Annotated in this window: 61 protein-coding genes (1 of these 61 only partly in view); 28 read left to right on the forward strand and 33 right to left on the reverse strand. The window is 66.0% G+C overall.

All coding sequences use genetic code 11. The annotated features are described in order from the left end of the window. Nucleotides 1–70 precede the first annotated feature (70 nt). Nucleotides 71–217: a hypothetical protein gene (locus QOJ24_RS12445; protein WP_526261548.1), complete on the forward strand. Its 147-nt coding sequence runs from the start codon at nt 71–73 to the stop codon at nt 215–217. Nucleotides 218–221: 4 nt separating this feature from the next. Here the strand turns inward: QOJ24_RS12445 and pstB are convergent, their stop codons facing one another. The 6 genes from pstB to QOJ24_RS12475 form a co-directional block, all read right to left on the reverse strand. Next, nucleotides 222–998, reverse strand: a complete 777-nt coding sequence (gene pstB / locus QOJ24_RS12450; RefSeq protein WP_526261550.1) for a phosphate ABC transporter ATP-binding protein PstB — start codon at nt 996–998, stop codon at nt 222–224. Nucleotides 999–1020: 22 nt separating this feature from the next. Next, nucleotides 1021–1935, reverse strand: a complete 915-nt coding sequence (pstA, locus tag QOJ24_RS12455) for a phosphate ABC transporter permease PstA (protein ID WP_526261552.1) — start codon at nt 1933–1935, stop codon at nt 1021–1023. After that, the gene (pstC, locus tag QOJ24_RS12460; RefSeq protein ID WP_526261554.1) at nt 1932–2987 is read right to left on the reverse strand and encodes a phosphate ABC transporter permease subunit PstC; all 1056 of its coding nucleotides are present in this window, start codon (nt 2985–2987) and stop codon (nt 1932–1934) included. The genes pstA and pstC overlap by 4 nt, the downstream gene beginning before the upstream one ends. A gap of 48 nt (nt 2988–3035) precedes the next feature. Further along, on the reverse strand, nt 3036–4163 hold the full coding sequence (pstS, locus tag QOJ24_RS12465; RefSeq protein WP_526261556.1) for a phosphate ABC transporter substrate-binding protein PstS: 1128 nt from the start codon (nt 4161–4163) through the stop codon (nt 3036–3038). A gap of 156 nt (nt 4164–4319) precedes the next feature. Then, nucleotides 4320–5210: a mycothiol synthase gene (gene mshD / locus QOJ24_RS12470; protein WP_526261558.1), complete on the reverse strand. Its 891-nt coding sequence runs from the start codon at nt 5208–5210 to the stop codon at nt 4320–4322. After that, the gene (locus QOJ24_RS12475) at nt 5207–5983 is read right to left on the reverse strand and encodes a winged helix-turn-helix domain-containing protein (protein WP_526261559.1); all 777 of its coding nucleotides are present in this window, start codon (nt 5981–5983) and stop codon (nt 5207–5209) included. The genes mshD and QOJ24_RS12475 overlap by 4 nt, the downstream gene beginning before the upstream one ends. A 111-nt stretch (nt 5984–6094) precedes the next feature. Here QOJ24_RS12475 and lmeA point away from each other — a divergent pair, with 111 nt between their 5' ends. The 9 genes from lmeA (at nt 6095) to QOJ24_RS12520 (ending at nt 10818) form a co-directional block, all read left to right on the forward strand. Then, complete coding sequence (gene lmeA, locus QOJ24_RS12480; RefSeq protein ID WP_526261561.1) at nt 6095–6946, forward strand: mannan chain length control protein LmeA; 852 nt, start codon at nt 6095–6097, stop codon at nt 6944–6946. Further along, a complete protein-coding gene (locus tag QOJ24_RS12485; RefSeq protein ID WP_526261563.1) occupies nt 6946–7377 on the forward strand; it encodes a thioredoxin family protein in 432 nt (143 codons plus the stop codon). Before lmeA ends, QOJ24_RS12485 begins: the two co-directional genes overlap by 1 nt. Before the next feature lie 5 nt (nt 7378–7382). Then, nucleotides 7383–7499 (forward strand): Ms5788A family Cys-rich leader peptide, encoded by a 117-nt coding sequence (locus tag QOJ24_RS12490; RefSeq protein WP_526261565.1) that lies wholly within the window; start codon nt 7383–7385, stop codon nt 7497–7499. Between the two features lie 90 nt (nt 7500–7589). Next, nucleotides 7590–8063 (forward strand): DUF4395 family protein, encoded by a 474-nt coding sequence (locus tag QOJ24_RS12495; RefSeq protein WP_526261567.1) that lies wholly within the window; start codon nt 7590–7592, stop codon nt 8061–8063. A 38-nt stretch (nt 8064–8101) separates the two neighbouring features. Beyond that, nucleotides 8102–8935, forward strand: a complete 834-nt coding sequence (locus QOJ24_RS12500) for a sulfurtransferase (RefSeq protein ID WP_526261569.1) — start codon at nt 8102–8104, stop codon at nt 8933–8935. 1 nt (nt 8936) lies between these two features. Next, the gene (locus QOJ24_RS12505) at nt 8937–9239 is read left to right on the forward strand and encodes a DUF1416 domain-containing protein (RefSeq protein WP_526261571.1); all 303 of its coding nucleotides are present in this window, start codon (nt 8937–8939) and stop codon (nt 9237–9239) included. A gap of 122 nt (nt 9240–9361) precedes the next feature. Beyond that, the gene (locus QOJ24_RS12510) at nt 9362–10018 is read left to right on the forward strand and encodes a nitrobindin family protein (RefSeq protein ID WP_526261573.1); all 657 of its coding nucleotides are present in this window, start codon (nt 9362–9364) and stop codon (nt 10016–10018) included. Beyond that, nucleotides 10018–10278 carry a hypothetical protein gene (locus tag QOJ24_RS12515; RefSeq protein ID WP_526261575.1) on the forward strand — a complete coding sequence of 87 codons (261 nt, stop codon included), beginning with the start codon at nt 10018–10020 and terminating at the stop codon, nt 10276–10278. The genes QOJ24_RS12510 and QOJ24_RS12515 overlap by 1 nt, the downstream gene beginning before the upstream one ends. A gap of 45 nt (nt 10279–10323) precedes the next feature. Then, complete coding sequence (locus tag QOJ24_RS12520; protein ID WP_526261577.1) at nt 10324–10818, forward strand: GNAT family N-acetyltransferase; 495 nt, start codon at nt 10324–10326, stop codon at nt 10816–10818. Between the two features lie 304 nt (nt 10819–11122). Here the strand turns inward: QOJ24_RS12520 and QOJ24_RS12525 are convergent, their stop codons facing one another. Continuing rightward, complete coding sequence (locus QOJ24_RS12525; RefSeq protein WP_526261579.1) at nt 11123–12880, reverse strand: DUF885 family protein; 1758 nt, start codon at nt 12878–12880, stop codon at nt 11123–11125. Between the two features lie 132 nt (nt 12881–13012). Here QOJ24_RS12525 and QOJ24_RS12530 point away from each other — a divergent pair, with 132 nt between their 5' ends. After that, on the forward strand, nt 13013–13690 hold the full coding sequence (locus QOJ24_RS12530; RefSeq protein WP_526261581.1) for a class I SAM-dependent methyltransferase: 678 nt from the start codon (nt 13013–13015) through the stop codon (nt 13688–13690). A 6-nt stretch (nt 13691–13696) separates the two neighbouring features. Here QOJ24_RS12530 and QOJ24_RS12535 read toward each other — a convergent pair whose 3' ends face one another. Then, nucleotides 13697–14575: an aminodeoxychorismate lyase gene (locus QOJ24_RS12535; protein WP_526261583.1), complete on the reverse strand. Its 879-nt coding sequence runs from the start codon at nt 14573–14575 to the stop codon at nt 13697–13699. 33 nt (nt 14576–14608) lie between these two features. On the opposite strand from QOJ24_RS12535, the gene ygfZ reads away from it, so the two are divergent. Beyond that, on the forward strand, nt 14609–15682 hold the full coding sequence (gene ygfZ, locus QOJ24_RS12540; RefSeq protein WP_526261585.1) for a CAF17-like 4Fe-4S cluster assembly/insertion protein YgfZ: 1074 nt from the start codon (nt 14609–14611) through the stop codon (nt 15680–15682). A 135-nt stretch (nt 15683–15817) separates the two neighbouring features. Next, nucleotides 15818–16015 carry a DUF3073 family protein gene (locus QOJ24_RS12545; RefSeq protein WP_526261587.1) on the forward strand — a complete coding sequence of 66 codons (198 nt, stop codon included), beginning with the start codon at nt 15818–15820 and terminating at the stop codon, nt 16013–16015. A gap of 12 nt (nt 16016–16027) precedes the next feature. Here QOJ24_RS12545 and purM read toward each other — a convergent pair whose 3' ends face one another. Continuing rightward, nucleotides 16028–17101, reverse strand: a complete 1074-nt coding sequence (gene purM, locus QOJ24_RS12550; RefSeq protein ID WP_526261589.1) for a phosphoribosylformylglycinamidine cyclo-ligase — start codon at nt 17099–17101, stop codon at nt 16028–16030. Nucleotides 17102–17210: 109 nt separating this feature from the next. Here purM and QOJ24_RS12555 point away from each other — a divergent pair, with 109 nt between their 5' ends. After that, the gene (locus tag QOJ24_RS12555) at nt 17211–17645 is read left to right on the forward strand and encodes a cupin domain-containing protein (protein WP_526261591.1); all 435 of its coding nucleotides are present in this window, start codon (nt 17211–17213) and stop codon (nt 17643–17645) included. A gap of 71 nt (nt 17646–17716) precedes the next feature. Further along, nucleotides 17717–18697, forward strand: a complete 981-nt coding sequence (locus QOJ24_RS12560) for an NAD(P)H-binding protein (RefSeq protein WP_526261593.1) — start codon at nt 17717–17719, stop codon at nt 18695–18697. 3 nt (nt 18698–18700) lie between these two features. Here QOJ24_RS12560 and purF read toward each other — a convergent pair whose 3' ends face one another. Together purF and QOJ24_RS12570 are read right to left on the reverse strand one after the other, a co-directional pair. Further along, a complete protein-coding gene (gene purF, locus QOJ24_RS12565; RefSeq protein WP_526261595.1) occupies nt 18701–20224 on the reverse strand; it encodes an amidophosphoribosyltransferase in 1524 nt (507 codons plus the stop codon). 149 nt (nt 20225–20373) lie between these two features. Continuing rightward, entirely contained in the window at nt 20374–20766 is a 393-nt protein-coding gene (locus QOJ24_RS12570) for a sterol carrier family protein (RefSeq protein ID WP_526261597.1), read from the reverse strand. Nucleotides 20767–20782: 16 nt separating this feature from the next. Here QOJ24_RS12570 and QOJ24_RS12575 point away from each other — a divergent pair, with 16 nt between their 5' ends. After that, nucleotides 20783–21985, forward strand: a complete 1203-nt coding sequence (locus QOJ24_RS12575; protein ID WP_526261599.1) for an MCE family protein — start codon at nt 20783–20785, stop codon at nt 21983–21985. A 55-nt stretch (nt 21986–22040) separates the two neighbouring features. Here the strand turns inward: QOJ24_RS12575 and QOJ24_RS12580 are convergent, their stop codons facing one another. The 4 genes from QOJ24_RS12580 to QOJ24_RS12595 all read right to left on the reverse strand — a co-directional run bounded on the left by QOJ24_RS12580 (nt 22041) and on the right by QOJ24_RS12595 (nt 27146). Beyond that, nucleotides 22041–22664, reverse strand: coding sequence for an Rv0804 family intramembrane glutamic endopeptidase (locus QOJ24_RS12580; protein WP_526261601.1), 624 nt, complete (start codon nt 22662–22664; stop codon nt 22041–22043). Next, nucleotides 22664–24409 carry an alpha/beta hydrolase gene (locus tag QOJ24_RS12585; RefSeq protein WP_526261805.1) on the reverse strand — a complete coding sequence of 582 codons (1746 nt, stop codon included), beginning with the start codon at nt 24407–24409 and terminating at the stop codon, nt 22664–22666. The genes QOJ24_RS12580 and QOJ24_RS12585 overlap by 1 nt, the downstream gene beginning before the upstream one ends. A gap of 17 nt (nt 24410–24426) precedes the next feature. After that, entirely contained in the window at nt 24427–26727 is a 2301-nt protein-coding gene (purL, locus tag QOJ24_RS12590) for a phosphoribosylformylglycinamidine synthase subunit PurL (RefSeq protein ID WP_526261807.1), read from the reverse strand. A gap of 74 nt (nt 26728–26801) precedes the next feature. Next, nucleotides 26802–27146, reverse strand: coding sequence for a VOC family protein (locus QOJ24_RS12595; protein WP_526261603.1), 345 nt, complete (start codon nt 27144–27146; stop codon nt 26802–26804). Between the two features lie 101 nt (nt 27147–27247). Here QOJ24_RS12595 and QOJ24_RS12600 point away from each other — a divergent pair, with 101 nt between their 5' ends. Further along, a complete protein-coding gene (locus QOJ24_RS12600) occupies nt 27248–27643 on the forward strand; it encodes a nuclear transport factor 2 family protein (RefSeq protein WP_526261605.1) in 396 nt (131 codons plus the stop codon). Between the two features lie 6 nt (nt 27644–27649). Here QOJ24_RS12600 and QOJ24_RS12605 read toward each other — a convergent pair whose 3' ends face one another. Then, nucleotides 27650–28906 (reverse strand): M18 family aminopeptidase, encoded by a 1257-nt coding sequence (locus QOJ24_RS12605; RefSeq protein WP_526261607.1) that lies wholly within the window; start codon nt 28904–28906, stop codon nt 27650–27652. 42 nt (nt 28907–28948) lie between these two features. Between QOJ24_RS12605 and QOJ24_RS12610 the strand changes: the two genes are divergently transcribed. The 3 genes from QOJ24_RS12610 to QOJ24_RS12620 are packed head-to-tail and all read left to right on the forward strand — an operon-like array spanning nt 28949 to nt 31561. Next, the gene (locus tag QOJ24_RS12610) at nt 28949–29974 is read left to right on the forward strand and encodes a Dyp-type peroxidase (RefSeq protein WP_526261609.1); all 1026 of its coding nucleotides are present in this window, start codon (nt 28949–28951) and stop codon (nt 29972–29974) included. After that, nucleotides 29975–30772, forward strand: coding sequence for a family 1 encapsulin nanocompartment shell protein (locus QOJ24_RS12615; protein WP_526261611.1), 798 nt, complete (start codon nt 29975–29977; stop codon nt 30770–30772). A gap of 45 nt (nt 30773–30817) precedes the next feature. Further along, complete coding sequence (locus tag QOJ24_RS12620; protein WP_526261613.1) at nt 30818–31561, forward strand: SDR family NAD(P)-dependent oxidoreductase; 744 nt, start codon at nt 30818–30820, stop codon at nt 31559–31561. On the opposite strand, the gene purQ is transcribed toward QOJ24_RS12620, so the two are convergent. Genes purQ through QOJ24_RS12635 form a run of 3 tightly spaced genes read right to left on the reverse strand, consistent with a single transcriptional unit; the run spans nt 31558 to nt 33209 of the window. After that, a complete protein-coding gene (purQ, locus tag QOJ24_RS12625; protein ID WP_526261808.1) occupies nt 31558–32223 on the reverse strand; it encodes a phosphoribosylformylglycinamidine synthase subunit PurQ in 666 nt (221 codons plus the stop codon). The two genes, QOJ24_RS12620 and purQ, sit on opposite strands and share 4 nt — an antisense overlap. Nucleotides 32224–32255: 32 nt before the next feature. After that, nucleotides 32256–32495 carry a phosphoribosylformylglycinamidine synthase subunit PurS gene (gene purS / locus QOJ24_RS12630; RefSeq protein WP_526261615.1) on the reverse strand — a complete coding sequence of 80 codons (240 nt, stop codon included), beginning with the start codon at nt 32493–32495 and terminating at the stop codon, nt 32256–32258. Between the two features lie 36 nt (nt 32496–32531). Then, nucleotides 32532–33209: an ATPase gene (locus QOJ24_RS12635; RefSeq protein ID WP_526261617.1), complete on the reverse strand. Its 678-nt coding sequence runs from the start codon at nt 33207–33209 to the stop codon at nt 32532–32534. Nucleotides 33210–33240: 31 nt separating this feature from the next. Here QOJ24_RS12635 and QOJ24_RS12640 point away from each other — a divergent pair, with 31 nt between their 5' ends. After that, nucleotides 33241–33891, forward strand: a complete 651-nt coding sequence (locus QOJ24_RS12640) for an MBL fold metallo-hydrolase (RefSeq protein WP_526261619.1) — start codon at nt 33241–33243, stop codon at nt 33889–33891. Nucleotides 33892–33913: 22 nt separating this feature from the next. On the opposite strand, the gene QOJ24_RS12645 is transcribed toward QOJ24_RS12640, so the two are convergent. The 4 genes from QOJ24_RS12645 to QOJ24_RS12660 form a co-directional block, all read right to left on the reverse strand. Beyond that, nucleotides 33914–35557 carry an FAD-binding dehydrogenase gene (locus QOJ24_RS12645; protein ID WP_526261621.1) on the reverse strand — a complete coding sequence of 548 codons (1644 nt, stop codon included), beginning with the start codon at nt 35555–35557 and terminating at the stop codon, nt 33914–33916. A 21-nt stretch (nt 35558–35578) separates the two neighbouring features. Next, nucleotides 35579–36283: a DUF2334 domain-containing protein gene (locus QOJ24_RS12650; RefSeq protein WP_526261623.1), complete on the reverse strand. Its 705-nt coding sequence runs from the start codon at nt 36281–36283 to the stop codon at nt 35579–35581. A 67-nt stretch (nt 36284–36350) separates the two neighbouring features. Beyond that, nucleotides 36351–36848: a glutathione peroxidase gene (locus tag QOJ24_RS12655; RefSeq protein WP_526261625.1), complete on the reverse strand. Its 498-nt coding sequence runs from the start codon at nt 36846–36848 to the stop codon at nt 36351–36353. An 18-nt stretch (nt 36849–36866) separates the two neighbouring features. After that, nucleotides 36867–37442 carry a TetR/AcrR family transcriptional regulator gene (locus QOJ24_RS12660; RefSeq protein WP_526261627.1) on the reverse strand — a complete coding sequence of 192 codons (576 nt, stop codon included), beginning with the start codon at nt 37440–37442 and terminating at the stop codon, nt 36867–36869. 84 nt (nt 37443–37526) lie between these two features. Here QOJ24_RS12660 and QOJ24_RS12665 point away from each other — a divergent pair, with 84 nt between their 5' ends. Continuing rightward, nucleotides 37527–38000: a DoxX-related protein gene (locus tag QOJ24_RS12665; protein ID WP_526261629.1), complete on the forward strand. Its 474-nt coding sequence runs from the start codon at nt 37527–37529 to the stop codon at nt 37998–38000. Here the strand turns inward: QOJ24_RS12665 and QOJ24_RS12670 are convergent. Continuing rightward, nucleotides 37932–40076, reverse strand: a complete 2145-nt coding sequence (locus QOJ24_RS12670) for a S9 family peptidase (protein WP_526261631.1) — start codon at nt 40074–40076, stop codon at nt 37932–37934. The genes QOJ24_RS12665 and QOJ24_RS12670 overlap by 69 nt on opposite strands. Beyond that, nucleotides 40073–40966, reverse strand: coding sequence for a phosphoribosylaminoimidazolesuccinocarboxamide synthase (locus QOJ24_RS12675; RefSeq protein WP_526261633.1), 894 nt, complete (start codon nt 40964–40966; stop codon nt 40073–40075). Before QOJ24_RS12675 ends, QOJ24_RS12670 begins: the two co-directional genes overlap by 4 nt. Before the next feature lie 40 nt (nt 40967–41006). Here QOJ24_RS12675 and QOJ24_RS12680 point away from each other — a divergent pair, with 40 nt between their 5' ends. Together QOJ24_RS12680 and QOJ24_RS12685 are read left to right on the forward strand one after the other, a co-directional pair. After that, nucleotides 41007–41627, forward strand: coding sequence for a hypothetical protein (locus tag QOJ24_RS12680; RefSeq protein WP_526261635.1), 621 nt, complete (start codon nt 41007–41009; stop codon nt 41625–41627). 104 nt (nt 41628–41731) lie between these two features. Next, nucleotides 41732–42592: a DUF559 domain-containing protein gene (locus QOJ24_RS12685; RefSeq protein ID WP_526261810.1), complete on the forward strand. Its 861-nt coding sequence runs from the start codon at nt 41732–41734 to the stop codon at nt 42590–42592. Nucleotides 42593–42599: 7 nt separating this feature from the next. On the opposite strand, the gene QOJ24_RS12690 is transcribed toward QOJ24_RS12685, so the two are convergent. Genes QOJ24_RS12690 through purB form a run of 3 tightly spaced genes read right to left on the reverse strand, consistent with a single transcriptional unit; the run spans nt 42600 to nt 46116 of the window. Next, nucleotides 42600–43457 (reverse strand): tellurite resistance/C4-dicarboxylate transporter family protein, encoded by an 858-nt coding sequence (locus tag QOJ24_RS12690; RefSeq protein WP_526261637.1) that lies wholly within the window; start codon nt 43455–43457, stop codon nt 42600–42602. Then, entirely contained in the window at nt 43454–44701 is a 1248-nt protein-coding gene (locus QOJ24_RS12695; RefSeq protein WP_526261639.1) for a cytochrome P450, read from the reverse strand. The genes QOJ24_RS12690 and QOJ24_RS12695 overlap by 4 nt, the downstream gene beginning before the upstream one ends. Continuing rightward, nucleotides 44698–46116 carry an adenylosuccinate lyase gene (gene purB / locus QOJ24_RS12700; RefSeq protein WP_526261641.1) on the reverse strand — a complete coding sequence of 473 codons (1419 nt, stop codon included), beginning with the start codon at nt 46114–46116 and terminating at the stop codon, nt 44698–44700. Before purB ends, QOJ24_RS12695 begins: the two co-directional genes overlap by 4 nt. A gap of 53 nt (nt 46117–46169) precedes the next feature. Here purB and QOJ24_RS12705 point away from each other — a divergent pair, with 53 nt between their 5' ends. Next, nucleotides 46170–47027: a DUF429 domain-containing protein gene (locus tag QOJ24_RS12705; protein ID WP_526261643.1), complete on the forward strand. Its 858-nt coding sequence runs from the start codon at nt 46170–46172 to the stop codon at nt 47025–47027. 2 nt (nt 47028–47029) lie between these two features. Here QOJ24_RS12705 and QOJ24_RS12710 read toward each other — a convergent pair whose 3' ends face one another. Both QOJ24_RS12710 and QOJ24_RS12715 read right to left on the reverse strand, forming a co-directional pair. Beyond that, entirely contained in the window at nt 47030–48454 is a 1425-nt protein-coding gene (locus QOJ24_RS12710) for an amino acid permease (protein ID WP_526261644.1), read from the reverse strand. A 101-nt stretch (nt 48455–48555) separates the two neighbouring features. After that, entirely contained in the window at nt 48556–49206 is a 651-nt protein-coding gene (locus QOJ24_RS12715; RefSeq protein ID WP_526261645.1) for a TetR/AcrR family transcriptional regulator, read from the reverse strand. Nucleotides 49207–49335: 129 nt separating this feature from the next. Between QOJ24_RS12715 and QOJ24_RS12720 the strand changes: the two genes are divergently transcribed. After that, nucleotides 49336–50283 carry an alpha/beta hydrolase gene (locus QOJ24_RS12720; RefSeq protein WP_526261647.1) on the forward strand — a complete coding sequence of 316 codons (948 nt, stop codon included), beginning with the start codon at nt 49336–49338 and terminating at the stop codon, nt 50281–50283. A 4-nt stretch (nt 50284–50287) separates the two neighbouring features. On the opposite strand, the gene purD is transcribed toward QOJ24_RS12720, so the two are convergent. After that, on the reverse strand, nt 50288–51556 hold the full coding sequence (gene purD / locus QOJ24_RS12725) for a phosphoribosylamine--glycine ligase (RefSeq protein WP_526261649.1): 1269 nt from the start codon (nt 51554–51556) through the stop codon (nt 50288–50290). A 91-nt stretch (nt 51557–51647) separates the two neighbouring features. Here purD and QOJ24_RS12730 point away from each other — a divergent pair, with 91 nt between their 5' ends. Both QOJ24_RS12730 and QOJ24_RS12735 read left to right on the forward strand, forming a co-directional pair. After that, complete coding sequence (locus tag QOJ24_RS12730) at nt 51648–52910, forward strand: cytochrome P450 (RefSeq protein ID WP_526261651.1); 1263 nt, start codon at nt 51648–51650, stop codon at nt 52908–52910. A 21-nt stretch (nt 52911–52931) separates the two neighbouring features. Further along, nucleotides 52932–53534 carry a TetR/AcrR family transcriptional regulator gene (locus tag QOJ24_RS12735; protein ID WP_526261653.1) on the forward strand — a complete coding sequence of 201 codons (603 nt, stop codon included), beginning with the start codon at nt 52932–52934 and terminating at the stop codon, nt 53532–53534. On the opposite strand, the gene QOJ24_RS12740 is transcribed toward QOJ24_RS12735, so the two are convergent. Together QOJ24_RS12740 and QOJ24_RS12745 are read right to left on the reverse strand one after the other, a co-directional pair. Beyond that, nucleotides 53531–54427: a hypothetical protein gene (locus tag QOJ24_RS12740; protein ID WP_526261655.1), complete on the reverse strand. Its 897-nt coding sequence runs from the start codon at nt 54425–54427 to the stop codon at nt 53531–53533. The two genes, QOJ24_RS12735 and QOJ24_RS12740, sit on opposite strands and share 4 nt — an antisense overlap. A 92-nt stretch (nt 54428–54519) precedes the next feature. Then, a protein-coding gene (locus QOJ24_RS12745; protein ID WP_526261656.1) for a hypothetical protein crosses the window boundary here: on the reverse strand, nt 54520–55233 show its 3' portion. The gene runs 513 nt beyond the window's last position; the window shows 714 of its 1227 coding nt (coding positions 514–1227); the start codon falls outside the window, past its right edge — the gene reads right to left on this strand; the stop codon is at nt 54520–54522.

Consider the following 55233-nt stretch of genomic DNA (forward strand, 5'->3'; position numbering starts at 1 on the left):
GAGCCGCGCGACGTCGCGGACGTCGAGCACGTCGATATCCCCGTACTGATCAAATCGCACTGCTCTGCTCATGACAGTTACGAACGGCTTTGTTCGCGAGCTATTCCCCGGGGCTGATGCGGACACCGACCTTTTCGGCCTTCATCAGGTCGCCGACGTGGAACGGGCGTGGACGGCCGCAGAACCGTCCGGCACCAGGGTGGTGTTGACTCCCTAGTCCTCTAGCCGAATCGACCCGAGATGTAGTCCTCTGTTGCCTTTTGCCTCGGGTTCGAGAAGATCTTCTCGGTGTCGTCGATCTCGATCAGCTTCCCGGGCCTGCCCGTTGCCTCGAGGTTGAAGAACGCCGTCTGGTCACTCACCCGCGCAGCCTGTTGCATGTTGTGCGTGACGATCACAATCGTGTAGTCCTGCTTGAGCTCGGCGATCAGGTCCTCGATCGCCAGTGTCGAGATCGGGTCGAGTGCCGAACAGGGCTCATCCATCAGCAGCACATCGGGCTGCACGGCGATCGCACGGGCGATGCACAGCCGCTGTTGCTGGCCGCCGGACAGCCCACCACCGGGCTTGTCCAGACGGTCCTTGACCTCGGTCCACAGGTTCGCGCCCTTGAGCGACTTCTCCGCGACCTCGTCGAGTGCCTTCTTGTTGCGGACGCCTTGCAGCCTGAGGCCTGCCACTACGTTGTCGCGGATTGACATGGTGGGGAACGGATTCGGTCGCTGGAACACCATGCCGATGGTTTTGCGGACACCGACAGGATCGACGCCCGCGCCGTAGACATTCTCACCGTCCAGGAGCACCGACCCTTCAACGCGCGCACCGGGAATGACCTCGTGCATCCGGTTCAGCGTGCGCAGCACGGTGGACTTGCCGCAGCCCGATGGGCCGATGAAGGCCGTCACGCTTCGCGGCGGAACCGCCATCGACACATCCGCCACGGCGTGGAACGACCCGTAGTAGATATTGACGTCCTTGAGGTCGAGACGCTTGGCCATGGTCGTATACTCCTAAACCTGTTCAGACCTTTTTGGGGGCGAAGAACTTTGCGATGAACCGCGCGCCGACATTGAGCAGCGCGATCAGCACGATGAGCGTGAGCGCGGCGCCCCAAAGCCGGTCCGTGGGAACCGGATTCGCGCCTGCGCCGGCCGATGTCTGGTCATACATCATGCCCGGCAGCGACCCCATGAACCCGCTGAACATATCGAAGTTCATCGCCTGGGCGTATCCGACCAGGATCAGCAGTGGCGCCGTCTCCCCCATGACGCGGGCGAGAGCGAGCAGTATGCCGGTGACGATGCCCGACAACGCCGTCGGGATGACAATGGAGGAGATCGTTCTCCACTTGGGCACGCCGAGTGCATAGCTCGCTTCGCGTAGATCCATCGGAACGATGCGAAGCATCTCTTCGGTGGAGCGAACGATCACCGGGATCATCAAGAGCACCAGCGCAAGCGACACCGCAAATCCCGAACGCTGGAAGCCCAGCGTCGCGACCCAGAGCGCGTAAATGAACAACGCCGCCACGATCGACGGAACCCCGGTGAGGATGTCCACCATGAACGTGGTGATCTTGCCGAGTTTCGTGCCACCGCCGTACTCGACCAGGTAGATGCCGACGAACACGCCGACGGGAATCGAGATGATGGCACACACCAAGCCCTGCAACAGGGTTCCGACAATCGCGTGGTACGCGCCACCGCCGGCCTGGAACGCCGTCATGCCCGCCTGCGAATGGAACCACCACGTGCTCGACGTGACAGCGCCGATCCCCTTGACGACCACCGTGTAAAGCACCCAGATCAACGGCACCATGGCGATCGCCACCGACAGCGTGACCAACACCGTTGCGACATTGTCGGCGACCTTGCGACGCAGGCTCAGCTTCTGGAAGGTCGGCGCCTTGACCGGCTGGTCCAGTGTCGCCGTCATGACTTGCTCCTTCCGGCGACGGCCGCCCGTGCCAGCGAGTTGACGATGAAGGTCAGTATGAACAGCACCAGGCCCGCCGCGATGTACGCGCCTGCTTTGTACTGGTCGTTGAATTCCGAAGCGGCAGCGGCGATCTTGCTCGCAAAGGTGTATCCGGCATCGAACAGCGACCAGCCGAATGCCTGCTGTGTGCCGCGCAGGACGATCAGCAGCGCGATCGTCTCGCCGAGCGCGCGGCCGAGGCCGAGCATCGCGCCGCTGATGTAACCCGACAACCCGAACGGCAGCACGGTCGTCTTCACGACCTCCCACCGGGTGGCGCCCAGCGCAAGGGCCGCCTCGATCTGCCCGCGTGGCGTCTGAACGAACACTTCCCGGGTGACCGCTGTGATGATCGGCAGGATCATCACCGCAAGCACGATCCCTGCGGTGAAGATCGTGCCGCCGCCTGCGACGGACGCGTTGCCGGTCTGAAACAGGAAGAGCCAGCTGAGATTCTGGTTCAGCCACATCGCGAGTGGCTTGATCGCCGGTGCAAGCACATACAGACCCCAGACGCCGTAGATGATCGACGGCACGGCAGCCAGCAGGTCGACCATGTAAGCCAGCGGACCCGCCACTCGCCGCGGCGCGTACTGCGTCAGGAAGATCGCGATCCCCAGCGCCACCGGCATCGCGAGAAGCAGTGCGAACACCGAAACGAAGACGGTGACCTGGAGCAGATCGAGGATGCCGAACTGCATCGTCGACGTGTCGGTGGTGACCCAGTTCCCGCTGTAGAGGAAGAAATTCTGCTCGTTGCGGGCCAGCGCGGGGATGGCGCGCCACAGCAGAAACGCCCCGATCGCCGCGATGATGACGACGATGAGAATGCCGGACCCTTCGGCGAGGCCACGAAACACCCGGTCGCCGACCCGAACCTTTGCGCCCTTCGACGGGTCGGTCGAGATGGGCGCTGGCTCGGGAAAGGGTGACGCAATGACCTCACCCGATCCCGCATCTCCAGGATTCGGTAGCCCGCTAGCGTCCGTCACATCGAGCCTATCGGTCATCGGTTCCGGCACCCATCCTCACCGTAGTCCAGCAGATGCGCTACGTAACTAAGCGATTGCGTCCACGGACTTCAGCAGTCGCTCCTTGAAAGCGTCCGGCAGCGGGACATAGCCTGCCGCCGACAGGTTGGCCTGGCCCTCGTTGGCCGACACAGTCAAAAACGATTTCACCGCCGCAGCGGTGTCGGCGTCGTATCCCTTGGAGCAGACGATCTCGTAGGTTGCCAGCATCAGTGGGTAGACACCGGCTTCCTTGCTCGCGTACAGCGCGTTCAGGTCCAGCGTCAGGTCGTTGCCTTCGGACTTGAACTTCGCAGTGTCGACGGCCTTCTGGGTCGACTCGTCGGTGAGCTCGACGGCCCCGCCTCCGCTATCGATCTGGGCCACCTTGAGGCCGGCCTGCTGCGCGAAACCCTTCTCCACGTAGCCGATCGAGCCGGGGGTGGCCTGGATAGCCTGCACGACGCCGGATGACTTTTGCGCGCCTTCACCTGCGCCGCCCTGGAACTCTTTGCCCGCGCCCTTCGTCCAGGCCTGCGGCGCGGCGGCGCCGAGGTACTTCTGGAAGTTGTCGGTGGTGCCCGAGGAGTCCGAGCGGTAGACCGGCTTGATGTCCGCGTCGGGCAGCGTGGCTCCGGAGTTCAGCGCGGCGATGGCCGGATCATTCCACTTCTTGATCTGGCCACTGAAGATTTTGGCGAGCACATCACCGTTGACGACGAGCTTGTCGGCACCCTCCACGTTGAACGCCATCGCGACCGGACCGAACACCAGCGGCAGATTCCACGCCTCCCCGCCGCCACAGCGGTCGGCGGCCTTGGCTACCTGATCATCTTTCAGTGCCGAGTCGGACCCGGCGAAGTCGACCTGTTTGGCGAGGAACTGGTCGACGCCCGCGCCCGAACCGGTCGGGTTGTACGCCAGCGTCTTGCCGGAGCAGACCTGGCCCCACACCTTGCTGAATTCCGCGATCGCGTTCTGCTGAGCGGTCGAGCCCTCGGCGGTCAGCGAGTTCTTGCCCGCGCAGTCGGCGGATGGCGACGCGGTCCCCGACGCAGCGGAGGAGGAGCTCGAGCCCGCGTTATTGTCGCTTCCGCAAGCAGACAGTGTCAGCGCGGCGAGTGCCGCGATAGACAGCGTCGTTCCGAACGCCTTGCCAATGCTGTTGAACTTCACTTACTCCCACTTTCCTCGAGGAATTCTGACGGGCTTGCGACTCCCCGGCAACGTATGCGGCCGCGGTGGACGGCCATGGCACGGAAGGTGAACGAACGGTGAACAGGTACAGCTATTTGCTGGGGGTTCCCCCAGCTTGCGAGGGGACTAGCACGGTTAGACGGCGGCGTAAGCGACGTCGATGCTGAACACTTCGAAACCCAGCCGCCGATAGGTGTTCACCGCCGCCGAGTTATCTGCCTCGACGTAAAGCAGCACCGTTGCCTGGGAATCACCTGAAAGCCGATCCGCCAGATGATGCAACCCGATCAGCGTCAGGGTCGCCCCGATGCCCCGGCCTTGCGCGGCCGGATCGACGCCGACCACGTACACCTCGCCGAGATGATCGTTGTGCACCTTCGTCCAGTGGAAGCCGAGCAGCTGACCGATCTCCTCGTCGAACGCCATGAACAAACCACCGGGCTCGAACCAGGCCTCGGCCCGTCGCTCAGCGATATCGGCATCCGTCCAGCCGCCCTGCTCGGGGTGCCAGGCGAAGGCGGCGTTGTTGACGCGCAGGAGATCGGCGTCGTCGTCGGCGCCGCGGTAGGTGTCGATACGGACACCGGACGGGAACCTCACCGGCGGTAGATCACTGAGTGGGCGACGCATCTGCAGCAGCTCGCGGGCCGGTTCGAGGCCCACGGCCCTCGCCGTCGCGCGCGCGGCCTCCAGATCGCCGTGCGCCCAGATGCGGGTGCCCTCGCCGCCCTCGGCCAATGCCGCACGGGCCATGGCCGATCCGATGCCGCGCCTGCGCGCGTGCGGATGGACGACGAGCTCGGCCATCGGAGGGTCCTCGTCTGTCGCCGCTGCGAGGTCGAGGTAGCCGACGACGGCATCGCCGTCGAGCGCCACCAGGTGCCGGGTGCGGTCCTGAGAAAGGGCGCGCAGGACCTGTTCACCGACTGGCGCAACGCCGTCCGTCGACTTGGCTGCGGCAATCAGTTCCCTGATTGCGTGCTGGTCTTGGTCATTAAGGACAGAGCGCCAGGAATACGAGATCACTGACTGCGAAGTGGGTCAGCGAGCTCTTCGGGCAGGACGATGGGCGGGTCATAGGCGTCGTCGATGTCGTCGGGCGCATCCGCACCTGCCGCGGGCGTGCGACCCCTTGCCGGACGCACAGCCTTGTATCCGACGTTGCGCACGGTGCCGATCAAGGACTCGTACTCGGTGCCGAGCTTGGCGCGCAGCCGGCGCACATGGACGTCGACCGTGCGGGTGCCGCCGAAGAAGTCGTAGCCCCAGACTTCCTGGAGCAACTGCGCCCGGGTGAACACCCGGCCTGCATGCTGTGCCAAATATTTCAGCAGCTCGAATTCCTTGTAGGTGAGGTCCAGTGGGCGACCGCGCAGTCGGGCCGTGTAGGTGCCCTCATCGATGACGAGCTCGCCGAGGCTGACCTTGCCCGCATTCTCCTGGCTGGCCGCACCGCCGCGGCGACCGACCAATAAGCGCAGTCGCGCGTCGATCTCGGCGGGCCCGGTGCTCGGCAACAGAATTTCGTCGAGCCCCCATTCCACGTTGACCGCGACAAGGCCACCCTCGTTAACCACGGCCACAACGGGAACCGACGTCCCTGTGGTTCCGAGCAGCCGGCACAGCCCGCGCGCGGCGGCCAGATCAGCGCGCGCATCCACGATCGCGATATCCGCGCTGCCCGCCTCCAGCAACGAGGAAACTTCGGTAGGCGCAGTTCGCACGTGGTGGGCAAGCAGCGACAACGAGGGCAGCACCGACTCCGGATGCGGGTCAGCGGTTAATAGCAGCAGATCCAAGGGGCCCTCCAGCGTGCCGGGCAGTATTGACGGACATCGCTGTCTGTGGATACCTCCCAGATTCGTAGCCGACATCTGGGCGTTACCGGTGCACTAACGATAACCCGACACATGCTGATTAGCCGCGCCGAGCAGGGCGGGCTTGCGGCGGTGGGCCAGAATGTCGGGGTGCACAAGCTGGTGATCGGGGCGATATCGGCGGTGGCCGCGGTGGCGATCGCGGCGGTCGGCGCCGACTTCAGCGCAGCCATCTACGCCGAATATCGCCTGGCCAGGGCTGTTCGCAGCGAAGCGCAGCTGAACTTCGACCCGTGGGTCGGCATCATCGGCTTTCCGTTCATTTCGCAGGCCAGAGGCAGGCATTACAGCCAGATCGAGATTCGTGCGAATGGTGTAGATCACCCCGTAGCAGGCAAGGTGTCTTACGAGGCCACCCTGTATTCGATCGACCTGCCGGAGGATTCCTGGCTGATCGACGCCAGCACAAAACTCGCGGTCGCCAAGGTCGAGAGCCGCACGATGATCGACTCCACCCATCTGGGCCGTTTCATGGGCATCCCCGATCTGCTGGTGGAGACGCCCCTCAAGGAAGCCAACAACCCCACCGGCGGCACCACCGAATCAGGCATCTCGAGCAATAAAGCCCTGGTCTTCACCGGTACGCCCAAGTCGGCCGGTTTCGACGAGCGGGTGAGCATCGCAGTGGACCTCTCCGTCGCGGGCCCGGATCAGACGACGCTGGTGTTCACCGCGACGGGTGTGCTCACCGGGGCGGGCACCGCCGACCAGCAGGTGCCAGAGGACAAGACGCAGGCCGTGCTCGCCGCCTTCACCACCGCCCTGCCCGGGCTGAAGCTGCCCTTCGACATCGCCCCAACCAGCGAAGGGGCCCGGGGATCCGATGTCATCATCGAAGGCATCGCCGAGGGAGTAACCGTGACGCTGGATGAGTTCACACAATAATGAGCCCTTCACTCGCCGTCGTCGTGGTCGTGCTCATCGCGGCTTTTGGGCTGGCCTATGTGATCAACAGGCTGATCGCGCTGCGGGCCGGGCTGCTCAAGGACACCACATCCGCCGCCGGTTCAGACACCGTGGACACATCTGATCTGGGCCTGTCCGACACCGGGCCGACCATCGTGCATTTCAGCGCGGTCTGGTGCGGGCCGTGCGCCGGGGTGCGGCGGGTGGTCGACCAGGTCTGCGATGAGCTGCCCGCAGTGGCGCATGTGGAGATCGACATGGACGCCAATCCGGCCGCCGCCAGGCGACTTTCGGTGCTGTCTTTGCCGACCACATTCGTGTTCGACGCCGACGGTCGCCAGCGCTACCGGGTCGCCGGCGTCCCGACCGCCGCTGACCTGCGGTCGGCGCTCGACCCGCTGTTGGCTTGATCACCATGTCATTGGGTAAGCTGTGCCGCGTGTCCGCCCGCCTCCAGGTGATGCTCACCAAGCGCCGCGCAGTCGATCTGTGCCGCGTCGCGGGTTGCTGTTGTTGTTGTCGTAGCTGCTGAGCAGTCGCGCTTTCCAGCGTGCTCGCTCGCAGCGGCCCGATGTGGCCGCTCGCTCCCAGCCTTATCCGACACAACAGGAATGTGACTTTCATGGGATCACCAACCAAGACCGCGCAGGATGTCGACCAGGTCGACGTTCGTGGGCCCCGGTTCGCGGCATGGGTGACGACGGCGGTTCTGGTGGTCACGTTGATCGTGTCCAGTGTGAGCCTCGACGCGGCTGCTGTGATCCTGGCAGTGCAGGCCGTCGTCTTCGCCGTCGGCGCGGTCGGTGGGCCGCGCAAGCACCCCTATGGCCTGATTTTCGCCAAGCTCGTCGCTCCCCGTCTGGCCCCGGTCACCGAGAAGGAGCCGGTGCCGCCGCTCAAGTTCGCCCAGCTGGTCGGTTTTGTGTTCGCCGTTGTCGGCGCCGCCGGATTCGGCACGGGTCTGGGCGCCCTCGGGCTAATAGCGACCGGATTCGCTTTGGTCGCGGCGTTCCTCAACGCCGCCTTCGCCATCTGCCTTGGCTGCCAGCTCTACCCGCTGATCGCGCGTCTGCGTCGATTGGGGGTCCCCGCGTGATAACCACCAAATATCAAGCAACCGAAAGGATCTCCTCCATGGCACGCTCCGACGTCCTGGTCACGACTGACTGGGCCGAGAGCAATCTCGATGCGCCGAACACCGTCTTCGTCGAGGTCGACGAAGATGCGTCCGCCTACGACGGCGGACACATCGCCGGCGCGGTGAAGCTGGACTGGAAGACCGACCTGCAGGATGCCGTCAAGCGCGATTTCGTTGACGCACAGCAGTTCTCGAAGCTGCTGTCCGACCGCGGCATCAGCAACGACGACACCGTGATCCTCTACGGAGGCAACAACAACTGGTTCGCCGCATACGCGTACTGGTACTTCAAGCTCTACGGCCACGACAAGGTCAAGCTGCTCGACGGTGGCCGCAAGAAGTGGGAGCTCGACGGACGGCCGCTGTCGGCCGATGCCGTGAGCCGGCCCGCCACCAGCTACACCGCCAAGCAGCCGGACAACAGCATCCGCGCGTTCCGCGACGAGGTCATTGCCGCCATCCACGAGAAGAATCTCGTGGACGTCCGCTCGCCGGACGAATTCTCCGGCAAGATCCTGGCCCCGGCACATCTACCGCAGGAGCAGAGCCAGCGGCCGGGACACATCCCGAGCGCCATCAACGTCCCGTGGAGCAAGGCGGCCAACGAGGAAGGCACCTTCAAGTCCGACGACGAGCTGGCCAAGCTGTACGCCGAGGCCGGGCTGGACGGTGAGAAGGAGACCATCGCGTACTGCCGCATCGGGGAGCGCTCGTCACACACCTGGTTTGTACTGCAGGAACTCCTCGGCCACAAGAACGTGAAGAACTACGACGGCAGTTGGACGGAATACGGCTCCCTTGTGGGTGCCCCTATTGAGTTGGGAAGTTGATATGTGCTCTGCACCTAAGCAAGGACAGACGCTGCCTGCCGGTGTCGACCTCGAGAAGGAAACGGTGATCACCGGTCGCGTCGTCGACGGCTCCGGTCAGACGGTCGGTGGCGCGTTCGTGCGCCTGCTCGACAGCTCTGACGAGTTCACCGCCGAGGTGGTCGCATCGGCCACCGGTGACTTCCGGTTCTTCGCCGCGCCCGGCACCTGGACACTGCGTGCGCTGTCACCGGCGGGCAACGGTGACGCCAGCGTCGCGCCGTCGGGTGCCGGCATCCACGAGGTCGACGTCAAGGTCGCATAGCGGCGAGGGCGGACTAGACTCTCGCCCGTGGTGTTGTTCTACGAACTCCTGCTCGTGGCGGCCGCTGTGGTCATCACCTGGTTCGCGCTGTATGCGCTGTATCGGCTCATCACCGACGAATCGTGACGTCTGAAGAGAGCCCCGTCGCCGGGGGATCGGGCGACCGGGCGGTTGCCGCCGCTGTCGAACGGGCCAGGGTGACCGCTGCCCGCAATATCCCCACGTTCTCCGACCTGCCCGCACCTTCCGACACCGCCAACCTGCGCAAGGGCGAAGACCTGAACAATGCGCTGCTTGCGCTGCTGCCGCTGGTCGGCGTGTGGCGTGGCGAGGGTGAAGGCCGCGGAGCCCAGGGCGACTACCGATTCGGGCAGCAGATCATCGTGTCCCACGACGGCGGCGACTACCTGATCTGGGAAGCGCGGTCGTGGCGGCTGACGGAGTCCGGGGACTACGAAGAGCGCGGAATGCGGGAGTCGGGTTTTTGGCGGTTCGTCGACGATCCGAACGATCCGGCAGAGTCCCAGGCGATCGAGTTGCTGTTGGCCCACTCCGCCGGCTACGTCGAGTTGTTCTACGGCAGACCGCTCAACCAGTCGTCGTGGGAACTGGCTACCGATGCGTTGGCACGCACCAAGTCCGGGATGCTCGTCGGTGGCGCGAAAAGGTTGTACGGCATTGTCGAGGGGGGCGATTTGGCTTACGTCGAGGAGCGCGTTGACGCCGATGGCGGACTCGTGCCGCATCTGTCGGCCAGGCTGACGAGGTTCGTGGGCTGATGCGCAGGGTTCGGTTGGCCGCGGTTCTCGCCGCGGCAGTTATCGTCGCAGGCTGTTCATCGTCGAATGACGCCCCGTCCAAGGAGTCGTCGACACCCGCACCCGGGGGTCATGGGACCTATGCGAAATGCCTTCAGGATCACGGCGTTTCGGCTCCGCCCGGTCCCGTCGCGGGTCCGCCGCCGGGCTCCGACGAGGCGACCTGGCGCAAGGCCAACGAGGCGTGCGCGTCGCTGGCGCCTGGCCCGGACGCCGGCTAGCCGAACGATTCCGCCGAATCATTGCACGCCGCATAGGGTCAGGCCATGGCAGAGGTTGCTCTCCGGCCCGCCACGTCGGCCGACGCGGACGCGGTGGCACAGATCTGGCGGGAGGGCTGGCACGACGGGCACCTCGGCCATGTCCCAGCCGCCCTCGTAGAGGTGCGAACATCCGAGTCGTTCTTACAACGCGCCGCTGACCGGGTTGGCGACACCACCGTCGCCGTCGTCGACGGCGTTATCGCGGGCTTCACGATGGTGACCGGCGACGAGGTCGAACAGGTGTATGTTGCGCGGTCACAGCGAGGCTCTGGAGTCGCTGCGCTACTGCTCGACGATGCCCGTCGCAGGATCGGAGATGCCGGGCATGCGGTCGCGTGGCTCGCCGTCGCGACGGGTAACGAGCGGGCTCGATGTTTCTATCAGCGGTCCGGGTGGACCGACGAGGGGGCATTCGACTATGCGGCGTCAACCGATTCGGGCAGCACGCCGGTGCCCTGCCACCTGTACACGGTCCGCACTCAGCGTTTGTCGCGCTGACTCCGCAACCTCGACGCCGAGGAGGCCTGGCGCGAAGGCGCGGTGGTCCTGCTCCGGATATGGTGCGGCCCCCGAGCCGCTGTTCCTGGTTGGACAAACCGAGAGGCTCGGGGGCCGGGTGACTGCGGGGAATTCGCCAGCGCGCGCGGGTGACTCCCCGGTGCTGCTAGCTCGCAGCCACCTCACATGTCCATAAGTCAATCAATTTGTCGGACCACCTCCTTCCCTGTGTACCGACGAAGCTACCACCGCTCACAAAGTGGCTGCCAGCAATTTTTTTCCGCTCGATTTTTCCCGCACTGCCCTAGAACGGATCGCCGATCTCCCCCAGCATCGCCTTCCGGATCAGCGGCAACGGCAGCGGCCCGAGTTTGATGAAGTTGTCGTGGAAATCCTTCAGTGAGTACTTCTGGCCCATCTTCGCCTTGTAGTCCTCGCGCAGCTTCATGATCATCAGCTTGCCCATCGTGTAGTAGCCGTATGTCGCGTCAGATGTTCCGCGTTTGGCCTCCGACTCGGCGACCGGTTCCGGCTGGTATGCCTGCTCGACGAACGTGTTCTGCGCCTGCTCGACCGTCATGCCCTGGGTGTGCATCTTGATGCCGACGATGAAGCGGACGTCACGAAGCAGCGCGTCCTGAACCTCCGCCAGCCGGTAGCGCGGATCGTCGGCGTGCAGACCCTCATCGAGCACCATCTGCTCGCAGTAGTGTGCCCAGCCCTCGAAGTTGCTCGACGTGGCGAAGACCTTCCGGACGTCGGACGGGTAGTCCTTGGCGAAGAGGAACTGCACGTAGTGGCCCGGCCACACCTCGTGCACCGAAACATTGCTGATCGAGGGCCGGTACCACTGCGACATGAAGTCGTCCTGCTCTTCCTTCGACCATGTCGGGTCGGGCAGCGTCATCATGAAGTAGGCCTCGGTCGCGACCTTCTCGAACGGGCCGGGGGTGTCCATCGCCGCTGAGGTCGTCGCGCGCATGAACGGCGGCGTCTCCACCACCTTCGCGGGAGGCGCATGCGGAATGTCGATGATCTGTTTCTCGCGGACGAACCGGGCGAGGCTGTCAAGGCCGCTCTGCGTGACGGCCAGCAGCTCCGAGGGCGGCGGAAAGTCTTTAGCCACGTCCGCGAGCACCTCGGGCGGCGTCTTCGTCGGGTCAACCCGTCGCGCAGCCTCGGTGAACGCCTGCTGGTTGCTCTTCAGGTCCGCCTCGGCGGCGGACAGCAGGTCGGGAAGCGGGGTGGTGATCATCTCGTCGGCGGCGAGCACCTTCTCGTAGGTGTCCGCGCCGTAGGCGAACGAGCCGTTGGACCGGTTGAGCAGGTCGTCCTGCAGCCATGACTTGTAGTCCTCGAGCGCTGCGATGACAGCGTCCTTGGCGGCGTTGAACTCGGCAAGTACCGCAGGGTCTTTGACACCCTCGAACGCCGCAGGCACATCTTCGGCGAAGAAGTCACGGTTGCCGTCGACCTGATCGATGGCGATCTCGGTGTAGACCCGTGGTGGGTTGTCGAGGTTCTTGCGGGCCTCGGCAAGAGCACCGGGCATCAACTTCATACGGGCCGTCAGTGACTTGAGGCGTTGCTCCGGCGGTGCGAACGTGCGCGAGATCATCACGTAAGCGTCGTTGGTGATTCCGCTGCTGTAGATGTCTGGATCCTTGGTCTGGGGGCGGATGACCTCGTTGCGTAACAACATGCCGTCGAGAGTGTTCTTGGTCTGCACCAAGTCGAGCTGCGCCTCGGACGAAAGCGCTTGCGCGTCAACGGCATCGAGTTTCCCTCGGAACGCTCTTATGGCCTGGACGTCGGCCTTGACGCTCGCCGAGGAATAGTCGGCAATCAGGTCGTCGTACCTGTGGATGCCGAGGTATGTCGCAGTCGACGGATCTTGCTTGTAGTAGAACTCGAGAACCTCTCCCGCGAGCCGGCGGAAGGCGCCGTCACCGGACCCCGCCGCTGGGGTCGCAGGTTCGCCTTGGCTGCTGCATCCCTGCGCGCACGTCAGCAATACGAGCGCAACGAGTGCACACGCGATCGATCTGCCGAGCTTTCCCATCACCCATCCCCCGTCCCACCCGTTTGTTGCAGCCTAGTTGGGCCGACCGGTGAAGGAAGGTGGATTGAACTCTGCGACTGGGGTTCCCGCCCGTCGGTATGATTGGCGCGCCGATCTGACTAGGAGCAAAACATGGCGTTGGCGCCGTTCGACGAGATCACCGCGATCTATACGTCGTTTCACGCGTGGACCTACGAGGTGATAGTCGCGCCCGCGGTCTACCTGTCACGTCATGTGATCGACGAACGGTTTTTGCCACATCTCCCCCATAACGGCCGCGTCCTCGACGTGGGCTGCGGTGGCGCCAAATTCACCAAGTACGTCGCCGATCAGCGACCCGACGTCGACATCGTCGGCATCGACCTGTCCGAGCCTCAGCTCACACGAGCCTCAAAGCTGCTGCGGGGCTACGGCGATCGGGTTCGATTCGAGCTGGGTGATGCGACACAGCTGAAGTTCCCGGATGCCAGCTTCGATGGCGTGCTGAGCTACGGCTCCATCAAACACTGGACGTCACAGGACGCCGGCCTCGCCGAGTGCTTGCGCGTCCTCAAGCCAGGGGGTCCGTTGTTGGTCACCGACGCGGACCGCAGCGCCACCTTCGAGGACTGTCAGCGTTTCATCGCCAACTACGCAAGTCCACGTTTCCTCGGCGGTCCCAACCTCGCGTTTTTTCGCACTTGGATTGCGGGGCGCTCGCTCGACGTGGACGATCTGCGCGACCTCGCGAGCCGGATAGATCTCGCGGACAAGGACGTCAGTCGCATCCCGGAGTTTCCGCTGCTTATGCTGTCCGGCCGAAAACCCTGACGGCGCTCAACGATCGCTGACGATCGCGGCGTCGACCAGTTCACTGATCTCGGTGGCGATCGGCGAATGCCGCAGCGGTTTGCCGTCCAGGGTGTGCACCCGTGCCGCGAGGGTGATGCTGGAAACGAGCCAAACTCCTTGTGCAGCAAGAAGATCAGCCGATCGCAAGGCCTTGTAGTCACAGTCGTAGCCCTTGTTGCGGGCCACCTCGAACAGGGCCTGCTGGGTGGTGCCTCGAAGGATCGGATACCAGGGCGGCGGGGTGAGCAGAGCCAGCCGTCCGTCGATCTCGGTGGCGATGACGACCGTCGACCGCGGCCCTTCAAGGACGTTTCCCTCGGAACTGATGAAGATGACGTCGCCGGCGCCCTGGCGTTCGGCGTGCCGCAGCGCGGCCATATTCACCGCGTACGACAGCGTTTTGGCGCCTGCCAACAGCCACGGCATGTCGGAGGCGGCCTCGGCGGGCAGCGAGCGGGCGAGGGTCACCGCCGCCACCCCGTGCGCGCGTGCCTCCGCGACCCTCCCTGCCACCGCGCCGATCATCGCGAATGCCGTCGGATTCGATCCGCTTTCGCGTCCACGGCTGTAGATCAGCCGGAGTACACCTTCACCGCCGCCCCGTTCGGTCCACGCGGCCGTCGCGGCCGCGATCGCGGTACGCCAGCGCGACAGATCGGGTTCTGGAAGGTCCATCATCCGCGCCGACTGCGCCAACCGCCCCAGATGGGACTCGAGCAGGCACGGCCGTCCGTCGCGCACGAGCAGTGACTCGAAGATGCCGTCGCCGCGCACCGCGGCCAGGTCGTCGGCGTGCAGCAGTGGTGTCCGCGGATCCCGCAGTTGCCCGTCGAGCGTGACCACAACGCCCGGTTCGCTCGCCATGGCCAAGAAGCGTAGCGCCGTACAGTTGGACCTATGTCAGCAGTTCCCGCACCTGAAACGGGACCCGACGCAGGCGCCGTGTGGCACTACGGCGACCCGCTCGGCGAGCAGCGCGCCGCGATGAGCGCTGCGGTCGTGGTCGACCGTTCCCATCGAGCGGTGATCGAGCTGACGGGTGGCGAGCGGAAGAGTTGGCTGCACAGTATTTCCACCCAGCACGTCAGCGAGCTGGCCGACGGCTCGGTCACCCAGAATCTGAGCCTCGACGGCCAGGGCCGTGTCGAAGATCACTGGATTCAGACCGAGCTCGGCGACGTCACCTACCTCGACACCGAATCCTGGCGCGGCGAGCCGTTGCTGACCTATCTACGCAAGATGGTGTTCTGGGCCGACGTCGCCGTCGCGCCTGCGGACCTGGCCGTGTTGTCGCTTCTGGGCCCCCAGCTGGCCGACGGGCGGGTGCTCGACGCGCTCGGACTCGGTTCGCTGCCAGCTGAAAACACTGCGAAGGCACTGCCCGGCGGCGGCTTCGTCCGCCGTTTGGGCGGGCCGGGCCTTGAACTCGACCTCGTCGTACCGCGCGATCAGACCGCCGACTGGAAGGACCGGTTGACCGCTGCGGGCGTGCGGCTGGCAGGCACCTGGGCCTACGAGGCGTACCGGGTGGCTGGCCTGCGACCGCGGCTCGGGGTCGACACCGACGAGCGGACGATCCCGCACGAGGTCGGCTGGATCGGCGACGCCGTGCACCTCGACAAGGGCTGCTACCGCGGGCAGGAAACCGTCGCGCGGGTCCATAACCTCGGGAAACCGCCCCGCATGTTGGTGCTGCTGCATCTCGACGGGTCCACGGACCGACCCGCGACAGGCGATCCGGTACTCGCGGGCGGCCGTGCGGTCGGCCGCGTCGGCACCGTCGTCGACCACGTTGATCTCGGCCCCGTTGCGCTCGCACTCCTCAAACGCGGGCTGCCCGCGGACACGGCGCTGACAACCGGGGGCGAGGTCGAGGTGCCTGCCGTGATCGACGCGGACACCCTGCCAGCCGCCAACACCACCGGAGCCGGCCGGCTGGCGGTCGAGCGGCTGCGGGGCGGCACGCGGTGACCCGATACGCGCTCAGACGGCCCTGCCAGCGCTGCGCGGACGGGCACGGTAAAGTGTTGGCAGGACAATAAACACACACAGATCGGAGCCGCCTTCTAATTGGGCCGCTCCGTTATTGCGCGAGGGGGTCCCCCCATGGGCCGCGGCCGGGCTAAGGCAAAGCAGACCAAGGTTGCTCGTGAGCTCAAATACAGCTCACCGCAGACCGATTTCGAGCGGCTCCGGCAAGAGCTGGCCGGGTCGGAACCGACCGATACCGATGACCGAAACGGCTCGGGCGGCGGTACTCTCGCCGACGATGAGTGGGTTCCAGAGGACGATTGGCGCCGATAGGCGCCTTTTTCCTCAAAAGCGTGGGTGCTGACCCACGAGTTGGGCCCGCGGGCCGTCTTTGCTGCCTTTGGTGACGGTGCCCAGAATCCAGCAGTTCAGATGCCGGGCAGTCAGGATCGCGAGTGCGCGGTCGGTGTCCTCGGGTGCGACGACGGCGATCATGCCCACACCCATGTTGAACGTCTTCTCCATCTCGACCCGGTCGATGCGGCCGCGCTGGGCGATCATGCCGAACACCGGCGCGGGGGTCCACGTGCCGCGATCCACCTCGCCCAACAGCCCCTGCGGGACGACACGTTCCAAGTTGCCCGCCAGACCTCCACCGGTGACGTGGCAGAACGTGCGCACTTGGGTCTCGGCGGCCAGCGCCAGGCAGTCCTTCGCGTAGATGCGGGTGGGCTCGAGCAACTCCTCGCCCAGCGTGCGACCGAACTCCTCGACGTGCCCGGCGAGGTTCATCCGGTCGATGTCCAGAAGCACCTTGCGGGCCAGCGAGTAACCGTTGGAGTGCAGTCCGGTGGAGCCCATTCCGATAATCACGTCGCCTGGTTTGACGCGGTCGGGACCGAGCACGTCGTCAGCCTCCACGATGCCCACACCGGTCGCCGAGATGTCGTAGTGGTCGGGCGCCATCAGCCCGGGATGTTCGGCGGTCTCACCGCCGAGCAGGGCACAGCCCGCGATCACGCAGCCGTTGGCGATTCCGCCGACCAATTCGCTCACCCGCTCGGGGACGGTGCGGCCGACGGCGATGTAGTCCTGCAGAAACAGCGGCTCGGCACCGCATACGACAAGGTCGTCGACCACCATGGCGACGAGGTCGAGGCCGACGGTGTCGTGCTTGTCCATCGCCTGCGCCACGGCGAGCTTGGTGCCGACGCCGTCGGTCGAGCTGGCCAGCACCGGCTCGCGGTAGCCGCCACGCAGCGCGAACAGCCCGGCGAATCCACCGAGGCCACCGCGTACCTCGGGCCTGGTCGCCTTGCTGGCCAGCGGTTTGAAGAGTTCGACGGCGCGGTCACCAGCTTCGATGTCCACCCCGGCCGATGCATAGGAGATGCCGTGTTGTGCGGCGCGATCCGTCATCGCGACCAAATCTACCGGGCCAGGCGTCCGCACGGTATTCGCCGCTCGCTGCGCGTTATTAACGCCGACATCCCGCACGATCAGCGACGGTATGACACCGTGACCGTCCATGACGGAACTTCGCTTGTTTGCGATGGCCGCCGCGGTATGCGCGGCCGTATCGGTCGGATTTGCCGGCCCCGCGGCCGCCACCCCCCCGCGAGACACCGAGGGCACTGTGCTGTGGCAGATGACCGACGATGGCAAGGACTACGTGTTCCGGGAGATCACCATCGCTCCCGGCGGTAGCACCGGATGGCATTCCCATGACGGCCAGTTGTTCGGCGTGGTCAAGGAAGGCGTACTGATGCACAACCGGGCCGACTGCACGATGGACGGCTTTTATGTCGCCGGCCAGAGCATCGCGGAAAAGGGCGGCCCCGGCTACGTGCATATCGGGCGGAACGTCGGCCCGGGACCGCTGGTTCTGCAGGTCCTTTACATCGATCCAGTCGGGGCGCCGTTGTCCGACGATGCGCCGGACCCAGGTTGCGGGTTTGCCTGATGCCCGAAGTGGACATCCGCGGGTCTATCGGCTCCGAATAACTTGAATGGTTTCAATGGAAGGAGGTCTGAGTGTCTGCGGAGGAAATTCGCGCCGTCGTGACGGGCGCAACCGGCTACATCGGTAGTCGGCTGGTACCACAACTACTGGATGCCGGGCTGACTGTGCGAGCGATGGCGCGCAATCCCGACAAGCTCGCCGACGCGCCGTGGCGTGACGACGTCGAGGTGGTTCGTGGCGACCTGACCGAGGCGGACTCATTGACCGACGCATTCGACGGCGCGGACGTCGTCTACTACCTGGTGCATTCGATGGGCACGTCGAAGGACTTCGTCGCCGAGGAGGCGCAGTCGGCACGCAACGTGGTCTCGGCGGCGCAGAAGGCCGGCGTCCGGCGTCTGGTGTACCTGAGCGGCCTCCATCCCGAGGGCGTCAAGCTCTCTCGACATCTGTCGTCGCGCGCCGAGGTCGGTGAGATCCTCATCGACTCGGGCATCGAGACTGTGGTGCTGCAGGCCGGCATCGTGATCGGTTCGGGGTCGGCGTCGTTCGAGATGATTCGCCACCTCACCGACCGCCTCCCGGCGATGACGACGCCGAAGTGGGTGCACAACAAGATCCAGCCGATCGCGATCGGCGACGTGCTCGACTACCTGGCCCGGGCTGCCACGGCGGACGTGCCGAAGTCACGGACCTGGGATGTGGGCGGACCCGACGTGATGGAGTACGGCGACGCGATGCAGGGCTACGCCGCCGTCGCGGGCCTCCGGCGCCGCCTCATCGTCGTGCTGCCCCTTTTGACCCCCTCGATCGCCAGTTGGTGGGTGGGTCTGGTGACGCCGATCCCGTCGGGCCTGGCGCGCCCCCTTGTCGAATCCCTCGAATGCGACGCCGTGATGCTGAACCACGACATCGACGATTTCATCCCGCCACCCCAAGGCGGGCTGACGGGATACCGCGAATCGGTGGCGCAGGCGCTTAAAGAAGACGGCACCGCACCCAGCGACGGACGCCGTCACTTACTGAAGTTCAGTCCAACTGCGCCGCAGTAGATTTCAAGGGCGACGCAGGGCCGATGCGTTGTCGTTGTCGGCCTTCAGCGGTATGCCGGTGCGGGCGGCGGTCGCGAGCATGTGCTCGATGACGTTCTTGCCCAACGCCGACTCGCCGGGCAGTTCGATCGGGTACTTGCCGTCGAAGCAGGCGGTGCACAGCCGCGACGCAGGCTGTTCAGTGGCCGCGATCATGGCCTGCTGCGAGATGTAGCCGAGCGAGTCGGCGCCGATGCCGTGCCGTACGGCCTCGACCACCTCTTCCTCGTTCTCGACGGCGTTGGCGATGAGCTCGGCGGGGGTGGCGAAGTCGATGCCGTAGAAGCACGGCCACTTCACCGGCGGTGAGGCGATGCGCACATGCACCTCGATGGCACCTGCCTCACGCAGCATCCGGACGAGTGAGCGCTGGGTGTTGCCGCGGACGATCGAGTCGTCGACGACGATGAGCCGCTTGCCGCGGATCACCTCTCGCAGCGGGTTGAGCTTCAGCCGGATACCCAGCTGACGGATGGTCTGCGACGGCTGGATGAACGTCCGGCCGACGTAGGCGTTCTTGGTCAGCCCCTGTCCATACGGAATGCCCGACTCCTGCGCATAGCCGACGGCCGCCGGGATGCCGGACTCAGGGACGCCGATCACCAGATCGGCGTCGACCGGCCTTTCCTGGGCAAGCCTGCGTCCGATGTCGACGCGCGTCTTGTGCACCGATCGGCCGCTGATCGTGCTGTCGGGCCGTGCCAGGTACACGTACTCGAACACGCAACCCTTCGGCGAGGGCGGCGCGAACCGGCTCGAACGCACGCCGTCGGCGTCGATGGCCAGCAGCTCGCCCGGTTCGATGTCGCGGACGAAGGAGGCGCCGACGATGTCCAGGGCCGCGGTCTCGGAGGCGACAACCCAGCCCCGGTCGAGGCGTCCGAGCGACAACGGCCGCACACCGTGCGGGTCGCGAGCCGCGTACAAGGTGTTCTCGTCCATGAAAGTCAGACAGAACGCGCCTCGCACCATGGGAAGCAACTCCAGTGCGGCCTGCTCGACCGACGAATCCGCTGCGCCATGCGCCAGCAGCGCGCCGAGGATGTCGGAATCGGTGGTCGCGGCGGCGGCACCGCGCATGTTGATCAAACCGAGTTCGCGGGCACGCGCCGCGAGGTCTGTGGTGTTGACGAGGTTGCCGTTGTGTCCGAGCGCGACACCGGTGCCCGCCGCTGTGTTGCGGAACACAGGCTGCGCGTTCTCCCAGGTGGTGGAGCCGGTGGTGGAGTAGCGGCAGTGTCCGATTGCGACATGCCCCTCCATCGCGCCGAGCGTCTGCTCGTCGAAGACCTGGCTGACCAGCCCGAGATCCTTGAAGACCAGCACCTGGGAGCCGTCGGCGACGGCGATACCAGCGGCTTCCTGCCCGCGATGCTGCAGCGCGTACAGGCCGTAGTAGGTGAGCTTGGCAACCTCTTCGCCCGGCGCCCATACGCCGAAGACGCCGCACTCTTCTCTAGGTTCGTTCTCCGGTTGCTCGACGGTCACGATAGGGCTGCTCCCAAGGGGCGGTGGGTGACGTGCTCAGTCTACGGTCATCACGGGTCAATCACGGAATTGCCGGCGCACATGTCGCCGATAAGGTCAACGTCCGAGGCCCGGTGTGGATTCCCGGCGGGCATCACCTCGCCGCCCGTTCAGGGGGCGAGCGGCACCACCGGCAGCAACGTCGCGATCTCTGCAGCGCGGGCGCCGGACAACTGCAACTCGCCCGCAGACGCGGCGTCGGCCACCGTGCGCAGTCCAGCCGCCAGCAGCAGCCACGTGCGCGGGTCCGTCTCAACCACGTTGGGTGGGTTACCGCGAGTGTGCCGCGGCCCCGAAATACATTGCACCGCAACGAAGGGCGGCACCCGAACTTCGACACTTGCCCCCGGCGCGGTGGCGGCAAGCGTTCGCACGGTCAACCGGACAGCCTCCGCGAGCGCGGAACGTTGCGGCGCAGGCCGGTTCTCGTCACGCAGCCACTCGACCACTGCCAGAACGGCGGCTCGCGTCTTGGCCGGATCGACGGTACGGCGCGCGGGCATACTTTAGTGTCTCAAGGTGTTCGTCGACCGGCATAAGCCGCCTTACCGGGTGGCCGGCGTGGTCCTTTTGGTGCTCGTCGCGATCGCGGCGAGCTTCGTTTTCCTCCAGTTCCGTGGCGACCTGATGCGGAAAACACATCTAACAGTGCTGTCCCCGCGCGCGGGACTCGTGGTCGACCCGGGTTCGAAGGTGACGTACAACGGTGTCGAGATCGGGAAGGTGGCCGGGGTCGATTACGTGGACATGGCGGGTGCCGCGAAGGCCAGGCTGACGCTGAACGTCGAACCCCGCTACATCGCGTTCATTCCGCGCAATGTAGTCGCCGATGTCAGGGCGACGACGGTGTTCGGCAACAAGTACATCTCCTTCAGTTCGCCCAAAGATCCGAGTCCGCAGCGTATTACGAGTCAGGACGTGATCGATGCAGCGTCGGTCACAACAGAGTTCAACACCGTCTTCGAAACAGTCATGTCCTTGTCAGAACAGGTCGATCCCATCGACCTCAACGCGACTCTGACGGCGACGGCGCAGGCGGTGGCCGGGCTGGGTGAGCGTTTCGGGGACTCGCTCCGCAACGCGAACCAGATCATGGCCGACCTGAACCCCCGGATGCCGCAGATTCACGCCGACACCCGGGCCCTGGCCGATCTCGCCGAGGTGTACGCGAACGCCTCTTTCGACCTGTGGAACGGCCTGGACAACGCCGCGAGCACCGCGCCGACGCTCAACGACCAGCGGGGCAACATCGACGCCGCACTGCTGGCAGCGATCGGGTTCGGCAGGGCCGCCGACAGCCTTGAACGCGCCGGACCGTACTTCGTGCGCGCCGCCGAGGACCTGCTGCCGACGACCACGTTGCTCGACGACTATCGCGGCATGATTTTCTGCACGATCCGCAATTACGCGGAGGTGGCGCCGAGGCTTTCCAAAGTCCTCGGCGGCGACAACGGGTACGCGTTGAAGTCCTACGGAACCATTGCCCTGCCGGGTGATCCGTTCATCTACCCGGACAACCTGCCGCGCGTGAACGCACATGGCGGACCCGAGGGTCGTCCCGGTTGTTGGCAGAAGGTCACCAAGTACTTGTATCCGTTCCCGTATCTGGTGATGGACACCGGTTACAGCATCGCCCCGTACAACCACCTCGAGTTCGCGTCACCGTTGGTGACCGAATACCTGTGGGGCCGACAGATCGGCGAGAGCACGATCAACCCATAGATCTCCGCGAAACGGAATTCCAGCACCGGAAGTTCGAGTGGAGGCGTGCTGGAATTCAGTTTCGGCGGTGTTGCACGCCGATCGCCGCTATCGCGCCCGCCTCGTTGATCGCGAGGTGCGTGAGCATCGGGGCGAGCAGGCTGCCGGACCGTTCCCGCAGCAGCGCGAAGACCCAGCCCGCCACGCCGGTGACGAGCACGGTGGGAAGCACGGGCTCACCGGCGCCGCGAGCGTCGGCGATGTGGGACAGCCCGAACGCCAGCGACTGCACAAGCCGTCCGCAGGCAGGCCCGAACGCGTCCGCCGCGACGGTGCCCAACGCGGCGCGATAGGCCGCCTCTTCCGACCACACCGTTCCGACCGGGATGCGTAGCCCCAGCCAAGGTGCGGGCGACGCGGGAAGATCGCGCCGGGCCATCGCCGACCGCACCGACGGTATCGCCGTCGACACGGCGACGCCGATGACAACCGGGGTGGCCGCCGCAACCCCGAGCCGCAGCCCCGACCACAGCTGCGGTGGGCGCAGGCCCAGCGGTGCGCGGGCCGATACCGCGAGCACGCCGGCCAGCACGGCGTGAACCACGGGCTGTACGCGCACGGGTAGCCGCGGACCGATCAACGCGCTCCAGCCGACGAGGCCTGCCGCCAGCGCCACCGCGCGAAACTGCAAGGCAGCCACTAATACTCGGGTCCGCCGCGGGCCAAGTTCTGCTCGAGCGCGGCGCGGATTCGGTCGGTGTCCTTGGCGGTCCAACCGTCGGGCGGGGCCACCGCGGCCCAGCCGTCGAGTATGTACTCACCGTAATTGTGGCCGTGCCCGCCGGGGACCGAGCCCGCGTTGGTCATGTCGGCGGCCACCTGCCAGAACGTGACGATCGGATACCACCGCATCAGCGGCGTTCGGTCTCTTCCGGGTGGTTCCCTCAGCCAGTCAGGGCGGTTGAACATCAGATCCCCCGACCACCACACGATGGGGTCCGACGCGTGCTGCAGGAACAGCACTCGGGTGCCTTCCCATAGCGCGTCGGTGTCGGTGACGATATCGGCGGTGTCGGTGGCCTGCGAGAAGCGGACTGTGCGACCGTTGTCGTAGCGCGGCTCGACCTCAGGGGTGCCCGGGTCACGGCGGGCGGTGATACCTCGCCAGAGCGGGCTGGCGTTCGGTGGACCCACCCAGAGCACCGACGAGAAATTCATTTTCGCGATGTCGGGCAGCCAGTTGAATGCGCCCTGCCCCGCCATGGAGCCCAGGCTCTCGCCGTAGAGCAGCAGCTTGGGCCGCCGGTCGGCGGGCAGCCGCAGCCACCAGGCGTGAACCGCGTCGATCATCGTCGCGCCGGACTCCATCGATTTGTCGCGGTCACCGAGGAACGAAATCCAGCTCGGCAGATAGGAATACTGCGATCCCACCATCGCGGTGTCGCCGTTGTACATCAACTCCAGCGCCCTGGCAGCGACCGGATTGATCCACCCGGTGCCCGTCGTCGGGACGATGACAAGCACCTTGCGTTCGAACGCGCGGGTGCGTTCCAGTTCGCGAACCAGGATGGCGGCCCGCTCCCCATCGGTGTCGGCGGTCTGCAGTCCCGCGTACACCCGGATGGGTTCCTTCGCCGGCTTGCCGTTGAGACGGGTCAGCTCGAAGGCGTGCGGGCCGGTGGCGACGAAGTTCCGGCCCTGATACCCCAATGACTCCCACGGAGCGAATGACGTTGGGCTACCCGACTTCTCGAGTTCCAGCGGTTGAGTGACCGACTCCCTGGTGGTGGTGTTCTGCGGTTGGAACACCCTGTTGGCGCCGGCAAGGAAACCGCGGACAAGCACGCCGTTGATCAGCGTGATGGCCAGCACCACGACGATCGCCGTGCCGATGAACAGAGCCACCTCGTCGTGCAGGTGCCAGCGGCGAATGAAGAACCGGGCCATCGTCTTGATGAGGTCGATGATCACCCGCGCGGCGGACACACACAGCCCCGTGACGAGCATGGCGATGATCAGGGTGCGCAGGTAACCGACGGTGCCCGGTCCTTCCATGCCCATCTCCGCGGACACCCGGCGCTGCCACGCCGCCGCGGGAATCAGCATCAGCAGGCCCGCGGCCGTGGCCAGCGTGATGGTCGCGGCCTTGCTCCAGTACAGAACGCGTTTCGGCGGAGGCCACCATCGCCGACGCCGTAACACGAAGCGGTGCAGCATTTTCTGAATGAAGACACCGATGCCGTAGCCGATCGCGGCGTTCACCCCCCCGATCAGACCCTGAAACAGCCAATCACGGGGAAGCAGCGAGGGTGTCAGCGACAGACAGAAGAACAGCGCGCCGAACGCGATCCCGAGGAAGTCAAGGCGCACCAGGCTCCATGCCCACACCAACAGGGGATGGCGTCGCTTGCGCTCGTGGCTTGCGGCGACCGGTTCGCCGGCGATGTCATGGGTCGGAGCAGTCACCCGAACAACCCGGGCAGCACGCCCTCCGAAGTGCGGCGCAGGTCCTCCAGCGACACCGTGAACTGGTCCTGCACCTCGATGGCGTCGCTGCCCTGGTCCACGACGCCGACGCGGGTCACCGGCAGGCCGCGGGCCTCGCACATGGACCGCAGTCGACTCTCCTCGGTGCGCGGCACGGCCACCAGCACCCGTCCCGCCGATTCGGAGAACAACGCCACGAACGCGTCCTGTCCCTCGGGAAGGATTATCCGGCAACCGGTTTCACCGGTGAGCGCGGCCTCGGCGACAGCCTGGATCAGGCCGCCCTCCGACAGATCGTGGGCGGCCGATACGAGGCCGTCGCGCGACGCCGCGGTCAGCACCTCGGCCAGCAGTCGTTCGCGTTCGAGATCGACCTCGGGTGGGCGCCCGCCGAGATGGTCTGCGGTGACCTGCGCCCAGATCGAGCCGTCGAACTCGTCTCGCGTGTCGCCGATCAGCAGCAAGGTCTCGCCGGGCTCTGTGCCCAGACCGGTCGGGATGCGACGGGCCACATCGTCGATGACACCCAGCACCCCGACGACCGGGGTTGGCATGATCGCGGTGGTGCCGGTCTGGTTGTAGAAGCTCACGTTTCCGCCCGTTACCGGAATGCCAAGGGCGGCGCAGCCGTCGGCCAACCCTCGTACCGCCTCGGAGAACTGCCACATGACGCCGGCGTCCTCCGGTGATCCGAAGTTCAGGCAGTTGGTGACCGCGATGGGGGTGGCGCCGGTGACCGCGACATTGCGGTACGCCTCGGCCAGCGCGAGCTGGGCACCCGTGTAGGGGTCCAGCTGGGTGTAGCGGCCGGACGCGTCGGTGGACACCGCGATGCCGCGCCCGGTGGACTCGTCGATCCGCAGCACACCGCCGTCGGCGTTCTCGGCCAGCACGGTGTTGCCGCGGACGTAGCGGTCGTACTGCTCGGTGATGAACGCCCGGCTGCACAGATGCGGGCTGCCGACCATCGCAAGCAGTGTCGCGCGAAGCTCGTCACCCGATCTCGGCCGCGGCAGCCGCTCCGACGTGTCGGCGTTGAGTGCATCCTGGGTTTCCGGACGCTGGATCGGTCGCTCGTAGACAGGGCCTTCGTGCGCGACGGTGCGGGGCGGCACGTCGACGACTGTCTCGCCGTGCCATGTGATCCGCAGCCGGTCGCCGTCGGTCACCTCGCCGATGACGGTCGCCAGCACCTCCCATTTGCGACACACCGCCATGAACGAATCGACGTTCTCGGGGGCGACTACCGCACACATGCGTTCCTGCGACTCGCTGGACAGGATCTCCGCAGGCGTCATGTTCGCCGCGCGCAGCGGCACCGTGTCCAGTTCGACGGCCATGCCACCGTCACCGGCAGAGGCGAGTTCGGATGTGGCACAGGACAATCCGGCACCGCCGAGGTCCTGGATGCCGATCACCAGCCCGGCGGCGTACAGCTCGAGGCAGCACTCGATGAGCACCTTCTCCATGAACGGGTCGCCGACCTGTACAGATGGCAGCTTCTTGCGTCCCGCGCCGTCTTCGTCGCCGCCGAACGTCTCAGAAGCCAGCACCGAAACCCCGCCGATTCCATCGAGTCCGGTGCGCGCCCCGAACAGGATGATCTTGTTGCCGGTGCCCGACGCGAACGCCAGATGCAGATCCTCTTTGCGCAACACCCCGACGCACAGCGCATTCACCAGCGGGTTGCCCGCGTATGACGCGTCGAAGACGGTTTCGCCGCCAATGTTGGGCAACCCGAGTGAGTTTCCGTATCCCCCGATGCCGCGGACCACGCCGTCGACGACGCGGCGGGTGTCGGGTGCATCGGCAGCGCCGAAGCGCAACTGGTCCATCACCGCAACCGGACGGGCGCCCATCGCCATGATGTCGCGTACGATGCCACCGACACCGGTCGCTGCGCCCTGGTACGGCTCGACGTAGGACGGGTGATTGTGCGACTCGACCTTGAAGGTGGCCGCCCAACCGTCGCCGATGTCGACGACGCCGGCGTTCTCGCCGATGCCGGCCAGCATCGCCGTGCGCATCTTCTCGGTGGTGGTCTCACCGAAGTAGCGCAGGTGCACCTTGGAGGACTTGTAGCTGCAGTGCTCGCTCCACATCACCGAATACATCGCCAGCTCGGCATCGGTGGGTCTGCGGCCAAGAATTTCGCGGATGCGCTGGTACTCGTCGTCCTTGAGACCGAGTTCCCGAAAAGGTTGCGGCTGGTCCGGACTGGCTGTGGCCCGGTCGACAGTGTCGACATTCGGGGTTGGGCCGACGGTGTCGACCACGTGGGTGAGCTCCGACGTCACCGGGACAGTCTAGTTTGCCGACGACGGAATGCGCGGGCGGCGCCGATCGTCGCCTAGCCGCCCGCCACGCAGAATGCGTTGCCGTCGGGATCCGCGAGCACCACCCACTGGAATTCGCCGAAGTTGCCCCTGCCGGTTTCGCTGGCACCGAGGTCGACCAGCCGCTTCACCTCAGCCTCCCGGTCGGCGGTGCTGAAGTCGATGTGTACCCGGTTCTTGCCCGGCGTCGGGTCTTCGACCTGCTGGAACGCCAGCCCCGGGCCTTCTGGCACGGTGACGACGACGAAAAACGGTGGCGCGACGGGGTTTACCTGCCCGTCAAGCGCACGTGCCCACCAATCGGCGAGCTTCTCGGGGTCGGTGGTGTCGATGGTGATGTTCTCGGTCTTGAGTGCCATGCGCCGACCCTATGCCGAGCCGGTGACAAGTCGGCGGGATCACAGTCGCCATTACCTGCCGCGTAATTGAGCTGCACCGGACAGCGACGCAGGCTTGTGCCATGACTGAATCACAGACCCGACCACAGTTCAGCGCCGACGTATGGGCGGCCTTCTGGGCGGCCCCCGACATGTCTCGAGTCGGCGACGTTCTGGCCGACGACATCGTCGGCCACTGGCAGGGCGACCCGGTGCCGGTGCGGGGCAAGGAGGCCTATATCGGCAAGATCGCCGAGCTCGTCACGGCCGCGCCCGACCTGACACTCGACCTGCTCGACACGGCGACCATCGACGGTGGCGTCTCCGGCGAGCAGTTGGTCTACCTGCACTATGTGGGACGAGGCACGGGACCGGACGGGCCGTTCGCGCTCCGCGGTATCGACAGGGTGCGCAGCCGCGACGGGCTGGTGGTCGAGAACGTCATCCGCTACGACCAGGTCGACCCGGCATCGGTCTGACGCCGATCAGCCAGGGGCAAGGAACGCCGTCAGCGCCGCCGAGTACGCGGCGACGTCGTCGGCGCCCATCACCTCGCGCGCCGAGTGCATGGCCAGCTGCGCGGCACCGACGTCCACCGTGGGGATGCCGGTGCGCGCGGCGGTCATCGGACCGATCGTCGACCCGCACGGCAGGTCGGCCCGGTGTTCGTAGCGCTGCAGCGGAACCTTGGCCTGCTCGCAGGCCAAAGCGAACGCCGCGGCCGTGCGGCCGTCGGTGGCGTAGCGCAGATTCGGCTGCACCTTGAGCACCGGCCCGGCGTTGACCTCGATCAGGTGGTACGGCTCGTGGCGCTCGGGGTAGTTCGGATGGGTGGCGTGCGCCATGTCGCCCGAAGCCACCATCGAGTCGGGCAACCGGCGCAGGAAGTCTTCGCGGCCGCCGCCCGCCGCAAGTGCGATGCGCTCGAGCACCGTCAGCAGCAGCTCGGACTGCGCACCGTGATCGGACTGGGAACCGACCTCCTCGTGGTCGAAGAGCGCGAGCACCGGCAGGTGAACCGCGGGCTCAGCGGCCAGGAACGCTTCGAGGCCCGCATAGCAGGTGGCCTGGTTGTCCAGTCGCGGCGCGCTCAGCAGTTCACCGTCGGCCCCGGCCGGTGTCGACGGGGTGAGGTCGTGGGTCATCAGGTCGATGCCGAACACGTCCTCGGCCCTGACCCCGACGTGCTCGGCCACGTAACCGAGAAATGACCGCGGTCCACCGCCGACGCCCCAGACCGCGTTGACGTGCCTCTGCGGGTCCAGCGACACCGACTTGCGGTCCTCGGCCAGATGGATGGCCAGCTGCGGCACCCGCAGGATCGGCTCGTCGATTCGGACCAGCCGGTGCTCGATACGGTCGGCCGATCGCACCGACAGCCTGCCGCTTATACCGAGGTCGCGATCGAGCCAGGAGTTCAGCCACGCCCCTCCATAGGGCGCGAGTGCGACGATCCGCCAACCGGATACAAATCGGTCAGGGTGTTGCTTCACCCGCAGGTTGGGGCTGTCGGTGTGTCCGCCGACGACGCGGAACGGCGCCGCCGGTTCGCCGTGGCTCCGCCAGGCCACCAGCGATCCGGCCCGCACGACGAAGAATCGCCCCTTCCTCGGCCACGCGTCGCGTTCGGACAGTTCGGTGAAGCCCGCTTGCTGCAGGCGCTGCGCGACGGTCACACACACGTGGAACGGTGACGGCGACGCGTCGATGAACTCGCACAACCCCCGCGCACTTGCCGACATGGTTCACCATCTTCGCCCACGATCTTGATTTAGGGTCAGACGGTGCCCGCTGTCCTGCCGCAACCGGTCCTTGCGCCGCTGACGCCCGCCGCCATTTTTCTGGTGGTGACCATCGACGACGGCGGCGAGCAAACCGTTCACGATGCGCTCGGCGACATCTCCGGGCTGGTGCGCTCCATCGGTTTCCGCGACCCGACCAAACGGCTCTCGGTGGTGACCTCGATCGGCTCTGACGCGTGGAATCGGCTGTTCTCCGGACCGCGCCCGGCCGAGCTGCATCCGTTCGTCGAGATCCAGGGCGGCAGGCACCACGCCCCGTCGACGCCGGGTGATCTGCTCTTCCACATCAGGGCGGAGTCGATGGACGTCTGCTTCGAGCTGGCGGGCAGGATCGTCGGAGCGATGGGCGGCGCCATCACGGTCGTCGACGAGGTGCACGGGTTCAAGTTCTTCGACAACCGCGACCTGCTGGGCTTCGTCGACGGCACCGAGAACCCGGACGGGCCGATCGCCGTGTCCGCCGCGCAGGTCGGCGACGAGGATCCCGACTTCGCAGGCGGCTGTTATGTGCATGTCCAGAAGTACGTGCACGACATGGACTCCTGGAACTCGCTGTCGACCGAGGAACAGGAGCGGGCGATGGGCCGCACCAAGCTCGACGACATCGAGATGGCCGATGCGGTCAAGCCGGTCAACTCACACATCGCGCTCAACGTCATCACCGACCCAGACGGCAACGAGCTCAAGATCGTCCGCCACAACATGCCGTTCGGAGAAATCGGCAAGTCCGAGTTCGGCACGTACTTCATCGGCTACTCGCGTAGTCCTGCGGTGACCGAGCGCATGCTGGACAACATGTTCGTCGGCGACCCGCCGGGCAACACGGACCGGATCCTCGACTTCTCGACTGCGCTGACCGGCGGCATGTTCTTCACCCCGACCACAGACTTCCTCGATGACTCACCGCCGCTTGCGGATTCGGCGCCGGCGCAAGACGAACCTCCAGCAGTTCCCGTCGTATCTCGTGACGGATCACTTGGCATCGGAAGCTTGAAAGGATCTTCATAGATGAACAACCTCTACCGGGACCTGGCTCCGGTCACCGAAGCGGCCTGGGCGGAGATCGAGTCGGAAGCGACGCGGACCTTCAAGCGGCACATCGCCGGACGACGCGTCGTCGACGTCAGCGAACCGGGCGGCCCCACCGCGGCGTCGGTCGGCACGGGGCACCTGCTCGATGTGGGTGCACCCGGCGACGGTGTGATCGCCCATCTACGCGAGAGCAAGCCGCTGGTACGGCTGCGAGTCCCGTTCACGTTGTCGCGCACGGACATCGACGATGTCGAGCGCGGATCGCAGGACTCGGACTGGGATCCGGTCAAGGAGGCCGCGAAGAAGTTGGCGTTCGTCGAGGACCGCGCGATATTCGAGGGCTACGAGGATGCGTCGATCGGCGGAATCCGCGCGTGCAGCTCCAACCCGGCGCTCGCGTTGCCCAGCGATCCGCGGGAGATGCCCGACGTCGTCGCCCAGGCCCTGTCCGCGCTGCGTCTGGCTGGCGTCGACGGCCCGTACTCGGTGCTGTTGTCGGCAGACATTTACACGAAGGTCAGCGAGACCACCGAGCACGGCTATCCGATCCGCGAGCATCTCAACCGGCTGGTCGATGGTGACATCATCTGGGCGCCCGCAATCGACGGTGCGTTCGTGCTGTCCACCCGCGGTGGCGATTTCGATCTGCAGCTGGGCACCGATGTGTCGATCGGGTACCTGACGCACGACGCCGAGACGGTGGCGCTCTACATGCAGGAAACGCTGACGTTCCTGTGCTACACGGCCGAGGCCTCGGTGGCGCTGGCGCCCTAGTCGGGGCTACCGGAATAACGCGCTCGCGATCGGGCTTATGCCGGTATGAACACTTTTGAGGGCAGCACCGCTCTGGTCACCGGGGCGACCGCAGGCATCGGCCACGCGATTGCACTCGAGCTCGCGCGACAAGGCGCAGACGTCATCGTGCACGGACGCAACGCCGAGCGCGGCGACAAGGTGGTCCAGGAGATCGAAAATGTCCGCGGCAGAGCGCGATTCGTCGCCGCCGACCTCTCGAATGCCGACGACGTCCGCAGGCTCGCCGCGGAGGCGGGAGACGTCGACATCCTGATCAACAACGCGGGCATCTATGAGTTCGGATCGACTTTCGACACCGACGACGTCGACTTCGACAACCATTTCGACATCAACCTGCGGGCACCGTACGTTCTGGTGCAGAAGCTGGTTCCAGGCATGATCGAACGCGGACACGGCAGCGTGGTCAACATCAGCACTGTCGCAGCCAGCACCCCGTCCGCGGAAGCCGGCCTCTACGGCGCGAGCAAGGCCGCTCTTGACCTGCTGACCAAGCTCTGGGCCGACGAGTTCGGCGCAGCCGGGGTGCGGGTGAATGCCATCGCGCCCGGCCCGACCGACACGGAAGGCACTGCCGGGCTCGTCGACATCGTCGACGGGCTTGGCCGTACCAGGGCACTTCAGCGGATCGCCGGACCGGACGAAATCGCCAGGGCGGTCGCGTTCATCGCCTCGCCCGCGGCGAGCTACATCAACGGTGTGGTGCTGCCTGTCGACGGTGGCGCGCTGGCACTGCGGCCCGTCGCCTAGGCGTTGGCGAGGACCGCGTCGATCGCGGAGTAGAAGATGCCGAGCCCGTCGTCGGACGGACCCGTGAGCGCCTCAGTCGCGTGCTCGGGGTGCGGCATCAACCCGACAACCCGGCCGTTGGCCGAAGCGATGCCCGCGATGTCACGCATCGAGCCGTTGGGATTGTCGCGGTAGCGGAACACCACGCGGCCGTCGCCCTCGAGTTGGTCGAGCACGGCGTCGGAGGCGACATAGCGGCCCTCCCCGGATTTCAGCGGCACCAGCAGGTCGGCTCCTGGCTCGTATCGCGACGTCCATGCCGAGGTGTTGGACGCCACCTCCAGCCAGAGGTCGCGGCAGACGAAGTGCAGACCGGCGTTTCGGGTCAACGCGCCAGGCAGCAGACCTGCCTCGCACAGCACCTGGAACCCGTTGCAAATGCCAAGGACCGGCATTCCGCGGCCCGCGGCGTCGATGACGGATTTCATCACGGGAGCGAACTTCGCGATCGCTCCGCACCGCAGATAGTCCCCGTAGGAGAAGCCGCCGGGGACGACGACCGCGTCGACGCCCTTGAGGTCGGCGTCGGCGTGCCAGAGGTTGACAGCCTCGGCGCCGGACAGCCGGACCGCCCGTGCGGCGTCGACATCGTCGAGCGACCCGGGAAATGTGATGACGCCCACACTCCCCCGCGAGCGGGAGGTGCCCCCAGCGGTCACGACGGCTCCCTATTGACCGACCAGTCCTCGATAACGATGTTCGCCAGCAGCGATTCGGCGATCTCGGCGACCGTCTCGTCGACGACACTGTCGTCGACTTCGAGTTCAAACCGCTTGCCCTGCCTGACATCTGATATTCCGTCGTAGCCGAGACGGCCGAGTGCGCCGACGATCGCCTGCCCCTGGGGGTCGAGGATTTCGGCCTTCGGCATCACGTTCACAACCACCTTCGCCACAGCGCTCACTCTACCGGCGGCACCGGCTGGACCGCCTCATCGGCACGAATCGATGTAGGCCGTGCACAGCGGGGCGGCCATGGCATCGAGGATCTGCGGGTCGGCAACCGCAGGCCAGTCGACGCGTGGTGGGGTCGTGGCAAGGAGCGCCACCTCGACGATGGTGCTGTTGCGCGGGTTGACCAGCAGGTATTGGTGTAGCACCGCCTGACCGGGCAGCACCCCGCTGATCACCGCGGTCACCCGGTCGGGGGCGTCGGTGGTCAATGACGGCGATGTCAGCGGCGAGGTCGACTGGCAGCCGCGCAGCGCGGCGACGGCCTTGTCGAAGACGGCCCCAGCGAGTTGGCCGCCACGCCAAGTCTCACCTCGCCAGTGCACCACCTGAACCTGTAGCTGCCACTGGCCGTCGGGTTGCGGCACGGTGGCTCGCGCGGAGACCGCGTAACCGCGGGGATCGTCGGGAACCGGCGGCACTGCGCAGGCCTCTTCGAACCGGAAGCGGGGGTTGGTGGTGGTGACGGCGACGCCCGCCAGGCCCGGCCAGCGGTATGTCGGGTACAGCGGGATCTGCGTCGGGTCGATCCATGCTGAGTTCGGGATGCGATCACAGATCGGCGGGCAGTCCGCCGGCATCGCATGCGCAGGCCCGACCGCCCCCGGCGCGGTCGCCAACCCGCAGGCCGCCAGTATCGCCGCCACCATCTTCCGCATCGCCCACCACCCCTGAGCGCACAATATAGGCATGCAGCTCACCCATTTCGGCCATTCATGCCTACTCGCCGAGTTCCAAACCGATTCCGCGACGACGACCGTCCTGTTCGACCCCGGAAATTTCTCGCACGGCTTCGAGGGCATCAGCGGGCTGGACGCCATCCTGATCACTCATCAGCATCCCGATCACGCCGATACCGAGCGGCTGCCCGCCCTGCTGGACGCCAACCCGCAGGCCGCGCTGTACGCCGATCCGCAGACAGCCCAACAGCTGGGCGATCCGTGGCGCGCGGTGAACGTCGGCGACGAGTTCACCGTCGGCTCGTTGACGGTCCGGGGCGTCGGCGGCAAGCACGCGGTGATCCACCCGGAGATCCCCGTGATCGACAACATCTCCTATCTGATCGGCGACGGGGAGCACCCGGCCCGGCTGATGCATCCCGGCGACGCGCTGTTCACACCCGGCGAGCCGGTGGATGTGCTCGCCACTCCCGCGGCCGCACCGTGGATGAGAATCTCTGAGGCCGTTGACTTTTTGCGTGCCGTCGCACCGGCCCGCGCGGTCCCGATCCATCAGGCGATCATCGAGCCCAACGCTCGCGGCATCTACTACGGCAGGCTGTCGGAGATGACCGACACCGACTTCCAGGTTCTCGAGGCCGAGAACGGCACCCAATTCTGACCAGCGGCTCAGCCGCGGCCTTCTAGGCGGTATCGCGCGCGGCGGCTCTGCCCGCGGCGCGGCCGGAGAACACGCAGCCGCCGAGAAATGTGCCCTCGAGCGAGCGGTAGCCGTGCACACCGCCGCCGCCGAACCCGGCCGCCTCACCTGCCGCGTAGAGTCCCGTGAACACGCCGCCGTCGTCGCGAAGCACTCGTGAGTCGAGGTCGGTCTCCAACCCGCCCAACGATTTTCGCGTGAGAATGTGCAGTTTCACCGCGATCAGCGGGCCTGCCTTCGGATCGGTCAGCCGGTGCGGGGCGACGACGCGGGTGAAGCGGTCGCCGAGATAGCCGCGAGCGGCCCTGATCGCCGTCACCTGGCTGTCCTTGGTGAACCGGTTGGCAACCTCTCGGTCGCGCGCGGTCACCTCCGCTTCGACGGTGGCGTAGTCCAGGGGCGTGACGTCGGGAACGGTGTTCATCGCGGACACCAACTCGCGCAACGTGGTTGCGCTGACGAAGTCGACTCCCTTGTCGACGAATGCCTGCACCGGCGCGGGCGCGCCGGGCCGAACCCGGGCCAGCACATCGGAGATGCTGCGCCCGGTCAGGTCGGGGTTTTGTTCTTGACCCGACAGCGCGAACTCCTTGGCGATGATGCGGGCGTTGAGCACGAACCAGGTGTAGTCGGCGCCGGTGCGGGCGATGTGCTCCAGCGTTCCGAGGGTGTCGAAGCCGGGGTACAGCGGCGCGGGCAACCGTTTCCCGGTTGCGTCGAGCCACAGCGACGACGGTGCGGGCAGAATTCGGATGCCGTGGTCGGGCCAGATGGGGTCGTAGTTCGTGATGCCCTCGGTGTAGTGCCACATCCGGTCGCTGTTGATGACGTGCGCACCCGCCGACTCGGTGATGCCGATCATTCGGCCGTCGACGTGCGCGGGCACACCGCTGAGCAGCTGCTCGGGTACCCGACCCATCCGCTTCGGCCAGTTCTGCCGAACCAAATCGTGGTTGCCGCCGATACCGCCGCTTGCGACTATCACCGCCTGTGCTCGGAACTCGAACTCCCCGATGGTGTTTCGTGTCGTCGCGACCCCGCGCGCCGCGTCCGTCGGCTCCAGCACCGCACCGCGCACGCCGACGACCGAACCGTCGGAGACGATCAACTCGTCGACGCGGTGGCGATGGGCGAAGGTGACATTGGCTTTATCTGTGAGTCGGCGTGTGAAGACCTCGACGATCGCTGGGCCCGTCCCCCAGGTGACATGGAAGCGCGGCACCGAGTTGCCGTGGCCGCGTGCGTCGTAGCCGCCGCGCTCGGCCCAGCCGACCAGCGGGAAGGTGCGCAGCCCGCGCTCCCGCAGCCAGCTGCGCTTCTCGCCGGCCGCGAAGTCGACGTAGGCCTGTGCCCATTGCCGCGGCCAGTGGTCCTCCGGCCGGTCGAATCCGGCCGCGCCGAGCCAGTCCTGCAGCGCCAACTCGTGGCTGTCGCGGATGCCCAGCCTGCGCTGTTCAGGGCTGTCGACGAAGAACAGGCCGCCGAACGACCAGAACGCCTGACCGCCGATGTTGGCGGCGTTCTCCTGGTCGACGATCAGGACCCGACGGCCCCGCTCGGCCAGTTCACAGGCGGCGACGAGACCAGCGAGCCCCGCTCCGACGACGATGACATCAGCATCTGCCATGGCCGCCAATGTAGCGGTCGGTCATGCGGCGCCGGTCAGCGCCGGATAGGGCCGCCAGTCGTAGATCGCGGGCGCGCACTGATGCATCAGTGCCAGGTCGATCGCGTCGAGCATGGCCTGACGAGGTCCCGGGGATCGCAGATGCCGCGCCGCCACGCCAACCCGGACGATGCCTGACCGGCGCGCCGTGCGGTCGGCCGACATCACCAATGTGCGACACCACCAGGGCTCGGAGAGAAAGCCCTCACCGATCCCAAGCACCCTGGCGCGCACCACCGTCCTTCGCGCCAGGTCGGTGATGCCGCTCAGGCCGGCAAGCAAGCGAAACCCGTTACGCGGCAACGCGTCTACCGTTCCCTGCGATACCGTCCAGCCCGGTGCGGCGAACAGCCGGGTGCGCAGCCCGAGGTGCTCGAGCACCCTGTCGGCACCCATCAGCCGAAGGTTCGCCTCGTGTGCGGGCAGGGTAGCGAATTCGCCGCGCCGTTTCTTCGTCGCCGCCTCGTCGAAGCCGTGCAGAACGATGGCGTCGCCCCGGTGTCGCCGACCGGCCAACCACTCGACGGTCTGTGCGTCGTTGTCGAGCCGGTAGCCACCCTTGAGCCGGGGCGCGACGAGGAACGATGCCGGTACAGCCCGCTGGTCCAGCCGTGTGCAGAACGCCGCAACGTCGGGCAGCGTCTGCTCGCTGATACCGGAGATCGAGACGATCAGTTGTCCAGCCACGCCGGCATTGTCGCAACGACAGGTGTCGCAACGGTTTACGACACTCTTCCAGCAGTTGACTATTGCGCTATCGCGGCAGGATCGCCTCGATGGCCTCGACGACGTCCTTGGCGTCCGGCTCGGTACGCGGGCGGAACCGCCTGACCACCTCACCACCGGGCGCGACCAGGAACTTCTCGAAGTTCCACTGCACGTCGCCCGACTCTCCTTCGGCGTCGGTGGCCTTCGTCAGCTCAGCGAACAGTGGGTGACGGCCCGGGCCGTTGACATCGATCTTGGCCAGCAGCGGGAACGTGACGCCGTAGGTGCCCGAGCAGAACGTCTGGATCTCCTCGGCGCTGCCCGGCTCCTGGCCCATGAACTGGTTGCACGGCACGCCGATCACGGTCAGCCCCCGGTCGCCGTAATCCTGCGCAAGCTTCTCCAGCGCGGTGTATTGCGGCGTCAGACCGCATTTCGACGCGACGTTGACGATGAGTGCTGCGCCGCCAGCCAGCTCGGCGAGCGTCGTCGTGTTGCCGTCCAGTGTGGTGAGTGCGATGTCGGCGAGCCGCGTGTCCGTCATGGCCCGCAACATTACCGGCTAAGTCTGTCGTGTCACTTCAGTCCCGTACAGCATTCCCGCGACCCGGTGCACGGTGGCTATCGGATCGGTGTCATTGTCGATGGCCTTGTTGAGCCACAGCAGCGAAAAGCCGTGCACCAGAGACCATGCCGCAAGCTGAGCCGCCTGCGGATCGTCGTTCGCACGCGGATCGTCGAGGGTACGAACGCCCGCGGCCAGCTCGGCTCCGGCAGCCGTCTCGGCGACGACCAGTCCCTGGTCGGCCGGGTCGTAGAGCGATTTGTCGAACATCACGGCGTAGTGGCCGGGGTGGTCGATGGCGAAGCGGACATACGCCAGCGCCGCGTCGAGGAAGTCGGGCCGTGCGCCCGCGAGCGCGTCGGCGAGCATGCGGAATCCCTCGGTCGCCAGCGCGGTGAACAGGCCGCGGCGGTCGCTGAAGTGATGGGCAGGTGCGGCGTGTGAGACGCCCGCGGCACGGGCCAGTTCCCGCAGCGACAAGGCCGCCGCGCCACGCTCGGCGACCAGCACGGCGGCCTCGCCGAGGATGGTGGCCTTCAGATCGCCGTGGTGGTAGGTGTCCTTGCTGCTCACAGTATTATCGTAGCGGACAATCTTGACACTGGCTAGATTGCTGCTTACCCTGAATCTTGTCACTGTCTAGATTGGAGGCTGGAAATGGCACCTCTTATCGCTCTCGTGCTGGGAACGCTCGCCGCTCGGCTGGCCGGTTGGCTTGGCGCCGACTACGTCGGCAGCTGGCCCGCAGCCGTGGCCGTCGGGTTGTCGGCGATGTTCCTGGTCACCGGCATCGCGCACTTCGTCAATCCCCTGCGTCGGGATCTGATCGCGATCGTGCCACCGCAGCTACCTGCACTGGGTCCGATTGCTCCTCACGTCCGCGGCCTGCTGGTCACCGCCACCGGCGTGCTGGAAGTGCTCGGCGCCGTCGGTCTGCTGTACCCGGCGACAAGGCCGGTGGCCGCGATCTCACTCGGCGTGATGATGCTGGCGATGTTCCCGGCGAACGTCTACGCGTCACGGATGCCGAGCCCGCCGAAGTCGATGACCACGCAGCTGCCGCTACGGACGGTCGAGCAGATCGTCTTCATAGGCGCCGCCCTCGTGGTTGGCCTTGGCGGCATCCAGTAGCCAGGCGTACTGGAACGCCGCCTCCTTCCAGCGCTCGTAGCGGCCGCTGATGCCACCGTGGCCGGCGCTCATCTCGGTCTTCAACAGGACCGGGTGAGCGTCGGTTTTCGTATGGCGCAGCGCCGCAACCCATTTGGCAGGCTCCACGTAGTACACCCTGGTGTCGTTGAGCGACGTCATCGCCAGAATCGGCGGATAGTCTTTGGCCGTGACGTTCTCGTAGGGCGAATAGGATTTCATGTAGTAGTAGACATCGCTGTCGGCCAGGGGGTTTCCCCACTCATCCCACTCCGTCACGGTGAGCGGAAGCGACGGGTCGAGGATCGTCGTCAGCGGATCGACGAACGGGACCTGCGCGAGGAAACCCGCGAACAACTGCGGCGCCATGTTGGCCACCGCACCGATCAACAGGCCGCCCGCACTGCCGCCGAGCGCGACCAGGTTCTCGGGCCTGGTCACGTCGGAGTTGATGAGATGTGCCGCTACAGCGACGAAGTCGGTGAAGGTGTTCGCCTTCTCCAACAACTTGCCGTGCTCATACCAGGGACGGCCCAGTTCGCCGCCGCCGCGCACATGGGCGATGACGAACACCATGCCCCGGTCGAGCAGCGATAGCCGTGCTATCGAGAACCGTGGGTCCTCGCAGGATTCGTACGCGCCATACCCGTACAGCATTGTCGGGGCGGGGAATTGGAGACCCACTCGATGAATGATCGACACCGGCACCCGCGCGCCGTCCACGGCGACTGCCCAGTCGCGGCGTTCGACATAGTCCTCGGGACGGTAGTCGCCGAGGACCGGCTGTTCGCGCAGCAGCGTGCGCTCGCCGGTGGCCAGGTCGACGTCGTAGATGCGCACCGGGGTGACAAACGACGTCGCGCCGATCCGTAGCTTGGGTGAGTCCCAGTTGGGGTTGCCGGAAAGGCCCGCGGACGTCAACTCTGATTCGAAGGTGAAGTCCTCCGGCCTGCCGTAGGTGCCCTCGGCATAGAGCGGCCACAGCTGGATCCGCGGCAGTGCCTCGCTGCGATAGCTGACCACGATGTGACCGACGAACGCGTCGACGGCGTCGAGGCGGACGTCGTCGCGGTGCTCGATGAGCGTCCGAATGGAGGTCGGGTCGCTCACCGGCGCCTCGACCAGGGTGAAGTTCTCGGCACCGTCGTTGTGCAAGATGAGGAACCGGTCTTCGCCGCCGACGACGGCATGTTCGACGGAGTATTCGACCCGTTCGCGCCGGGGCCAGACCGGAACGAATTCGGCTTCCCCGTCGGTGGCGTCGGCGTAGCGGATCTCCGACGTCACGGAGCTACCCGCGGCGATGATGACGTACTTGTCGCTGCGGGTACGGCCGACCGCGAGCCAGAACCGCTCGTCGGGCTCGTGGTAGACCTTCTCGGCGGGCAGGCCCGCGCCGACCCGGTGTCGCCACACGGTGTCCGGCCGCCACGCGTCGTCGACCGTCGTGTAGTAGACGGTCCGGTTGTCGGCGGCCCAGGTAGCGCCTGCGCCGATGCCGGCGATCTCGTCGTCGTAGAGCTGGCCGGTCCGTAAGTCCTTGAATCGCAGGGTGTATCGCTCGTCACCGCGGACGTCCACCGAGTAGGCCAACGTATGGGCGTCAACGCTTACCGACGCGGCGCCCATCGCGAAGAAGTCGTGTCCTTCCGCCTCCTCGTTCTCGTCCAGCAGCACCTGTTCGCCGCGAATCTCGGTGTGCTCGTCGAACTGCGGAGGTGCCCAGTCGTCGGGATCGGTTATCGGACAACGGCAGTGCACGTTGTACTGCTTGCCCTCGTAACTCCTGGTGTAGTACCACCAGCCGCCGCGGCGGATGGGCACCGACAGGTCGGTCTCCTTGGTGCGGGCCTTGATCTCCTCGAAGATCTTCTGCCGCAGCGGCGCCAGGTGGTCGGTGACCTGTTCGGTGTAGGCGTTCTCCGCCTCCAGATATTCGATCACCGCGGGGTCGGACTTGTCGCGCAGCCATTCGTACGGATCGACGAAGACGTCGCCGTGATGCTCGCGGCGGTGCTCCACCCGTTTCGCGACAGGGGGTGCCGACGGTTTCGTCACGCCTCGGCACCGATCCAGTCGGCGAACTTGAAACCCGAAATACGTTCGTAGGCGTTGATATAGCGTTCGCGGGTGGCATCCACGATGGTGGGTGGCAACGGGGGCGGTGGCTTGTTGCCGCCGCGATCCCAGCCCGATTCGGGACTCAACAGCCAGTTGCGGACGAACTGTTTGTCGAAGCTGGGCTGGACGACGCCCACCTTGTAGGTGTCGACGGCCCAGTACCGCGACGAGTCCGGGGTAAAGACCTCGTCGGCAAGCACCAGGTTGCCGTGCTCGTCGATGCCGAACTCGAATTTGGTGTCGGCGATGATGATTCCCTTCGTCAAGGCGTGGTCGGCGGCGCGGATGTAGGTCTGCAGTGTGAGGTCGCGCAGCTGGTTGGCACGCTCGGCGCCGACCATGTCGATCACATGGGCGAACGAGATGTTCTCGTCGTGCTCACCGAGGTCGGCCTTGGTGGCGGGCGTGAACAGCGGGAAGCCGAACTTGCTGGCCTCCGACAGTCCCGGAGGCAGGGCGATACCGCTGACCTCGCCGGACTTCTGGTAGTCCAGCAACCCGGAACCGGTCAGATATCCGCGCGCCACGCACTCCACCGGGATCATGTCGAGCTTGCGCACCACCAACGCCCGGCCGAGCAGCTCGGCGGGGATGCGCGGGTCGTCGGGCGGCCCCGCGAGGTGGTTGGCCGCCTTGGTGTAGTCGAAGAAGAAGACGCTCATCGCGGTCAGGATGCGGCCCTTGTCGGGGATCTCGTTGTCCAGGATGAAGTCGAATGCCGAGATGCGGTCGCTGGCGACGAACAGCAGGTGGTCGTCGTCAATGTGGTAAAGCTCGCGAACCTTGCCGCTGGCCAGATGCTCGTAGTCAGAAAGAGCTGGGCGCATCGGGTCAGCCTAGCGGTCCATTTGTGTTGGGATCGACGGCATGACATCGAGGTATGTGCCCTACGCCACCACACCCGCCCGGCTCCTCGGGCAGTTGATCAGCGACTTCGTCGTCGGCGTCTGGATCGCCATCTGGGTGGTGATCGGAATGGCGGTGCATTCGGCCGTCGCGACCATCGCCGACTTCGGCGCCGACGTCGAGACCGGGGCCGACGGGATCGCGGGCAATCTCGATCACGCCGGCGACAACGCCGACAACGTCCCGCTGATCGGCGATGCGCTGAGCAGCCCGCTGAGGGCGGCGGGTGGATTCGCCCGTGACATCGCGGGCGCGGGCGCGCAGCTTAACTCGACGGCGACGTGGCTGGCCTGGCTGCTGGCGCTGGCGGTCGCCGCGCCGCCGATCATGGCTATCGCGGGGCCGTGGCTGGTGCTGCGGCTGCGGTTCTTCAGGCGTAAGTGGGTGGCGCTGACGCTGGCGCGCACTCCTGCGGGCGAACAACTGCTCGCGCTGCGGGCGTTGGCGAACCGACCGCTGGCCAAGCTTGCGGCGATCAACGACGACCCCGTCGGTGCCTGGCGGCACGAGGACCCGGCGGCGATCAGTGGCCTCGCCGCGCTGGAGCTGCGATCGGCAGGCGTCGCCCGCCGCGGCACCTAGCCGTATCAGTGATTTCGGCGCGCTGATCGACGCTCAGCGCACGTGAGCGCGCCGAAATCACGATGTATGGAACCTGTGCGCGTCGCCGCGAGTCGATTCTCGATGTGCTCGATGAGGTTTTACGTTCACAGGATGGTGTGCTGACGCTCGCTGACGCCCAACGTGCCGGCCTCAGCCAGGCCGCCGTTGCCCGACGCGTGCGTTCGGGTCGTTGGCAACGTTTCGCGCCCGGCGTCTTTTTCGTCGACGACCGTCCGTTCACCGATGCCGCGCGGCTGCGCGTTGCGGTGTGGAGCTACGGCGGGCAAGCCACGGCGAGTGGGATGGCCGCAGCGTGGTGGCTGGGCCTGACACGGTTTGCACCGGACATTGTCGAGGTGACCGTGCCAAGGAACAGTCACGGCAGATGTCACGACGGCTGCGTGGTCCGTAGGCGTGATCTGAAATCAGCCGACATCGTCGAAGTCCGTGGTTTGAGAATCACGGAGTTGGCTTTGACTGTCATAGAAGCGTCGGTACGACCTCGCCGCAACGTCAAGTTGATGGACGCAGCGCTGCAACGTCGCGTCGACTTGACCGCCTTGTGGCGGGCGCATCTGCGCAACAAGGGTCGGTACGGATCACCCGCCGCACGACTGCTACTGCAAGCCGCTGCCGATGGTGCCCGCTCCCACGCGGAGCGGCTACTCATTCACATACTCAAGGCGGCGAGAATCACTGGGTGGGTGGCGAACTATCCCGTCGCCGGCTACCGCGTCGACGTCGGCTTCCCGAAGCAGAAAGTCGCGCTGGAAGTCGACGGGTTGGCATTCCACACCGATAGCGAGGACTTCCACCACGACCGGATACGCCAGAACGCCATCGCATTGGCTGGCTGGCAGGTGTTGCGCTTCACGTGGTTGGACCTGACCGAGTATCCGGACCGGGTGATCGCCGAGATCCGTAGTGCGATTTCGGCGCGCTGATCGACGCTCAGCGTATGTGAGCGCGCCCAAATCGCAGGGAGGTGAGGAGCCAGGCTGCGAGCGCGATCCAGAAGAACACCAGCGAGCTCGTCGTCAACGGGCGCCAGCCCGTCTCGACGGCCGTCGCGAACGTCGCCGAGGAGTACATGCCCAGCGGGAACACCGCCGCCCACCAATTCCCGCCGCGCATCCGCACCGTCGCAGCGGCGAGCACCGGGATCCACGCACTGGCGACGACCCACGTCACGATCGTCACCGGCCGAACGTCGGTGAAGCCTGCCTTGTGGATGTGATCGCCGGCAAGTGTGGCGATCGCGGCCCCGCCCATCAGAATCCAGGCGTCGGGCGCGAACAGGTCGGGCGCCGACGGTGCGTGCACCGCCCGCCACAGCACCAGGCCCGTCATCGCGCAGTAGAGGCAGATGCCCAACACCAGCAGCCCGATCGCCACGGCCACCAGACCGAGATCCGCTGCAACTATCGCCAGCCCGGCCGTCGCGACGCCGGCCAGTTCCCAGCCGCCGCGCGCGCGGTCGCGAAGGCCGGTCCACCGGTTTGGCCACATCGCCCGAAGCGCGATCGGTAGTAGTAGCAGCCAGCCGAGCAGCCCGACCACCCCGAGCGGCCACCAGGCCAGCCGCGTGCCGACGACCGCGCACGCCGCAACGAAGGTGAGCAGTTGGACGGGCACGTCGAGGTCGTCGAAGTCCGGCCGCAACCGCACGGTCGCCAGCACCGCCAGACCCGCGAGCAAAGCCACCGAGATGACCGCCAGCACATCGCTGAGGCCGTCAAAACCGTGGTCCGCCGCCGCGACTGACACGATGCCGGTGGCCATCACCGCCGCGAATGCGTCGGGTCTCACGCTTCCAGTTCGATGACGAGGTGACGAATACCGGTGTGCCGGTTGCTCCGGGTCCACTCAACCGGCTTGACGACGCGGACCGACGAGAACCGGCCTAGCAGCTCCTCGTAGAGCACCCGTAGCTCCAGCCGGGCCAGGTTGGCACCGAGGCAGTAATGCACACCTTGCCCGAAACCCAAGTGCGGATTGGGTTTACGACAGATGTCGAACACGTCAGGGTTGTCGAACGCCGCGCCGTCCCGATTGGCCGAGCCCTCCCAGATCTGCACCTTCTGCCCGGCCTCGATCCCGCATCCGGCCAGCTCGACGTCGCGTGTGGCGGTGCGTCGCTTCGACGGAGACGGCGACGTCCACCGGACCATCTCTTCGACGGCGGTCGGCAACAACGACGGATCTGCCCGCAACGCCGCGAACTGGCCGGGATGTTCTGCCAGCGCGAGCATTCCGCCGGCGACCGCGTTACGGGTGGTTTCCGCACCTGCGCTGAACAGCAGGCTGAAGAACAGGTACAGCTCGAGTTCCGAAAGGAAGGGCGCCGCGAGCCCTTCGGCGTCCAGCGTCGCGTTCGCGACCACCGACAGCATGTCGTCGGTCGGCTCGGCCCGCTTGGCCGCGATCAGCTCCTGGCCGTAGGCGTACATCCTGGTTCCGGCTTCCTCGGGCGTCATCTGGCCCACCGACGCCTTGCGCGAGCCACCGAAGTCGAACTGCGGCTCGATCGCCTCGAACAGCCAATGCCGTTCCGACTCAGGCACTCCCAACAGAATGCAGATCATCTGCATCGGCAGTTCGGCGGCGATCTCGACCAGGAAGTCGAGCGGCTCCCCTGGTTCGACCTCATCCAGGAGCCGACGGGCGCGGCCGCGCAGGTCGTCCTCGACCCTGCGGATCATCCGAGGTGTCAGCCCGGAGCTGACCAACCGCCTGATCTGTGAATGCCGCGGGTCGTCCATCATGTTCAGCACCTGGCCCGCAACGGCGAGATCCTGCAGCAGGGTGCCGCCAAAAGACCGCGTGCCGCCGGTCACCGACGAATATGTCTCCGGATCACGCAGCACTGCAAGCGTTTCCGCATACGTGGCCACCGACCAGAAGCCCTCGCCGTCCGGCGTGTTGTCGGTCGGTTGATGCCAGTAGACGGGTGCCTCGCGGCGATGCAACTCGAACAGGTCGTGCGGAAAGCCGTTGGCGAAGTTGTTCAGATCGGTGAAGTCGACCTGCGAGAGCGGGCCGGCCAAGGTCACAGGATCGCACCCGAGGTGTACTTCGCCGCCTCGGGATAACGGCTGACCAGTTCGTCCACCGCTGTGGCGACGGCGTCGATCTGACTGCCCGCTGCGCCGGTGAACGCCTGCTTGTCCGCCAGGGCCGCATCCAACGCCGCCCGATCCAGTGGCAATCGCTTGTCGGCGGCCAACCGGTCCAAGAGGTCGGGTTCGGCGCCCTTCTCCCGCATCGCCAACGCGACCGAGACCGCGTTCTCCTTGATGACTTCGTGTGCCGCCTCACGCCCCATGCCCGCGCGCACCGCCGCGATCAAGATGCGGGTTGTCGCCAGGAACGGCAGATAGCGGTCTAGTTCCCGTTGGATCACCGCGGGATACGCACCGAACTCGTCGAGCACTGTCAGGAAAGTCTCGGTCTGCCCGTCGATGGCGAAAAACGCATCGGGCAGTGCGACACGGCGCACCACCGAACAGAACACGTCGCCCTCATTCCATTGCGCGCCAGCAAGTTCGGCGGTCATCGACGCATAGCCGCGCAGTATCACCTGCAGTCCGTTGACGCGCTCGCACGATCGCGTGTTCATCTTGTGCGGCATCGCCGACGAACCGACCTGGCCCGGCGCAAAGCCCTCGGTCACCAGTTCGTGTCCCGCCATCAGCCGAATGGTGTGCGCAAGCGACGACGGTCCAGCACCCACCTGCACCAGCGCCGACAGCACATCGTGGTCCAGGGACCGCGGATAAACCTGTCCGACACTGGTCAGAACATCGGTGAAGCCGAGGAATTCGGCGATGCGGCGCTCCAGATCGACAAGCCGCGAGGTGTCACCGTCGAACAGGTCGAGCATGTCCTGCGCGGTGCCCATCGGCCCCTTGACGCCGCGCAAAGGGTAGCGGTCGATCAGCTCGCGCAGCCGAGACAATGCGATCAGCATCTCCTCTGCCGCGGAGGCGAACCGCTTGCCCAACGTCGTCGCCTGCGCCGCGACATTGTGACTGCGCCCTGCCATCACCAGGTCGCGATAGCTCAGCGCGCGCTCGGCCAGCCGCGCCACCACCGCGACGCCGTGCGAGAACACCAGTTCCAATGACCGGCGGATCTGCAGCTGCTCAACGTTTTCCGTCAGGTCCCGGCTCGTCATGCCCTTGTGCACATGCTGATGGCCCGCCAACGCGTTGAACTCCTCGATCCGCGCCTTGACGTCGTGGCGCAGCACCCGCTCGCGTTCGGCGATCGATGCCAGATCAACGTCCTCGATTACCCGCTCGTAGTCGTCGATCACGCCGTCCGGAACGTTGACGCCCAACTCGGCCTGCGCGCGCAGCACCGCCAGCCACAGTCGGCGCTCACCGACGATCTTGGCCTCGGGCGACCAGATCGCGACCATCTCGTCGCTGGCATACCTGCTGGCCAGCACGTTTGGAATCGCCACAAATACACAGCTTACGGCGGCGAGAATTGGCGCGGTTAAGGCACAGTAGCCCTATGCGCTTCGTTGGGCTCGATCTCGCCTGGGGCGAGAAAAACCAGACCGGTGTCGCGGCCATCGACGCCGACGGTCGGCTTCTGCATGTCGGTGCCGCCCGGGATGACGCCGACATCATCGACGCCATCGCTCCGTTCACGGCCGGCGACTGCCTCGTTGCTTTCGACGCGCCGCTGATCGTCAACAATCAGACCGGACATCGACCCGCCGAGACCGCGTTCAACCGCGATTTCCAGAGGTTCGACGCCGGCGCACGCCCCGTGTTCGCCGAGAAGCCCGAACTCAAGCATCCCCGCGCTGCCCGGCTGGCCGCAGCGCTCGACCTGGACATGGATCCCGCGTCGGCCTCGAACCGAAAGGCGATCGAGGTCTATCCACATCCGGCGACGGTGGTGTTGTTCGGGCTCGACAAGACACTGAAGTACAAGCGTGGATCCTTCGGGGATCGCCAGCGCGACCTGTTGAAGCTGATGACGCTCATCGAAGGGCTCGATGACGCGACACCGCGGCTGCGGGCCAACCGCAGCGTCGGCTGGGTGGAGCTTCGCAAACGGGTGGAGGCCGCGACGAAGCCGGTTCAGCTCGACCGCGACGAGGATCCCGTCGACGCGGTGCTCTGCGCTTACATCGCGCTCTACTGGTATCAACGGCCCGACGACGTCACCGTCTACGGCGACTTCGAAAACGGCTACATCGTGACCCCGAGCCTTCCGCCCGATCTCACGCCTGCTCCACGCAGACGCGTGGTGCCACCCCCCAGTGACGAACTCCACGAACGCCTTTCGCATCTCGAGGAGCTGCTCGCCCAGGCGCAGATCGAAGCCCGGACGATTCGCGAGCGGCTTTACCGGATGTGATGTCAGTCGGGCGCTTCGCCTAGCCGCGTCGGGTCCTTGATGCCGGCGTCCTGAACGCCGAGCCTGCGGTTGATCGCCATCGTGACGAAGAACAGCACGATCCCGATGACGACGAGGATGCCAGCAAGGATGTACTGCTGCGACGGCCGGCCCGACAGCGGCGTCACCAGGTACAGCGAGGTGATACAGCCGATGACCGGAAGAATGGTCGGCGTTTTGAAGTGCCCGCCCACCGCAACCACGTCACGACGCAACACCAGCACCGCGACGTTGACGACGGCGAACACCGCAAGCAGCAGAAGCGATGTCGTCCCACCCAGAACGCTGATCGCCTTCTCGTTGGCGAATGCCGTGACGTAGATGAGCAGGCCGACGGCGATGCAGGTGGTGAAGATGATGGCCACCCACGGGCTTCTGGTCCGCGGATGCACCCTCCCGAGCACCGGCGGCAGCACATGCTGACGGGCCATGCCGTAGATCAGCCTGCTGGCCATCAACATGTTGATCAGCGCCGTGTTGGACACCGCGAACATCGTGATGAACGGGAGGATCTTGTCGATCGGCAGCCCGGGCGCACCGGCCTTGACGACCTCCACCAACGGTGTGTCGCTGGCCTCGAGCTCGCCGATCGGCACCAGCGCCACCGCCACGATCGACACCAGGATGTAAACGATGCCTGCGATGCCGAGGCCGGTCAGCAGCATCTTCGGGAAGATCTTCGACGGATCCTTGGTCTCTTCGGCCATGTTGACCGAGTCCTCGAAACCGACCATCGCGAAGAAGGCCAGCGAGGTGGCCGCGGTCACGGCCATGAAGACGTTCTTGTCCTCGGGGGTGTCGAACGCAACCACACGCGAGAAGTCCACATCCGGGTTGCCGGTGAACGCCCACAGCCCTACCAGAATCACCAGGAGCAGGCCGCTGATCTCGATGATCGTCAGGAACACGTTGAGCTTGACGCTTTCGCCCACCCCACGCAGATTGATCAGAGCGAGCGCGATTATGAAGAACAACGCCAGCGCGACGATTCCGGCAGTCCCCAGACTGAAATCGAAGCCTTTGAAGAAGTTCGAGGCGAAGGTTCGGGCCGCCGTCGTCGCCGAGGTGATACCGGAACACATCACGACGAACGCAATCAGGAACGTCACGAACTGTATGCCAAATGCCTTGTGCGCGTAAAGCGCAGCCCCGGCCGCCTGAGGATATTTGGTGACCAATTCGAGGTAGCTGAACGCGGTGATGGTGGCGATGAGAAACGCGACGAGGAACGGAACCCAGGCGGCCCCACCGACTTCGGCCGCGACGTCACCGGTGAGCGCGTAAACCCCGGTGCCAAGGATGTCACCGACGACGAACAGCAACAGCAGACCAGGGCCCATCACCCGCTTCAGTTCGGGTTGCTGTTCGGCGGTATCGGTCCCGGCCATTGCACCTCCCTGTCAGATGGCTGTGAGTAGGCCCATCATTGACCAGCACCAACCGCACTGCACCCGCAATGGTGCAAACAGGAACGAGACCGTGAGTGGAATCAGCCGGGAGCGGCAGTGAGCAGCGGCGCGGAGATCGGCGACGTGATCGGGGCGAGCACATCGATGACGTCGATCAACGTCGCGCGCGCGGTGCCGCGCGGACCGTCGACGTCATCGACGAGCGCCGCCACCACCGCCCCGTCGACGGCGCACACCAACGCAGACACGAGTTCGGCACGAACCGACCGGCCGCACAGGTCCACGACCTTGACGACCGCATCGGTCCGCTGCTGCAGAATTCGCCGCTGTACCTCGCGTAGAGCGGGCTGACGCGCGCATGCGATGTAGCGCTCGTACCGCGAGATCAACTGCTCGCTCACCTGGCTCTCGGGATCGTCGCCGACGAGCAGATCCACCAACACGTCGACGGTCGCCTCGGCCCCGCGACGGCGACGCGACAACCCGGCAACCCGCTCACGCAGTTGCTGTGCCTCGAGTGCGCCGACGTGCTCGACGGCCTTGACGATCAGGTCGTCGAGGGACGAGAAGTAATAGGTCGTCGCCGCCAAGGGGAGACCGGCCCTGCGCGCCACGGCACGGTGACGCACAGCATCGAACCCGCCTTCGCACAGCAACTCGGCGGCCGCAGTCACCAGTGCGTACTTCCTGCGTACGCCCTTGGGTGTCACCGCCGCCGTCACTCCTTGCATGCTGCCAGCCACACGACGTCGAAATGGCTCTTTCGGCTAAAGCTAAGTCTTTACACAGGAAGTCGGCGCGCCTACCGATTTGGATGCATTGCCCAAACGCCGGCCGCGGGTACGCCAACATCCAATGGCATGATGGCCCGCATGCCAGAGCACCAAGGCAATCAGCACCGAGGCAAGCAATGGAGCCGCCGGGCGATGATGCGACTCGGTGTCAGCGCGGCGGCAGGGGCCGCGGGCGCCTTCGCATTCGGCACACTGCGCGAGTCGGGTCCGTCGATCGCGGGTCCACCGGTGGAGATGACGAGCGCCGGCACCCCGCTCGCACCGTTGGCACCGCCCGCTCCGCTTGAACCGGCGGCAACCGCGGCTCCGACGTACACCAGCGGGTCGTTCGTGTCGGCCGCACGCGGAGGCATCGACACCAACTGGGCGATCGCGCGGCCGCCGGGACAGACCCAGCCGCTCAGACCCGTCATCGCGCTGCACGGTAAGGGCGCCGACGCGGCACAGGTGATGGCCGGCGGTGTGGAGCAGGGCTTGGCTCAGGCGGTCACCGCGGGGCTGCCGCCATTCGCGGTCGTCGCCGTCGACGGCGGCGGGGGCTACTGGCACAAGCGCGCTTCGGGTGAGGACTCCGGCGCAATGGTGCTCGACGAACTGATCCCGATGCTCGCATCGCAGGGCCTTGACACCTCGCGCGTGGCGTTTCTCGGCTGGTCGATGGGCGGTTACGGCGCGTTGTTGCTCGGCGCGCGGCTCGGCCCCGCGCGTACCTCCGCCGTCTGCGCGGTCAGCCCGGCGTTGTGGACATCGTCAGGTGCGGCCGCCCCCGGCGCGTTCGACGGCGCCGACGACTACGCCGCCAACAGTGTGTGGGGTCTTCCGGCTCTCGGGTCCATACCGATTCGAATCGACTGCGGCAACAGTGATCCGTTCTACTCGGCGACGCAGCAGTTCATCAAGCAGCTGCCGAACCCGCCCGCAGGCGGGTTCTCACCCGGTGGACACGACGGTGGGTTCTGGAGTTCGCAGCTGCCTGCGGAATTGGAGTGGATCGCGCCGCTGCTGACGGCGTAATCGACTAGACCTGGATTCGCCCCTCGGCCGCCGCCAGCCCGATATCGCTGCGAAAGTGACTGCCGGGCAACCGGATCGACTTCATCAGGGCGTAGGCGTCGTCGCGGGCGGCAGCCAGGTCGGCGCCGGTGCCGACCACAGAGAGCACCCGCCCTCCCGATGAGACGACGGCCCCATCGTCGCGACGCGTGGTGCCCGCGTGCAGAACCCCGTCCGCTTCGGCGCCGGTGATCACGTCGCCGACCCTGGGACGGCCCGGGTAGTTCTCGGCAGCCAGCACGACGGTCACCGCCGCGCCGTCGCGCCACTGCAATGGCGCCTGCTCCGCCAGGTTGCCGGTGGCCGCGGCACGAAGCAACTGGCCGAGCGGTGAGTCGAGCAGGGCGAGCACCGATTGGGTCTCCGGATCGCCGAAGCGGCAGTTGAATTCGACGACCGAAGGGCCCGTCGATGTGATCGCCAGGCCCGCGTAGAGAAGTCCGGAAAATGGGCTTCCCCGGTCGACCATCTCTGCGGCAACGGGTTTCACGATGTCGTCGACGATCTGGTTGACCACCTCGTCCGGTAGCCATGCCAGCGGAGCGTAGGCGCCCATGCCTCCGGTGTTCGGCCCGGTGTCGCCGTCGCCGACCCTCTTGAAGTCCTGCGCGGCCAGCAGCGGCACCACCGTCTCGCCGTCGACGACACAGAACAGCGACACCTCGGGACCGTCGAGGAATGTCTCGAGAAGAACCGGATGTCCGGCGTCGAGCAGGCCGGCCGCATGCGCTCTCGCGGCGTCCCGGTCGGTCGTCACCACTACGCCCTTGCCCGCGGCGAGGCCGTCGTCCTTGACCACCCACGCCGCTTCGCCACCGTCGGGGCCGAAGCGATCCAACGCGGAGTCGAGGCGGGCCGGGTTGTCGACAATCTCGCTTCGTGCGGTCCGGACGCCTGCAGCCGACATCACGTCCTTGGCGAACGACTTCGAGCCTTCGATGCGGGCCGCGTCCTTCGTCGGCCCGAAGCAGGCGATCCCGGCGGCCCGGACCGCATCGGCCACACCGAGCACCAGGGGCACCTCGGGACCGATCACCACAAGATCTGCGCCGATCTTGCCTGCCAGTGCCACCACCTCGTCGCGCGAAGTGATGTCGACGTCGTACTGATCGGCGATCGCGGCGGTACCGGCGTTGCCGGGCGCGATCGCCAGGGTTTCCACCTCAGGGTCTCTGCGCAGGGCTAGCAGCAGCGCATGTTCGCGGGCACCGGATCCGATCACGAGGACGCGCACGATTGCCAACCCTAACGGCACCATCGCACGACGGGGCGTCATGTCCAATTAGTTCGGCCATACACTTGACTCGGCGGTGTATGGTCGGCATATGGCAACGACTCAGGCATGCCCCTTCGGCTCGAATGATCCCCGGGTCACTTCGTTCCTACCCGCCGAAGGCTTCGACTTCACCAATCCCGACATCCTGGAAAAGGGCATTCCGGTGGCCGAGTTCGCAGAGCTGCGAAAAACGGCGCCGGTGTGGTGGAACGAGCAGCCCGAGTCGATATTCGGTGACGGCGGTTACTGGGTGATCACCCGCCATGAGGACATCAAGGCGATCTCTCGCGACGGCGATCTTTGGTCGACGAACCGCAAGGGCGTCGTCATGCGCATGCCAGAAGGCACCACGCCCGATCAGCTGGAGCTGACAAAGGCGATGCTGATCAACCACGACGCACCCGAACACACCCGCCTACGCAAGCTGGTGTCACGGCTTTTCACGCCAAGGGCGGTCGCCACCCTGGAGGAGAAGCTCGCCACCGCGGCCCGCGAAATCGTCGCCACGGCAAGGGAAAAGGGCAGCGGCGATTTCGTCGACGACATAGCGATGCGCCTGCCGCTGCTCGCGATCGCGGACATGCTCGGAGTGCCAGAAGACGATCGCGAGAAGTTGTTCGGCTGGACGAACTCCATCATGAACACCGAAGATCCCGATTTCGAGTCGGACTACGTCGCTGCCAACGCCGAGCTGATGGGCTATGCGTACACCATGGCCGAGGAGCGGCGCCGCTGTCCGGCCGACGACATCGTGACGAAGTTGGTCCAGGCCGACGTGGACGGCGAATGGATGGACGACGTCGAATTCGCGTTCTTCGTCATCCTGCTCGCAGTGGCGGGCAACGAGACGACTCGCAACGCGATGACGCACGGCATGAACGCGTTTTTCGAGAACCCGCAGCAGTGGGAACTGTTCAAGCGGGAGCGCCCCGAAACAGCCGCCGATGAAATCGTCCGGTGGGCCACGCCGGTGCACTGCTTCCAGCGCACCGCACAGGCGGACACCGAATTGGGCGGGGTGACCATCCGCGAGGGACAGCGGGCCGGCCTGTTCTACAGCTCGGCCAACTACGACGACGCCGTTTTCGAGCGGCCGTTCGAGTTCAACATCTCGCGCGACCCCAACCCGCATCTCGGTTTCGGCGGAAACGGCGCGCACTTCTGCATCGGTGCCAACCTGGCCCGCATGGAGATCAAGCTGATCTTCAACGAGATTGCCGACCAAATACCTGATATTTCGAAACTGGAAGAGCCGCAACGGCTTCGGTCAGGGTGGCTCAACGGCGTCAAGCGGCTCTCGGTGTCCTACTAGGGTTAGCAGGAGTATTCCGGCGTGCGTACCCACGGCTGGTCTGGCTCGGCACCCGCCAGCGACGACGAAGCCATCGCGCGAATCCTGGAGGCCGCGAGCAAGGCAATCGACGCCCGCGGCGCGGACTTCTCCATCGCGGACGTGGCCCGCACGCTCGGCGTCACCCGCCAGACGGTCTACCGGTACTTTCCGAGCACCGACGCCCTGCTGGTGGCGGCGGCCGTGCACGCCGCCGACGACTTCCAGAAGCGTCTGGAAACCCACCTGCGCGGCATCACCGACCCCGTCGAAGCCGTCGCCGAGGCCATCGCGACGGCACTCGAATGGCTGCCAAAGGACAAACATCTCGGCCTGCTCATCGTCCCCGGCCGGCCGAACCCTCACATCGAGTCGGTGACGGGCGACATCGCCCTTGACTTCGGTCACTCGATGGTGCGCCGGTTCGACGTCGACTGGCCAGGCCTCGGATTAAGCGACGACGATCTCAACGACCTTGCCGAGCACCTGCTGCGGATCATCCAGTCGTTCGTCACCGATCCCGGCCGTCCGCCCCGAACCGGTGAGGATCTGCGGCGCTACCTACGGCGATGGGTCGGCTCAGCGGTGGGCGGCGTTCGTCGTTAGCACTTCGCGCTGGGATCCGCCGTTTGGAAATTCTTGACCAGACCGACCCACAGGCTGTCCTTGGCGTCGACGGCGCCCTGGACGTCTGGTACGCCCTCGGCCGGCGTGTCGACGACCTCTGCCGCGGTGGCCACGTCCACCTGCCGACGGTCGAAGTCGATCAGTCCGCGAAGGTGGTCGCGCAGGGTGTTCGCCTGTCCCTCATAGGTTCCCGGCGGCCAGGAGATTGCGTCGACACTCTTGATGTAGCGCTCGAGCGCGGCTATCTCGATCGCATTGGCTGCCTTGGCCGCGTCCAGGTCCTTGGCTGCCATAGCTGCTTCCCACTTCGCATGAACCGGCGCGTTGTCGTTGTAGAACGCGGCTTGTGCCGCCTCCAATAGATCTGCCGCGTATCCGGCCTGTTGCACAGGATGGCCGAGCGCCTCGCGAAGGTGATCGCCTTCCACCACCATCGCCGAGTCGTCGGACCAAACTCTGTTCCTCAGCGTGTTCAGCCGGACCTCGTCCCCACCGTCGTACTGTCCCAACTCGTTCAAGCCGGCCAACTGGTCGGAATTCAGCTCGCGCATCCTCTTGACGATGGGTTTCGCAGCAGGGGGGAAGGCGATCTCACCCAGCCGGGAGTCAAAAGTCGCCAACACATCGCGGTACTGGAAAGCCTTGGTCTTCATGATTCCGAAGTTGCCTTTGCGGACCGCTTCGTCCATGTCGCGGCTGGCCGAAGAGCATTCGACTGGCTTCGCAGCCTCCTCGTACTGCTTGAAGACGACGCTGGGATCCACCGACCGGTTCGGGGGACTCGACACGTCGGCGCCACCGCAACTCACGACGCCGACCGCCAGCGCAATACCGACCGCGACTATCCAGGTTTTGCGGTATGCACGTCGCATCCGCGGAGACTAACCCAAACCCGACGCAGCGATAGCTAATCAACCGTTTGACGCCACTGCAGATAAGACGGCATCTGGGGCCTTCTCGGCAATCAGACGACTGTCAGCGGCAGCGACTTCCGCGGAGCGAACACCCACGATGAGCCGCCGCTGACACGCACGACCGAAACCTCGACAAGTTCCTCAGCAGCCGTATCGGTCTCGATCACCCGGGCCGTCCAGTCGACGTCTGTGCCGGTGATCTGCACATCAAGGTGCGGATCGATGGCCGCGACGGCGGCCTGCAGCGGCCTCGTCGATGAAGGCCCGACAAGCGAGATCCACGCACCGTCCTCGTGCGCGGCCGCCCTGCGCACCTCGACAGCGTCCGGTCCGAATTCCGCCGTCACGTATGCGGCCGGATTGAACAGAGGGTGTAACTCCAGCGTGCGCACCGCGCCTTCGACTCCACCCGGCAGCCCGAGTGCGCGGTGAATACGTTCAGCCGCAACGCCCGCGATGCCGGTCAGCTGATTGGTGCAGATTTTGTTCGCGAGCTCGGTGTCGGTACCCGCACGCTTGCCCACCGCGATGATGAACGACAGGTTCAGCAGATGCATCTGCAGACAGACTTCGTCGGCGATCCGCACAAGGGCCGAATGCGAGAACTGTGCGAAGTCGACATCGGACACCAGCTCACCGGAGTAGTCGGACTGCCCTTCGTCACCGGGGTCGATCGGGTCGAGTTCGGTTCGGGCAGCGTGGGTTCGACGCATCACGTCGATGACCGGGTGGTCTTCGATCTCCGGATGCGACTCGTCGATGAT

It is taken from the genome of Mycobacterium sp. (assembly GCF_032159775.1).
In the GTDB taxonomy this organism is placed as follows: Bacteria; Actinomycetota; Actinomycetes; order Mycobacteriales; family Mycobacteriaceae; genus Mycobacterium.

Coding starts and splice junctions, on each gene's coding strand:
- QOJ24_RS12445 (WP_526261548.1), top strand. CDS start 71: ATGACAGTTACGAACGGCTTTGTTCGCGAGCTATTCCCCGGGGCTGAT.
- pstB (WP_526261550.1), bottom strand. CDS start 998: ATGGCCAAGCGTCTCGACCTCAAGGACGTCAATATCTACTACGGGTCG.
- pstA (WP_526261552.1), bottom strand. CDS start 1,935: ATGACGGCGACACTGGACCAGCCGGTCAAGGCGCCGACCTTCCAGAAG.
- pstC (WP_526261554.1), bottom strand. CDS start 2,987: ATGACCGATAGGCTCGATGTGACGGACGCTAGCGGGCTACCGAATCCT.
- lmeA (WP_526261561.1), top strand. CDS start 6,095: ATGCTGATTAGCCGCGCCGAGCAGGGCGGGCTTGCGGCGGTGGGCCAG.
- QOJ24_RS12485 (WP_526261563.1), top strand. CDS start 6,946: ATGAGCCCTTCACTCGCCGTCGTCGTGGTCGTGCTCATCGCGGCTTTT.
- QOJ24_RS12490 (WP_526261565.1), top strand. CDS start 7,383: ATGTCATTGGGTAAGCTGTGCCGCGTGTCCGCCCGCCTCCAGGTGATG.
- QOJ24_RS12495 (WP_526261567.1), top strand. CDS start 7,590: ATGGGATCACCAACCAAGACCGCGCAGGATGTCGACCAGGTCGACGTT.
- QOJ24_RS12500 (WP_526261569.1), top strand. CDS start 8,102: ATGGCACGCTCCGACGTCCTGGTCACGACTGACTGGGCCGAGAGCAAT.
- QOJ24_RS12505 (WP_526261571.1), top strand. CDS start 8,937: ATGTGCTCTGCACCTAAGCAAGGACAGACGCTGCCTGCCGGTGTCGAC.
- QOJ24_RS12515 (WP_526261575.1), top strand. CDS start 10,018: ATGCGCAGGGTTCGGTTGGCCGCGGTTCTCGCCGCGGCAGTTATCGTC.
- QOJ24_RS12520 (WP_526261577.1), top strand. CDS start 10,324: ATGGCAGAGGTTGCTCTCCGGCCCGCCACGTCGGCCGACGCGGACGCG.
- QOJ24_RS12525 (WP_526261579.1), bottom strand. CDS start 12,880: ATGGGAAAGCTCGGCAGATCGATCGCGTGTGCACTCGTTGCGCTCGTA.
- QOJ24_RS12530 (WP_526261581.1), top strand. CDS start 13,013: ATGGCGTTGGCGCCGTTCGACGAGATCACCGCGATCTATACGTCGTTT.
- QOJ24_RS12535 (WP_526261583.1), bottom strand. CDS start 14,575: ATGGCGAGCGAACCGGGCGTTGTGGTCACGCTCGACGGGCAACTGCGG.
- ygfZ (WP_526261585.1), top strand. CDS start 14,609: ATGTCAGCAGTTCCCGCACCTGAAACGGGACCCGACGCAGGCGCCGTG.
- QOJ24_RS12545 (WP_526261587.1), top strand. CDS start 15,818: ATGGGCCGCGGCCGGGCTAAGGCAAAGCAGACCAAGGTTGCTCGTGAG.
- purM (WP_526261589.1), bottom strand. CDS start 17,101: ATGACGGATCGCGCCGCACAACACGGCATCTCCTATGCATCGGCCGGG.
- QOJ24_RS12555 (WP_526261591.1), top strand. CDS start 17,211: ATGACGGAACTTCGCTTGTTTGCGATGGCCGCCGCGGTATGCGCGGCC.
- QOJ24_RS12570 (WP_526261597.1), bottom strand. CDS start 20,766: ATGCCCGCGCGCCGTACCGTCGATCCGGCCAAGACGCGAGCCGCCGTT.
- QOJ24_RS12595 (WP_526261603.1), bottom strand. CDS start 27,146: ATGGCACTCAAGACCGAGAACATCACCATCGACACCACCGACCCCGAG.
- QOJ24_RS12600 (WP_526261605.1), top strand. CDS start 27,248: ATGACTGAATCACAGACCCGACCACAGTTCAGCGCCGACGTATGGGCG.
- QOJ24_RS12605 (WP_526261607.1), bottom strand. CDS start 28,906: ATGTCGGCAAGTGCGCGGGGGTTGTGCGAGTTCATCGACGCGTCGCCG.
- QOJ24_RS12615 (WP_526261611.1), top strand. CDS start 29,975: ATGAACAACCTCTACCGGGACCTGGCTCCGGTCACCGAAGCGGCCTGG.
- QOJ24_RS12620 (WP_526261613.1), top strand. CDS start 30,818: ATGAACACTTTTGAGGGCAGCACCGCTCTGGTCACCGGGGCGACCGCA.
- QOJ24_RS12635 (WP_526261617.1), bottom strand. CDS start 33,209: ATGCGGAAGATGGTGGCGGCGATACTGGCGGCCTGCGGGTTGGCGACC.
- QOJ24_RS12640 (WP_526261619.1), top strand. CDS start 33,241: ATGCAGCTCACCCATTTCGGCCATTCATGCCTACTCGCCGAGTTCCAA.
- QOJ24_RS12645 (WP_526261621.1), bottom strand. CDS start 35,557: ATGGCAGATGCTGATGTCATCGTCGTCGGAGCGGGGCTCGCTGGTCTC.
- QOJ24_RS12655 (WP_526261625.1), bottom strand. CDS start 36,848: ATGACGGACACGCGGCTCGCCGACATCGCACTCACCACACTGGACGGC.
- QOJ24_RS12665 (WP_526261629.1), top strand. CDS start 37,527: ATGGCACCTCTTATCGCTCTCGTGCTGGGAACGCTCGCCGCTCGGCTG.
- QOJ24_RS12675 (WP_526261633.1), bottom strand. CDS start 40,966: ATGCGCCCAGCTCTTTCTGACTACGAGCATCTGGCCAGCGGCAAGGTT.
- QOJ24_RS12680 (WP_526261635.1), top strand. CDS start 41,007: ATGACATCGAGGTATGTGCCCTACGCCACCACACCCGCCCGGCTCCTC.
- QOJ24_RS12705 (WP_526261643.1), top strand. CDS start 46,170: ATGCGCTTCGTTGGGCTCGATCTCGCCTGGGGCGAGAAAAACCAGACC.
- QOJ24_RS12710 (WP_526261644.1), bottom strand. CDS start 48,454: ATGGCCGGGACCGATACCGCCGAACAGCAACCCGAACTGAAGCGGGTG.
- QOJ24_RS12715 (WP_526261645.1), bottom strand. CDS start 49,206: ATGCAAGGAGTGACGGCGGCGGTGACACCCAAGGGCGTACGCAGGAAG.
- QOJ24_RS12720 (WP_526261647.1), top strand. CDS start 49,336: ATGATGGCCCGCATGCCAGAGCACCAAGGCAATCAGCACCGAGGCAAG.
- QOJ24_RS12730 (WP_526261651.1), top strand. CDS start 51,648: ATGGCAACGACTCAGGCATGCCCCTTCGGCTCGAATGATCCCCGGGTC.
- QOJ24_RS12740 (WP_526261655.1), bottom strand. CDS start 54,427: ATGCGACGTGCATACCGCAAAACCTGGATAGTCGCGGTCGGTATTGCG.